Source organism: Limosilactobacillus equigenerosi DSM 18793 = JCM 14505 (assembly GCF_001311375.1).
GTDB classification, from domain to species: domain Bacteria; phylum Bacillota; class Bacilli; order Lactobacillales; family Lactobacillaceae; genus Limosilactobacillus; species Limosilactobacillus equigenerosi.
The window spans coordinates 57,672-98,799 of sequence record NZ_BBAS01000006.1 but is presented as its reverse complement, the minus strand read 5'-3'; the positions used below and the strand labels follow the sequence as shown (position 1 = coordinate 98,799).

The 41,128-nt window shown below is 39.6% G+C and carries 44 protein-coding genes and 5 pseudogenes; 2 read left to right on the top strand and 47 right to left on the bottom strand.

The features are described 5' to 3' along the window. Positions 1 to 57 precede the first annotated feature (57 nt). The 13 genes and pseudogenes from JCM14505_RS04555 to JCM14505_RS04495 form a co-directional block, all read right to left on the bottom strand. Positions 58 to 2,562: an SEC10/PgrA surface exclusion domain-containing protein gene (locus JCM14505_RS04555; protein WP_054653271.1), complete on the bottom strand. Its 2,505-nt coding sequence runs from the start codon at positions 2,560 to 2,562 to the stop codon at positions 58 to 60. Positions 2,563 to 2,595: 33 nt separating this feature from the next. Further along, positions 2,596 to 2,889, bottom strand: coding sequence for a KxYKxGKxW signal peptide domain-containing protein (locus JCM14505_RS04550; RefSeq protein ID WP_054653270.1), 294 nt, complete (start codon positions 2,887 to 2,889; stop codon positions 2,596 to 2,598). 636 nt (positions 2,890 to 3,525) lie between these two features. Beyond that, positions 3,526 to 4,959, bottom strand: a complete 1,434-nt coding sequence (locus tag JCM14505_RS04545; RefSeq protein ID WP_054653269.1) for an NAD(P)H-dependent oxidoreductase — start codon at positions 4,957 to 4,959, stop codon at positions 3,526 to 3,528. Positions 4,960 to 4,974: 15 nt separating this feature from the next. Then, positions 4,975 to 5,580 (bottom strand): NADPH-dependent FMN reductase, encoded by a 606-nt coding sequence (locus JCM14505_RS04540; RefSeq protein ID WP_054653268.1) that lies wholly within the window; start codon positions 5,578 to 5,580, stop codon positions 4,975 to 4,977. 107 nt (positions 5,581 to 5,687) lie between these two features. After that, positions 5,688 to 6,614 (bottom strand): FAD:protein FMN transferase, encoded by a 927-nt coding sequence (locus tag JCM14505_RS04535; RefSeq protein ID WP_082405626.1) that lies wholly within the window; start codon positions 6,612 to 6,614, stop codon positions 5,688 to 5,690. 58 nt (positions 6,615 to 6,672) lie between these two features. Beyond that, complete coding sequence (gene rpoD, locus JCM14505_RS04530) at positions 6,673 to 7,812, bottom strand: RNA polymerase sigma factor RpoD (RefSeq protein WP_054653267.1); 1,140 nt, start codon at positions 7,810 to 7,812, stop codon at positions 6,673 to 6,675. A 5-nt stretch (positions 7,813 to 7,817) separates the two neighbouring features. Next, positions 7,818 to 9,668 (bottom strand): DNA primase, encoded by a 1,851-nt coding sequence (gene dnaG, locus JCM14505_RS04525; protein ID WP_054653266.1) that lies wholly within the window; start codon positions 9,666 to 9,668, stop codon positions 7,818 to 7,820. 122 nt (positions 9,669 to 9,790) lie between these two features. Then, positions 9,791 to 11,852 (bottom strand): annotated as a pseudogene (gene glyS / locus JCM14505_RS04520) (glycine--tRNA ligase subunit beta). Next, positions 11,852 to 12,820, bottom strand: coding sequence for a glycine--tRNA ligase subunit alpha (gene glyQ / locus JCM14505_RS04515; protein ID WP_054653265.1), 969 nt, complete (start codon positions 12,818 to 12,820; stop codon positions 11,852 to 11,854). The pseudogene glyS and the gene glyQ overlap by 1 nt, the downstream one beginning before the upstream one ends. A 361-nt stretch (positions 12,821 to 13,181) precedes the next feature. Continuing rightward, positions 13,182 to 13,418 carry a hypothetical protein gene (locus JCM14505_RS04510; protein ID WP_054653264.1) on the bottom strand — a complete coding sequence of 79 codons (237 nt, stop codon included), beginning with the start codon at positions 13,416 to 13,418 and terminating at the stop codon, positions 13,182 to 13,184. Next, positions 13,405 to 13,824: a hypothetical protein gene (locus JCM14505_RS04505; protein ID WP_054653263.1), complete on the bottom strand. Its 420-nt coding sequence runs from the start codon at positions 13,822 to 13,824 to the stop codon at positions 13,405 to 13,407. The genes JCM14505_RS04510 and JCM14505_RS04505 overlap by 14 nt, the downstream gene beginning before the upstream one ends. A gap of 79 nt (positions 13,825 to 13,903) precedes the next feature. Next, positions 13,904 to 14,305: an AbiH family protein gene (locus JCM14505_RS04500; protein WP_054653262.1), complete on the bottom strand. Its 402-nt coding sequence runs from the start codon at positions 14,303 to 14,305 to the stop codon at positions 13,904 to 13,906. Positions 14,306 to 14,377: 72 nt separating this feature from the next. After that, on the bottom strand, positions 14,378 to 15,172 hold the full coding sequence (locus tag JCM14505_RS04495) for a LysR family transcriptional regulator (protein ID WP_225352265.1): 795 nt from the start codon (positions 15,170 to 15,172) through the stop codon (positions 14,378 to 14,380). A 302-nt stretch (positions 15,173 to 15,474) separates the two neighbouring features. Between JCM14505_RS04495 and JCM14505_RS04490 the strand changes: the two genes are divergently transcribed. Together JCM14505_RS04490 and JCM14505_RS04485 are read left to right on the top strand one after the other, a co-directional pair. Continuing rightward, positions 15,475 to 17,289: an FAD-binding protein gene (locus tag JCM14505_RS04490; protein WP_054653261.1), complete on the top strand. Its 1,815-nt coding sequence runs from the start codon at positions 15,475 to 15,477 to the stop codon at positions 17,287 to 17,289. 13 nt (positions 17,290 to 17,302) lie between these two features. Continuing rightward, positions 17,303 to 18,716: pseudogene (locus JCM14505_RS04485) on the top strand (DASS family sodium-coupled anion symporter). Between the two features lie 93 nt (positions 18,717 to 18,809). Here JCM14505_RS04485 and JCM14505_RS04480 read toward each other — a convergent pair. The 34 genes and pseudogenes from JCM14505_RS04480 to JCM14505_RS04305 all read right to left on the bottom strand — a co-directional run bounded on the left by JCM14505_RS04480 (position 18,810) and on the right by JCM14505_RS04305 (position 41,013). Beyond that, entirely contained in the window at positions 18,810 to 19,358 is a 549-nt protein-coding gene (locus tag JCM14505_RS04480; protein WP_054653260.1) for a TetR/AcrR family transcriptional regulator, read from the bottom strand. A gap of 302 nt (positions 19,359 to 19,660) precedes the next feature. Further along, positions 19,661 to 20,341 carry a hypothetical protein gene (locus JCM14505_RS04475; RefSeq protein ID WP_054653259.1) on the bottom strand — a complete coding sequence of 227 codons (681 nt, stop codon included), beginning with the start codon at positions 20,339 to 20,341 and terminating at the stop codon, positions 19,661 to 19,663. Between the two features lie 779 nt (positions 20,342 to 21,120). Continuing rightward, positions 21,121 to 22,479: an alpha/beta fold hydrolase gene (locus JCM14505_RS04465; protein WP_156249838.1), complete on the bottom strand. Its 1,359-nt coding sequence runs from the start codon at positions 22,477 to 22,479 to the stop codon at positions 21,121 to 21,123. A 199-nt stretch (positions 22,480 to 22,678) separates the two neighbouring features. Continuing rightward, positions 22,679 to 22,930, bottom strand: a complete 252-nt coding sequence (locus JCM14505_RS04460) for a hypothetical protein (RefSeq protein ID WP_054653256.1) — start codon at positions 22,928 to 22,930, stop codon at positions 22,679 to 22,681. Positions 22,931 to 22,954: 24 nt separating this feature from the next. Continuing rightward, positions 22,955 to 23,179: a hypothetical protein gene (locus tag JCM14505_RS04455; RefSeq protein WP_054653255.1), complete on the bottom strand. Its 225-nt coding sequence runs from the start codon at positions 23,177 to 23,179 to the stop codon at positions 22,955 to 22,957. Then, complete coding sequence (locus JCM14505_RS04450) at positions 23,160 to 23,366, bottom strand: hypothetical protein (RefSeq protein WP_054653254.1); 207 nt, start codon at positions 23,364 to 23,366, stop codon at positions 23,160 to 23,162. The genes JCM14505_RS04455 and JCM14505_RS04450 overlap by 20 nt, the downstream gene beginning before the upstream one ends. After that, entirely contained in the window at positions 23,344 to 23,619 is a 276-nt protein-coding gene (locus JCM14505_RS04445; protein WP_054653253.1) for a hypothetical protein, read from the bottom strand. Before JCM14505_RS04445 ends, JCM14505_RS04450 begins: the two co-directional genes overlap by 23 nt. Before the next feature lie 344 nt (positions 23,620 to 23,963). After that, on the bottom strand, positions 23,964 to 24,374 hold the full coding sequence (locus JCM14505_RS04440; RefSeq protein ID WP_156249837.1) for a hypothetical protein: 411 nt from the start codon (positions 24,372 to 24,374) through the stop codon (positions 23,964 to 23,966). A gap of 213 nt (positions 24,375 to 24,587) precedes the next feature. Continuing rightward, positions 24,588 to 24,875, bottom strand: a complete 288-nt coding sequence (locus JCM14505_RS04435) for a DUF4176 domain-containing protein (protein ID WP_054653251.1) — start codon at positions 24,873 to 24,875, stop codon at positions 24,588 to 24,590. A 22-nt stretch (positions 24,876 to 24,897) separates the two neighbouring features. Next, a complete protein-coding gene (locus JCM14505_RS04430) occupies positions 24,898 to 25,584 on the bottom strand; it encodes a hypothetical protein (protein ID WP_054653250.1) in 687 nt (228 codons plus the stop codon). Between the two features lie 40 nt (positions 25,585 to 25,624). Then, positions 25,625 to 25,966 carry a hypothetical protein gene (locus tag JCM14505_RS04425; RefSeq protein ID WP_054653249.1) on the bottom strand — a complete coding sequence of 114 codons (342 nt, stop codon included), beginning with the start codon at positions 25,964 to 25,966 and terminating at the stop codon, positions 25,625 to 25,627. A gap of 59 nt (positions 25,967 to 26,025) precedes the next feature. Beyond that, entirely contained in the window at positions 26,026 to 26,712 is a 687-nt protein-coding gene (locus JCM14505_RS04420; protein ID WP_054653248.1) for a hypothetical protein, read from the bottom strand. A 1-nt stretch (position 26,713) separates the two neighbouring features. Continuing rightward, positions 26,714 to 27,871: a hypothetical protein gene (locus tag JCM14505_RS04415; protein ID WP_156249836.1), complete on the bottom strand. Its 1,158-nt coding sequence runs from the start codon at positions 27,869 to 27,871 to the stop codon at positions 26,714 to 26,716. After that, on the bottom strand, positions 27,834 to 28,136 hold the full coding sequence (locus JCM14505_RS04410; RefSeq protein WP_054653245.1) for a T7SS effector LXG polymorphic toxin: 303 nt from the start codon (positions 28,134 to 28,136) through the stop codon (positions 27,834 to 27,836). The genes JCM14505_RS04415 and JCM14505_RS04410 overlap by 38 nt, the downstream gene beginning before the upstream one ends. 8 nt (positions 28,137 to 28,144) lie before the next feature. Continuing rightward, complete coding sequence (locus JCM14505_RS04405; protein ID WP_153010978.1) at positions 28,145 to 28,423, bottom strand: hypothetical protein; 279 nt, start codon at positions 28,421 to 28,423, stop codon at positions 28,145 to 28,147. Positions 28,424 to 28,491: 68 nt separating this feature from the next. Further along, positions 28,492 to 28,695: a hypothetical protein gene (locus tag JCM14505_RS04400; RefSeq protein WP_054653241.1), complete on the bottom strand. Its 204-nt coding sequence runs from the start codon at positions 28,693 to 28,695 to the stop codon at positions 28,492 to 28,494. A gap of 34 nt (positions 28,696 to 28,729) precedes the next feature. Further along, a complete protein-coding gene (locus JCM14505_RS04395; protein WP_054653239.1) occupies positions 28,730 to 29,122 on the bottom strand; it encodes a hypothetical protein in 393 nt (130 codons plus the stop codon). Between the two features lie 262 nt (positions 29,123 to 29,384). Beyond that, positions 29,385 to 31,474, bottom strand: a pseudogene (gene essC / locus JCM14505_RS10550) (type VII secretion protein EssC); the annotation flags it as partial. Between the two features lie 84 nt (positions 31,475 to 31,558). After that, a complete protein-coding gene (locus JCM14505_RS04380; RefSeq protein WP_054653234.1) occupies positions 31,559 to 31,813 on the bottom strand; it encodes a hypothetical protein in 255 nt (84 codons plus the stop codon). A gap of 3 nt (positions 31,814 to 31,816) precedes the next feature. Beyond that, positions 31,817 to 32,146 (bottom strand): hypothetical protein, encoded by a 330-nt coding sequence (locus JCM14505_RS04375; RefSeq protein ID WP_054653231.1) that lies wholly within the window; start codon positions 32,144 to 32,146, stop codon positions 31,817 to 31,819. Next, on the bottom strand, positions 32,130 to 32,399 hold the full coding sequence (locus tag JCM14505_RS04370; RefSeq protein WP_054653229.1) for a hypothetical protein: 270 nt from the start codon (positions 32,397 to 32,399) through the stop codon (positions 32,130 to 32,132). The genes JCM14505_RS04375 and JCM14505_RS04370 overlap by 17 nt, the downstream gene beginning before the upstream one ends. A gap of 14 nt (positions 32,400 to 32,413) precedes the next feature. Further along, positions 32,414 to 32,854 (bottom strand): hypothetical protein, encoded by a 441-nt coding sequence (locus JCM14505_RS04365; protein ID WP_153010977.1) that lies wholly within the window; start codon positions 32,852 to 32,854, stop codon positions 32,414 to 32,416. An 8-nt stretch (positions 32,855 to 32,862) separates the two neighbouring features. Next, positions 32,863 to 33,453, bottom strand: a complete 591-nt coding sequence (locus JCM14505_RS04360) for a hypothetical protein (RefSeq protein WP_054653225.1) — start codon at positions 33,451 to 33,453, stop codon at positions 32,863 to 32,865. Between the two features lie 61 nt (positions 33,454 to 33,514). Then, on the bottom strand, positions 33,515 to 35,032 hold the full coding sequence (locus JCM14505_RS04355) for a T7SS effector LXG polymorphic toxin (RefSeq protein WP_054653223.1): 1,518 nt from the start codon (positions 35,030 to 35,032) through the stop codon (positions 33,515 to 33,517). Positions 35,033 to 35,036: 4 nt separating this feature from the next. Beyond that, positions 35,037 to 35,300, bottom strand: a complete 264-nt coding sequence (locus tag JCM14505_RS04350) for a nucleotidyltransferase family protein (protein ID WP_054653221.1) — start codon at positions 35,298 to 35,300, stop codon at positions 35,037 to 35,039. Between the two features lie 29 nt (positions 35,301 to 35,329). Then, positions 35,330 to 35,656 carry a hypothetical protein gene (locus tag JCM14505_RS04345; protein ID WP_054653219.1) on the bottom strand — a complete coding sequence of 109 codons (327 nt, stop codon included), beginning with the start codon at positions 35,654 to 35,656 and terminating at the stop codon, positions 35,330 to 35,332. Between the two features lie 68 nt (positions 35,657 to 35,724). Next, positions 35,725 to 35,994 (bottom strand): annotated as a pseudogene (locus JCM14505_RS04340) (DUF4176 domain-containing protein); the annotation flags it as partial. 27 nt (positions 35,995 to 36,021) lie between these two features. Beyond that, positions 36,022 to 38,432, bottom strand: a pseudogene (gene essC, locus JCM14505_RS04335) (type VII secretion protein EssC); the annotation flags it as partial. A 26-nt stretch (positions 38,433 to 38,458) separates the two neighbouring features. Further along, positions 38,459 to 38,680: a hypothetical protein gene (locus tag JCM14505_RS04330; protein ID WP_054653212.1), complete on the bottom strand. Its 222-nt coding sequence runs from the start codon at positions 38,678 to 38,680 to the stop codon at positions 38,459 to 38,461. 121 nt (positions 38,681 to 38,801) lie between these two features. Next, positions 38,802 to 39,110: a hypothetical protein gene (locus tag JCM14505_RS04325; RefSeq protein ID WP_054653211.1), complete on the bottom strand. Its 309-nt coding sequence runs from the start codon at positions 39,108 to 39,110 to the stop codon at positions 38,802 to 38,804. Between the two features lie 4 nt (positions 39,111 to 39,114). Then, a complete protein-coding gene (locus JCM14505_RS04320) occupies positions 39,115 to 39,594 on the bottom strand; it encodes a hypothetical protein (RefSeq protein ID WP_054653209.1) in 480 nt (159 codons plus the stop codon). A 71-nt stretch (positions 39,595 to 39,665) separates the two neighbouring features. After that, positions 39,666 to 40,034 carry a thiamine pyrophosphate-dependent enzyme gene (locus tag JCM14505_RS04315; protein ID WP_054653207.1) on the bottom strand — a complete coding sequence of 123 codons (369 nt, stop codon included), beginning with the start codon at positions 40,032 to 40,034 and terminating at the stop codon, positions 39,666 to 39,668. Next, positions 40,016 to 40,597 carry a hypothetical protein gene (locus tag JCM14505_RS04310; RefSeq protein WP_054653205.1) on the bottom strand — a complete coding sequence of 194 codons (582 nt, stop codon included), beginning with the start codon at positions 40,595 to 40,597 and terminating at the stop codon, positions 40,016 to 40,018. The genes JCM14505_RS04315 and JCM14505_RS04310 overlap by 19 nt, the downstream gene beginning before the upstream one ends. Before the next feature lie 140 nt (positions 40,598 to 40,737). Next, complete coding sequence (locus JCM14505_RS04305) at positions 40,738 to 41,013, bottom strand: hypothetical protein (protein WP_156249835.1); 276 nt, start codon at positions 41,011 to 41,013, stop codon at positions 40,738 to 40,740. Between the last annotated feature and the right edge of the window lie 115 nt (positions 41,014 to 41,128).

Below are 41,128 nucleotides of genomic sequence, written 5' to 3'. Positions count from 1 at the left end.
TAAAAAGACGAACCAAATTTGGCTCGTCTTTTGTTATTGATAACTTAATTTGTTATTTTAATTTTTCCGTTTCTTTGCAAAACCTAACGTTCCAAGCGCAGCAACCACCGCTACTCCTAATAAACTAAGTTCAGAACTTGGTTCATTCCCCGTTTGTGGTAATTGGTTCGCTTTTGCAGTGGCTTGCTCCTTATTCGTAGCAACGTGGTGTGAATTCTTAACTTGTTGTTTAGCTGATAACGTTACCGTTTGGTGTTTCGTAGCTAATTGTTGTTCTGCTTGCTTAACTTGTTGAGTTTCTGACTTCGTTTCAGCTGGCTTGGCTGGTTCTACTTCCGGCGTCGTTTCACCTGGCTTGGCTAGGTGTGCTTCTACATTTTGTTGCGCAACCTTTAATTTAGCAAGTGCTACTTGCAACGCTTTAACCGCTTCATCATATGATTGCGTAGTAATTGATAATTGATCGTTTGCAGCTTGCAAACCTTCCTTAGCAGTTGCTAATTTGAGCTCGGCCGCTGTCACTGCTTGATTGGCTACAGTTAAATTATCATTAGCTTGTCGTAACTTAGCTAATTGAGCTTTGGCGGCTTGTAGATCACTGTTAGCTTGTAATAACTTTTGTTGAGCTTGTTTCGTTGCTTGTAAAACTGCAGCATCGTAGTTAATTTGCGCTTGTTGAACTTGTTCCGTAGCTACTTGCAACTTATTCTTGGCATCGGCTAACTTTTGTTCTTCAGTATTCTGCTTAGCTTGGGCATCGGCTAACTGTGCTTGCGCTTGTTTTAATACTTCCTTAGCGACTATTAAAGCTTCTACCTTAGATTGGCGTGAATTATCTAGTTGTTTAAGATTATTATCTGCTTGTTGCTTAGCTACTTGCGCTTGCTTAACTGAATCTTGAGCTACATCAACTTGATGATTAGCCCCCTTAACTTTATCATTGGCTTGGTTTAACTGCTTAGTAATTGTGTCCAACGTAGCTTGCGCGTTAGCAACTTGATCATTAGCTTGCTGTTGCTTGGCTTGCGCACTAGTTAACGTAGCTTGTGCTTGATCAACTTGCGCTTGTTTAGTGGCTAATTCATGTTGGGCCGTGGTTGCTTGTTGTTTAAGCGCATCATAATCGCTATCATAACTGTTCCCTAAATCATGTGGTAATACCGAATCAACACCTGATAACGTACTATTATCAGTCCAAACGAGATTTGGTAAGGAAGCATATACCGTTTGGTGAATATTACCGAACTTATCTAACGCAACCCCAAAGTAATATTGGTGATCCGTTGTTGGCATGTATGCTAATAATGAAGTAGTATGCCCAAAACTTTGTCCTTCATCGGAAAAAAGCATTCCCACAATCCCGTAGTAAGTTAACGTTTTAATGTCAGCCATCGTGAATTTAGCAGTCGTTGATGGAATTGAAAAGCCGTTATAGTTTCTATCATAGACAAACACTAACGTTTCCCGGCCATGTAATCCATACTTATCTTGACCATATTGGTTCGCTTGATTAATCGCATTTGAATCATGCCATTTAGCCTCTTCGACTAGCGATGCTTCATGTTGCGTAATATCTAACGCCGCATCATTAACCGTTAATAATGGTAACCCCATTTGAGAGCGCACTTGATTTAAGATTAAGGCCGCAAATTGACTAAGTTCTCGTTGTTGATCCTTCGTCATTGAATCAATCGACAACGTAGTATTTAAATCTTGTTCCGTTGGTTGATATCCAACCATCGTTACACGGAATTTTCCATTCCGTTGATCGTCAAAACCTAAAAATTCATACCCCATTCCATCTCCACCTTGAGCTGGATTGGTATTAAAACCGTCTTGTTGTTCAACTTCCTTACTAGCAGCTGCTAACCGTTGGCCGGCTTCACTATTAGGATCAATTGTTGGAGTAGTCCATCCCGCGTCTAAAGTTTTAGTGGCTTGTTTATAGGCTTCCGTATAACTCGGAGTGACTTTAACAACCGGAATCCCCGCAAGTGATGGTAAACTCTTTTGTGCGACTTGCAATGCTTGCTTAGCAGCTGATAATTTCTCATTTGCAGACGTTACTTGTTGGTCAGCATTAGCCTTGTCATCTTTGGCCTTATCAAGGACTTGTTGATTAGCTTGTAATGACTGATTAAGTTGTGATTGCTTTTGTTCGGCATCATTAAGCGCTTGCTGTGCTTGTTGTAATTTTGCTTGCGCGTCTGATAATGACTTTTGAGCTTGTTCGCTCGCTACTTGATAACTTCCAGCATTTACTTGATCAACTTCTTTTTGTAAGCGTTGAACTTGATCAGATGCAGCCGCTACCTTCTGCTTAGCATCATTCACATATTCCGTAGCAGAAGATAATTGATTCTTTTGATTATCAACGCTCTTTTGCGCTACAAGTTGATCTTGTTGAGCTTGATTTAATTCTTTTGGACTAACTTGTTTCGCAGCATTAGTTACCGAATCATTCGCTAAATTAACCTTGTTTTCTTGTGCTACAACTTGCTTTTTCGCAGCATCAATTGCTTCTGGTGTCGCCTGCTTAGCCGTTACTTCAGCTTGTGTCAATTTCGTTTGGGCAGCTGATACAGTTGCTTGAGCCTAATCAACTGTAGATTGAGCTGCTTCAACATTCTTTTGCGCTTCCACATTAGCTTGCTTAGCAGCATTGGCTTGCGTCGTTGCTTGATCAACATTCTTTTGGGCCATAGCAACATCCTGCTTAGCATTGGCAACTTGTTGGTTATTAGTAGCTTGGGATGCCGGTGTTACCGTATCCGCTTGCGCCGTTCTTTGGGTCGTTACCATCCCACCAGCAACCGCGGTCGTGGCAATCGTTGCCGCCACCCAAAGTTTACCGGATTTATATAATTTTGTGTGTTTATTTGTTTCCATAATGTATACTCCTCGTGTATATGAATAATAACAACATCATCATTCTACTCCCTCCTCCAAAAAAATTGCAATATAACTGTAACAATTTGTTCATAATTTTCGAAATAATGCTTTGATACAAAAAAAGCGTTGAAACTAGTTATACTAGCCTCAACGCTACTCAAATTAAACAAGCCTAATCTAAATTAATATCTCACGAAAGGAAACAGCCGGATGACGCTTTTCGAAGCATTGTCTCTAGTTTTAGGGTCCCTAAACCTTCTGTTGAAAGTTTATACCCACTTTCGAAAACGAAAGTAAAGTAAAACCCGTCCACATCATAGCTCTGACCAGCTAGTGGGCGGATTCGTCTGCTACAAGTCACTGTCTAGTCGGCTCGCGTTTTTTTATTACAACTATATTTTAACACACCAATCTTGCCTGCCAAGGAAAAGTAACACTTTTAATTTTTTTGTTACCTAACTTTAATCGATATTCACGTTGGTAATCAGTGTTCTACGGCAAATTTGTAACTTCGTTCACCGAGCAAGAGACTAGGACTAACTGAAAACGGACGCTGACGGATATGCTATCCATCAACGCCCATTTCCAAGTTAGTCTAACGTCGCTTTTAACGCTCGGTTCACGACCTAATTTTTACATTGAAGCGCCGGCATCCGTATCAACAGCTTCATCAGCAGCATCCGGAATTCCCTTTTCGGCATCATCACGTTCTTCGTCAGAAGCACCAGCCGCTGTGTCAACACTCGTGGTTTCCACTTGCACTGGCTTAACTGGCGTTGCCGTCGTCGTTTCTTCTTCATCGGAAGCCCCGGCGCTTGCGTCAACTGCTGGAGCAGCTGGGGCTGGCGTTGCTTCTTCTTCAGAAGCGCCCGCACTGGCATCCACCGCTGGAGTAGCCGGAGCAGCACTACTAGATGCGCCACCTTCAGCATCAACGGCCTTAGTTGGGTCTTGAACTAACTTTTGGCCCGTCATGTCAAGGTATGACTTCACGATTGGCCATAAATCAAGTACCCATTCATTAATTCCGCGGAATTGACCATTGTCATCGGCCATCCGCTTGTAGTAGTGCATAATCCACTTTTCGTTAAGCTTGTTACCAGGAACTGGCATTTCAACTAAGTCCTTCTTACCCGTCCGTAATTGGTGGATAACGTACTTAACCCCGTCCTTAGCCCGTTCAGGGTGCACTTCGCTCATTGGCATCCCCGTTTGCCATGGGTAACGAGGGGCCAACATGTCATCACGATCTAACATGTGGTTGTAGTAGATGAATTGGGCATTGTCATCCATGAACGTTAATTCCATTGGCATCGTCTTTAAGAACCAGTTTAATTGGTTGACACTTAAGACCCCGCTATCAAGTTTCACGTAATCACGATCACTGGCAGCGTTCACCTTCGCACTGGCTTGGTTCACCCAGTCCTTAGACATCATATCAACGTCAATCGTCGTGTCCGTCTTACCAGAAGCCGTTAAGTCTTCGTTCTTCCAGTCATCAGCGGCTGCTTCAACGACCCCCGTGCCATTAACCATGTTAACCCATTCCGTAAACTTAGCTAAGACACCCTTTAAGAACTTAACCGTACCTTCGTCAGAGATATTACCATTTTCATCGAACTTATCTTGGCAGTTCCCCATCAAGAATTCGTTCCCGGTCATTGGAATGGCGTTCACCCCAGGGGCATCCAAGATTTCGCGTAAGTCCGCTTGGGCCCGTGATGTCCCTTGGATTAAGTAACTTGCCCCCACAATCATGACGGCCTTGTCTTGGAATGGGTGCACATCAGATGACAACCATTCTAAGATACTCTTCATCACCACCGTCGTCGTGTGGTTATGTTCAGGCGTCGCTAAGATTACCCCGTCAGCCGCACTAATCTTGGCATTTAATTCCACTAATTGTGGGAAGTCCTTGTAATCAAGGTCCCGGTCAAATAATGGCACTTGGTCAACATCTAAGACTTCAATGTCAGCTAAATCAGTGTATTCCTTAGCCATGAAGTCAACTAACATCCGGTTATATGAACCCTTATCGAAGGATCCGGCAATCGCAACTAATTTCATTTTCGTTCGTCCTCCTTAACCTTCGTGGGCAAGCTTTTCAGCATCCGCTTCCGCTACGCGACTTGCTTCGGCTAACGTTGCTACCACTTCAACTAACACTTCAAATTCTGCAAATAAAGCATCAAAACGCTTCACTAAAGCCGCATCCGTTAAGTTTCCTTCATCATCAAAGGCCCCTAATGAACGACTCACCATGAAGTCAGAACTGGATAACGTCCGGGCGTGAATTTCAGGAGCATCTAAAATCCGCCGAATGTGTGCTTGCGCCCGGGATGTCCCTAACGCCCCATATGAAGCCCCGGTAATCATGACTGGCTTGTTATCGAATGGGTGAATCCCGTATGATAACCAAGCCAAACCATTCATCAATGAGGCTGGGATACTGTGGTCGTATTCCGGCGTAGCAATAATTACCCCATCAGCGGCCGCAATCTTGTCAGCAACTTCCTTCACCCCAGCTGGTAAAGCGAAGTTTTCCGTCTTATGGAAGACTGGCCAGTTAGTGACATCAACTAATTCCACTTCGGCCTTGCCGGCTAAGTGCTTTTGAATGAAGTTGATTAACTTGGTGTTCGTTGAACCTTTCGCGTGTGTCCCCGCGATTCCAATGTAATGTTTCATGTTTGCCTCCGTTGCAAATTTATCCTTATCTGTTCGTTATTTTCGAACCTAAAAGAATCCAATAAAATTATTCAATCACTAGAATAGTTTATCACAAATTTAATTTTCTATGCAAGTGTATCCCGCCCTATATAAGCCATGGCGCCGGTTTCATCAATTGTGATTATTTGCACATCAAGGTTTAACCGCACTAAAATTTGTTGGATCTCTTCGTTGGTGTGACCAAACAACATCTTAGTTAAAATTTCTCCCATCGTGGCGGAGGCGCCGAGCACCGTTAAACTCGCCATCGTGGATTTAATTGGCCATCCCGTTTGCGCATCTAAAATATGATGATACGTTTGTCCATTGACTTCAAGTTTCCGGACATATACCCCGGATGTACTCATCGCTTGATTATTTAACCGTAAAATCGTCGCGTAATCGGTTCGACTACCTTGCGGATCTTGCAGGCCAATATGCCACGCGTGGTCATCATTATTCAAATTACCACCAATCGTGACAATACTACTGCCCCCTAAGTTAATTAGCGCATGTTCAACCCCTGCTTGCCGCCAGGCGTGAGCAATTTGATCAGCGAAGAAGCCCTTCGCAATCCCGCCAAGATCTATTTCCATGCCAGCTTGAGGTAAATAAACTTCCTTCGTGGTTGGATTTAACTCAATTTTAGTGGCATCCGTCAGCAAGCGGGTCGCTGCAATTTGCCCCTGACTTGGCACGTGGGCATCACTAAAACCAATATGCCACAATTTGACTAACGGTCCAACCGCCACATTAAAGTAACTCCCCGGTTGCTGACTATACTTTAGCGCAAGTGTAATTAATTCAAATAAATCATCATCAACTTCCACAGGATGTTTCCCCGCCGCTAAATTAACTTGCATTAATTGGGAAGCATCATTATTGGCATTGAAACGATTTTGATAATCAACTAATTGTTCCACCGCTTCGGTAATTAATTGTTCTCCGGCCGGATGGTCAACCTTTAACGTAATCGTTGACCCCATTAAATTAACCCTTTGTTCAAATAACATTTTTTTTGCCTCCGTTAAAAAAAACGGTTCGGGGAAACTCCCCCGAACGTCATGATTATTATTCTAAGAAATCCTTTAATTGCTTAGACCGACTTGGGTGGCGGAGCTTGCGTAAAGCTTTGGCTTCAATTTGCCGAATCCGTTCCCGAGTCACCCCGAAGACCTTCCCGACTTCTTCCAACGTCCGCGTCCGACCATCATCAAGCCCGAACCGGAGCCGTAAGACGTTTTCTTCCCGGTCCGTCAACGTATCTAAGACGTTTTCCAATTGTTTCTTCATCATTTCGTAAGCTGCGTGTTCAGCGGGACTCGTAGCTTCTTGATCTTCAATGAAGTCCCCTAAGTGAGAATCATCTTCTTCCCCAATTGGCGTTTCTAAGGAGACTGGTTCTTGGGCAATCTTTAAGATATCCCGGACCTTTTGCGGTTCAATTTCCATTTCGGCCCCAATTTCTTCAGGTAATGGTTCCCGTCCTAAATCTTGGAGTAATTGGCGTTGAATCCGAATTAACTTGTTAATCGTTTCCACCATGTGTACGGGAATCCGAATGGTCCGCGCTTGATCGGCAATCGCCCGCGTAATTGCTTGCCGAATCCACCAAGTGGCGTAAGTTGAGAACTTAAATCCTTTCCGGTAGTCGAACTTTTCTACGGCCTTCATTAACCCCATGTTCCCTTCTTGAATGAGGTCTAAGAATTGCATCCCCCGGCCAACATACCGCTTGGCAATTGAAACCACCAACCGTAAGTTAGCTTCGGCTAATTCTTGCTTGGCCGTTTCATCGCCGTCTTCAATCCGTAACGCTAATTCAACTTCTTGGTCAGCATTTAACAATGGCACCCGACCGATTTCCTTCAAGTACATCCGCACGGGGTCATTAATTTTAACCGTCGTGGCCGCTTTTGTATCTTCACGCGGTGCGGCAGCTTCGAGCTTTTCCGTTGCCTTTAATGCACGGGGATCGGGATCACCGTTTTCGTCCACGATACTAATCCCAGAATCTTCAATGTTTTGCATCAATAAATCGATGCCATCGGCGTTTAATTGGAATGGTTCAGCAATTAACTTCGATAATTCACTGTACTTAATTTCCTTGGCCCGCTTCCGTTCCCGAATCAACTTGCCGACTGACTTTTCGTATTCTTGCTTGTTGAATTCGGGTGCGTATGAAATGAGGACATTTTTCTTATTTGCCATCTTAATTATTCTCCTCTGCCTTTTACCTGTTGTTGCTGCTGGTATAAATCAACTAGTTGTTGTGTTAATTGGGCGATTTGCATCTGATCTTTGGTGGCACTAGCCTCCTTCAGTGCTTGTTGAACTTGCTTAATTTGCTCATCTAATGGTGACTCTTGTAAGAGAACCTGCAGACAATCATTAATCATCTCATCATCCACTTGCATTTGGACATCCAATTGTTCGATTTGACTTAACGTTTGCACTAAATTCGGGTGCGCTTGCAGACTCGCCATGAAATCCGCAACTTGATATTGCGGGTGCTCAACGACATACCCTTGGGCTGCCAAATACAACGTTTGATAATTCGTATCTGGCATCACCAAATTGGTTTGGGCCAGTAAATGCCCCCGCCATTCCGGATAATTTAAAAACCAATACAATAATAATTGTTCCGCCCGCTCAACCCGATTAATAATTTTAGGCGTTGTCACTACCGGACTTGCCGTAGGACTCGTCCTTGCTTGCGGTGGTGCTGTTCGTGGTGGCGTCACGACCGGTTTGATTTGTTGCAATTGGGCTTGTAAGGTTCCCAAATCCAGGTTAAATTCACTGGCTAATTGGTTCAAATAAACCCCTTGCGCCATTGGCTGTTGCAATTGCGCAATCACCTGTAAGGCCGCCTCTAAATAACTCAATAATTCACTTTGATTATTGAGATTCAACCCTTGCCGTAAGTACGCTAACTCGAACGCAACGGGATCAACTTGATGTTGCTCATAATACCGCACAAACGCCGCGCCACCATTAGCTTGAACGTATTCATCCGGATCCAAGCCCGCTGGCATTTGGACAACTTGTAAACTCAAATCCGGCGCCGTTGACCGTAATAACTGTAACGCGCGTCGAATTGCATTTTGCCCCGCGCTGTCACCATCATAACAAATCACTAACTGACTCGTTAACCGTTGAATGATTTGGATTTGCTCACTCGTAAAACTAGTCCCCATCGAGGCAATCCCAGTTTTCAACCCGGCCCCATACGCCGAAATGACGTCCATAAACCCTTCCATTAAGGTTAACTGGCCGGTTTGTCGAGCTGCTTTTTTGGCCTCGTCCAAATTAAACAAGACAAACCGTTTATTGAAAATTGGGGTTTCGGGACTGTTTAAATACTTAGGGGCTTGTTCATTCCCTTTGGCTTGCAATAACCGCCCTGAAAACGCAATTACTTGCCCCCGTTCATTCTTGATTGGATACATGACCCGATCAACAAACCGATCATGTAATTGGCCATCTTGATCAAGGCGGAATAACCCCGTACTACGTAAAGTATCATATTCCAACCCTTGTTCCTTCGCGAAATTAACCAACACTTCTTGGTCAGCAACCGCTGGGGCAAACCCGAGTTGGAATTGATCAATTAATTCGCGCGTCATCCCCCGGTCAAGTAAGTACTTCAATGCTCCTTGTCCGGCCGCTGTATTAACTAATAAGTGATGATACAATTCGGCTGTTTGAGTATGAAACTCGTATAATGGCCGATTTGGGGACGCCGGCCGATTGGTTGCTTGATCATCCGCCACCGGAACCGCAATATTAGCAAACTTAGCGACTTGACGCACCGCTTCAGGAAAACTCAAGTCATGCCGTTGCTGCAAGTAGCCAAACACATTCCCAGTCCGATGACAACTAAAACAGTAGAAAAACTGCTTTTCTTCGTTCACTGAGAACGAAGGAGTGTCATCTTGATGAAAGGGACAATGTCCCATCAGGTTATGACCTGATTTGCGTAATTGAATATCTTGCCCAATCACATCGGCAATATCAACGGCTTGCCGGATTTCGTCAATTAACGCATTCGGTATCCGCGCCATGGTCATCGTCCCCCTCATCAAATCCCAATTCTAGTTACGAAAGGCCGCTAATCCACTGGGTGGACGCGACCTAAGCAGCAGCAATCAAACTTGCCTATAACTATTGGTATTCTAACACACGATTACTTAACAATCAATTGATCTAAATCCCCAAAGACATGCGTTAAGTTCGCCAATTGATTCATTTGCGATAACCGGTTGTGCTTAATTTGTTCATCCGGATCCATAATCATGTTCGCTTCAAAGTAATCATTGATGACATCCTTGAAGTTAACCAAGGCCGCAAATTGAGCATCCAGCGCCGCCGTTTGATCAAAGTGACTAACTTGATCAAATAATGCTTGTTCAGCTTCATTTTGGAATAACGTAGGATCAACCGTTGGATTGTCGATTGGTTGCTTCTTAGCTAAACGAATCACCCGCGTCAAGGCTTCCATTTGGTCCTTTAAGCCCGCATCTTGATGGTGAGCCGCTAAGACCTTAGCCGCTGACATTACACTTAAAAGATCCGTCGCTGGGACTGCGGTCACGGCATCAACCACGTCATGACTGATCTTAGCCAAGCTGAAGAATTGCTTCATCCGATCCATAAAGAAACTTTGGACTTGATCGGCATTCTTGGCAACTTCGTATTTTGGTGTTAAGCCCGCCGCTGCAAACAAGGCTGGCAATTGGGCTTGCACACTGAAGATTGGCAAGTGCCATTGTTGATCATTTAAGATCCGCACAATCCCGTAAGCTTGCCGCCGTAATGCGTAAGGGTCGTTGGAACCACTTGGGATTAAGTCGACCGCAAAGAAGCTGAAGATACTGTCTAACTTATCAGCTACCGCCAAAAGCGCGCCCACCTTCGTTGCTGGTAAGGCACCTTCAGCCGAAATTGGCATGTAGTGTTCACGAATTGCAGTGGCAACGACTTTATTTTCACCCATTAAGTTGGCGTAAATTTCACCCATCACCCCTTGAAGTTCTGAGAATTCACCAACCATTTGCGTCGTCAAGTCGAACTTGTAAATGTCAGCCGCCCGTTGTAAGTCCGCCACTTCTTGGTCCGTAAAGTTTAATTCCTTGGCTAAGAGTTCCGCAATCACCCGGGTCCGCTTCATCTTGTCAGCCATCGAACTAATTTGGTCGTGGAAACTAACCCGCGTTAACCGTTGGGCATATTCATCGACCGTGACCTTTTGATCTTCTTCATAGAAGAACTTGGCATCTTCTAACCGTGGTACTAACACACGTTCATTCCCGGCAATCACATTGTCGAGGTAATCCGTGTTCCCATTCCGAACGGCAATAAAGGCTGGTTGTAACTTGCCCGCTTGATCACGAACACAGAAGAAACGTTGATTGTCCTTCATGGAAGTAATTAAGACTTCTTCTGGTAAGACAAGGTACTTTTCGTCAAACTTCCCAGCAAACGCCGTTGGCCATTCAACTAAGTTGTTAACTTCTTCGAGTAATTCTTCGTCCCAGTCTAATGTCCAATTGTGTTCAGCCACAATCGCTTCGATTTGGTCCTTAATTAACGCTTTGCGTTCGGCTGGATCAACAATGACAAAGTCGTCCTTTAACGTTTGGACATAATCCGTCGCCGTCTTGATTGTTAAATCGTGACCTAAGAACCGGTGTCCCTTCGTGTGCCGGTCTGCTTCGACATCTAAAATCTTAAATGGCACGATTTCATCATCTAATAAGGAAACTAACCAGTGAATTGGCCGAATGAAGTCGAGCTTGTATTCTGCCACTTCATTAAAGTTGGGAACGTCATACTCGTAATGACATCATTTAAGCCACTCAGCACTTCTGCCACGCTCTTACCAGCAACGTGCTTGTTAACAAAGACGTATTCCGTACCTTTAATTTCCTTAAATTCGATATCGTCTACGCTAACCCCTTGTCCCTTCGTGAAACCAATTGCGGCCTTAGACCAGTTACCTTCATCATCGAGGGCAATTTTCTTGGCTGGTCCCTTAACTGATTCGTCAATATCTGGTTGCTTATCAGATAAACCCGTAATTTCCAAGGCTAAGCGCCGAGGCGTTGAGTAAGCGTGATTTGATCGAATTCAATCCGTTGTTCTGTTAAGTATTTTTCCACGCGCGTTTGTAATTGCCGCATACTTGGCGTTACCACGTGGGCTGGCATTTCTTCTAAGCCGACTTCTAATAAGTAAGTATGACTCATTACTTGGCTCCTTTCTTGTTAGCGTTCCGCTTGGCTTCTTGCTCTTCAATTTGTTGGTACTTAGCCAAGACTGCTTGGCGCTTAGCTTCGTCCTTAATTAATGGGAACCCTTGCTTCCGCCGTTCTTGGACGAAGGCCTTGGCCACTGACTTGGCCATAATCCGAATCCGGTGTAAGTAACCGGCCCGTTCCGTCACCGACACCGCCCCGCGTGCATCAAGTAAGTTAAAGGTATGACTACACTTCAAGACGTAGTCATAAGCTGGGTGCACTAAGCCAAGCTTAATTAACCGCTTCGCTTCAGCTTCATAGTCTTCGAAGAACTTTAATAGCATGTCTTGGTTGCTTTCTTCAAATGAGTACTTGGAGTGTTCGTATTCGGGTTCCTTAAAAATATCACCGTAGAAGACCCCATCCGACCATTCAAGATCGTAGACGGAATCAACGTTTTGGATGTATTCAGCGAGCCGTTCTAACCCGTAAGTAATTTCAACGGCGACGGGGTCCATTTGGAGTTCCCCAACTACTTGGAAGTACGTAAATTGCGTCACTTCCATTCCGTCAAGCCAGATTTCCCAACCGACCCCGGCACAACCCATGGATGGGTTTTCCCAGTTATCTTCCACGAACCGAATATCATGTTCTAACGGTTCAATCCCGAGTTGGCGCAAACTATCTAAGTATAATTCTTGAATGTTAGCTGGAGAAGGCTTCATTAACACTTGGAATTGATGGTGTTGGTAAAGCCGGTTCGGGTTATCCCCATAACGACCATCGGCTGGCCGGCGGGAAGGTTCAACATAGGCCACGTTCCATGGTTCCGGACCAATTGCCCGTAAGAACGTATATGGACTCATCGTCCCCGCCCCTTTTTCATTATCATATGCTTGCATTAACATCGTGCCATGACTTCCCCAGTATTGTTGCAACTTGAAGATAATGTCTTGCACTGTAAGTTTTTCTGTCATTACTGACTCCTTTCTAATGAAAAAGTCCCTGTAACAAACCAACTTGGTTCATTACAGGGACGAATAATTCGCGGTTCCACCCTGCTTTCTTACCGCAGTAAGACAGCTTTGTTTGGGATGTAGCTGATAAAGGGCCTAGGAAACTGTTTAAATCAACCGTGAGCTTCCACCATCCTCACGTCGCTACGTACTTAATCTAACTCCGATCTTCGTCATCGCTACGAATATTTCACTGCTTAAAATTCTAAGCAACTTTTTAGCCTTTGTCAACATTCAATTATCTTCTAAATTTGTACCTAAAAAATAATGATCTTCAGAATTTTTGAAAGGGTATACATGAATTTTATCTTTAACCTCGTCACTAAAAATTTTTTTTCTTATCCTCTTCGTTTTTACTGAACCTATCTTTTTCGCTTTCATTAAAGTTATCCCAAACAATATTTAAAAATTTCTTAATAACATTATCAATAACATTATCATCATCTACATTATCGTCATTTTTGTACCAATAAATAATTAGTTCACAATTATCATTTTTACATTTTAATCTTTCATAAATTTTATTCCACCACCAACTATCTGTTTTACCAAATGACATTCCAAATATTATAATACAGTTCGCATTTTTTTATCATATCTTCATACAGTACGTCATAATTACCCAAGAATGGTTTATGCATTACAACATTTTTACCCTTTTTTTCACTATATTGATAATCTTGTAATGTATATCCGAATACCATAGAATCACGAATATATTGATTGCCATTTACATGGTGGATTAGATTACGATAATTATAAAGATAACCATTGATATTATCAGCAATATCTAAATTACTTTCCCCATTAATATAAGGATGAGGATTAAACTGTTCTAAATCTAAAAACATATAATTATCTAGTAACATCGTGTAATTAAAATTAATAAAATCAAATTTAAATTTATCTCCATTTTTATAGTTAAAGGTTGATTTTTTAGCTTTTCTAAATCTTTTAGAAAACATTCAATAGAATTTTTCGCTAACTTTCCATTTTTAGATAATTTCCTTACGCTTAATAATTGTTTTTCACCAACAACCTCATTTAAAAATTCGTAGATATATCAGTCAATTCGTTAAGAGCATTTAACCATTCATCTGTCCGATCACTTGCCTGCTTCGACCCACCCGTATCATTTTGAACGTTTTTAAATTTATCTTGTAATATATTCTCAAAATCACTCCAATTCATTTCTTTTTGTTTATCTTCTTGTTTATCTTCTTGTTTATCTTCTTGTTTACCTTCTTGTTTACCTTTTAATTCGTTCATTTCTTTATACAATTTATTGTCTTTAATATTATCGAGATGGTAATCATGTAAATAATTATAAAAATCATCATACCTTGTTTTAACCCAATGTAATTTTTCAAGCATGGAAATATCAAATCCATTACCTACTAAAGCCAATATTTGTTTATCAAACTTACAATTCTTATTTTCACCCATTATTTTCACCCATTAAATGACTTTTCTTAACATCGATTTGAGGTTAAATATACCACATAAAGCTACGTACACTCAATCAAATAAGATTTTTAAACATGCTTGTTGCAAATCATTGGGCACAAAATCATGGCGGGTTCCCAAACATGAATAACAGTAAACTTTTTCTTCCGGAATTAAGGGAATCGCCACCACCCCCGGCAAATGTTTAATTGACAAATCCATTAAAAAGCCAACCCCCATTCCTTGGGCAATCAATTGCGTCATTGCTTCCAAATTATCAACAATCAAATGGCGTTGCGGTTTAAAATTAACCATCCGGCCGAGTTGATCAAACGCAATTCGCGATAAAAACCGTTTGTGCCGCATTAGAAATAATTCATCTTGCAATTGGTGAAGTGAGATTTCCGGCAATTGAGCCAACGGACTATTTTCACTAACGATAATTTTAAATTGGTATTGTTTTAACAAGATTGAGTCAATGCCCGTAATTTTCTCATTATCCAGGCGGGAAAACACAATGGCATCATACTTCCCATCCAGTAAGTGTCGCTCTAAATGGTGGGAATTCTCTTGGATTGTGGTCACGTTGCCGAGCAAGCCCCCACGATCAAGTTGATTAATTACCGGTACCAGCCAGTCACTCCCGGCTAACTCCGAATAACCGATCCGGAAAATTTGTTGATTAGCCCGTTGCGCTTCCACCGGCAAAGTAGTGGCCAATTGCAACAACTCTTGGGCGCGATGATAAACGACCCGCCCGGCCGCCGTTGGTTCGATGCCTTGCGCCGTTTTCGTCACTAGGGTCGTCTGCATTTCAGCTTCCAAGCGTTTCAGCATCGTTGAAATCGCCGGTTGGTCACCCCGCATTGTTGGGCTGCCCCACTATAACTCCGCACATCTAGTAACGTTTTAAAATATTTCAAATCTTTGAGTTCCATTTTTACTATAAACCTCATTTATAGAAACTTAAATTTGGTTTAAATTTTATCACTTTGTGCAATCTTTAGCAATTTAATTAAATTATACAATCCGCCCAAACACGTTGCTATAACTGACATCTTAACGAATTATTAAAATCCACCCTAAAATTAACCCTTGCCTTTTGTGAATGTTTTCATATTATGAAAGCGTACTCGATAATATAAATCTTTTTTTTAAGGAGTGAGATTATGAAATCAACTGATGTTAAATGGAACGCCGACTACGATGTTATCGTCCTTGGATTTGGGGGCGCCGGGGCCACTGCGGCGCGCTTTGCGGCTGACAAAGGCGCCAAAGTCTTAATTGTCGATGCAGCCCCATTTGGTCACGAAGGTGGGAACACCCGGTACTCAGCCCAACACGTGGCGATGGCAACGGATCGCGAAAAGATTCAAACCTACTACGAACAATTAACAGCCCCCTTTGAATTAAATCAAAACATGTTAAAGACTTACTTAGATGGGTTCGTTGACATGGAAGATTACTTCAAAAAATACTTGGACACGGACGCCTTTGTTTGGAGCCGTGACTTTAAAGAAGGCGATCAACTTGATTACAAGGAACACATGGCCGAATATCCTGAATACGAAGGGAGCGATACCTTTGACTTTGCTCTTGTTCACAACCGGGACTTCGATGCTGAATTATGGAAAGTCTTACGGCAAAAGGTTTTAGACCGCAGTGATCAAATTGATGTTTGGTTAAACTCACCTGCTACCAACTTGATTCAAGACCCAATTTCAAAGCAAGTTAACGGAGTCGTCGTTGTACGGAACCACAAGAAGTATTACTTACACGCTAACTTCGGGGTCGTCTTAGCCACGGGTGGTTTTGAAAACAACGCCCAAATGCAACAAGATTACCTCCACATCCACCAATTAACCCCATTTGGAACGCTCTACAACCAAGGGGCTGGGGTTAAGATGGCTCAAGAAGTCGGCGCCAAGCTATGGCACATGGGTAACTACGAATCACTCGGGGTAATTCCTGGCTACACCTTTAAAGAAGCAGCTGGCGTACGGGGACGGCAAATTGGTCACTGGAAGAAGCTTTACAATGGTTCAATCTTTGCGGTTGCCAACGACGGCACGCGGTTTATGAAAGAAGATGCCAAGTTCCGCCATGGTCACATTTACGACCACGGTGAATACAACTTACCCCACGCCTTCGATAACGTTTGGTTAGTCTTTGACCAAAACCAATACAACCAATTTGTGGCTGAAGAAAAGGAAAACGGTCAAACTCGTTACCCGGCCTTCTTAGACAAGACCGTCCACGCCACCTCAGTTGATGACTTAGCTAAGCAAATCAAGGTTCCAAGCGACAACTTAGCCCGGACAATCAAGCTCTTTAACCGCTTCGCCGCTGACGGTGAAGACCTCGCCTTTAACCGGGAACCAGCTTCCTTGACCGCATTAACTGGCAATGACCTTTACGCTATCCAATTGGCACCCGCAGTCTTAAATACGCAAGGGGGTCCAATGCGTAATGAACATGCCCAAATTTTGGATGCGACCGAAACGCCAATTCCACACCTTTACGGGGCCGGTGAACTCGGGGGCATTTGTACCAACCGCTATCAAGGTGGTGGGAACCTCGCCGAATGTTTAATCTTCGGAAAACTAGCTGGTGAAAACGCAGCGCAACGCAAAGCTGATCAAGGGCTCGTAAATGTGGTTAACCCCGTGCCGGCCATTAACGATTTAATTGATGGGGATCGAATTGATAACATCGAATTAGGCGACCACCAATATCTCGGTTCAACTGAAGCCGGAATTGGGGGCAAGATTGTCGTCCGGGTTACTTACGACCAAAATAAACTCGAAAACATCGAAGTCTTAGAAAACCATGAAACGGAAGGAATTGGAGCCTTAGCCATTGAAAAGCTCCCAGCCGAAATGGTGGCTAAGAACAGCGTTGAAGTTGACGCCATTGCCGGCGCCTCATCAACTACCCGTGCCCTCCAAGAAGCCGTTAAGCAAGCACTGAAGCAAGCTAAATAATGGAGGCATTAACATGTTAAGTAAAGTTAACTATAAAGGATTCATCCTGCCTTTAATTTTAGGGATTGGAATTTGGGTTTTATCACCCGTCAAGCCTGCGGCCATTAGTTTAATGGCTTGGCACATGTTCGCAATTTTTATTGCAACCATCGTGGCTTGTATCACGAAGCCTCTACCAATGATGGCGGTTACCCTCACCGGGATTACCGTGGCAACCCTGACTGGCATCTTTACCATGAAGGAAGTTGCGGCTGGATTCGGGAATTCAACCGCTTGGATGGTCGCCATGTGTATGTTCATGGCCGCTGGGTTCATTAAATCAGGCTTGGTAAACGGGTCGCCTACTTATTTGTTAAGCACTTCGGGAAAAAGACTTTAAGTTTAGCTTATGCCTTATCCGCCGTTGAAACCCTCTTAGCCATTGGGATTCCTAGTAACAATGCCCGGGTCAACGGGATTATGTATCCAATCATCGATAACTTATCCCGTGAATTAGATTCTGATCCAGAACAAGGCACTCAACGCAAATTAGGTTCGTTCTTAGTCTTTAACGAATACGAAATCAATAATGTTACTTCTGGCCTATTCTTAACTGGCTTAGCCGGCAACATGATTGCGATGGGCTTAGCCAAAGCCCAAGGAATTGAAATTTCTTGGATGCAATGGTTCGCCGCCGCATCCGTTCCAGGAATTTTATGTTTATTGATCATTCCACTCGTGTTATACCGGATCTACCCACCTGAAATTAAGACGACTCCCAACGCCCGCTCATGGGCCGAAGCACGCTTAGCTGAAGTTGGTCCCATGTCAAAGGCTGAAAAGTTAATGGCAGGAACGTTTGTCTTAGCAATTTTACTGTGGTTAATCGGCCCCCACTTTGGGATTGATGCCACCGAAACTAGTTTCATCGCGGTAGTCATTTTACTCTTAACTGGGGTCATCAACACTAACGATTTACTAGGTGAACACTTCGCTTGGAACATCTTAACTTGGTTATCAATTATTATGATGATGTCAGCTAAGTTAATGCAACTTGGGTTCTTCCCTTGGTTCTCCAAGACCTTAGGTGGCGCTTTGCACGGGATGAACTGGCTGCTAGTCTTAGTCATCTTGTTCATCGCTTACTTCTACTTACACTACCTCTTCCCAAGTATCGCCACCCAAGTTACCGCGCTTTATGCGGCATTCTTGTCAATCGCGATTGGCTCGGGAGTCCCACCTGTCTTAGCAACCTTAATGCTTGGGTTTGCGGGTTCGATTTTCTTATCAACACTCCTTACTCAGCTGGTCCGTCAGCACTCTTATCAAGTACCGGATACGTTAGCACCAAAGAATGGTGGTCACTAAGCTTCATCATCGGTTTAGTCTTTAATATCATTTGGCTCGGTGGTGGCTTAGTTTGGACTAAGATCATCGGCTTATGGTAATCAGGTCGTGAGTTTCTCAACTAGCGATGAGGTTTAAATAAAATAAGGATGCCCAATTTACGGTTTAAACCGTAATACTAGGCATCCTTATTTTTATAATTCGAAGTCAAAGAATTGATTGACTGGATGATCAGAATCATTACTTCCATACATCTCATTAAAGACATTATTCATGTAAATTCCCGTGTATTTAAATCCATGCTCAATCCAGTACTTTGTAACACTAACTAAAGCCACTGAATATAACTGAAATTCAATCTTATTATTTTCATCCTGACTCATGGCTTGAAATAAGTCTTTGATTAATAATTTAACAAATTCCGGATTCTGAATTAAATTCCCTGCTTCAGTATGGTGTTCTTCCACAAATTGAAACCATTGTGGCAACTTAATACGACCATCTATAATGACATTCTCAAATAAGAATTCATTGTAGCCATGCCAAACTTGATGTACAAAATCAACGCTATTCTTATAATGACGATAAAAGGTCGTCTGATTAACGCCCGCTTCTAAACACAGTTTGCGAACTGATAACTTAGCATTATCTGGTTGGCTCGCCAATAATCGCAAGTAGGCCTGACTTAACTTTTGTTTAGTTGAATTAACTTGAGCAACTCGTGTTATTCCATCACGCATCATTAACTGCTAACTTCCATTTCTAAATGGTATTATCTATTAATTATACTACGTTTATATATATCGAATGTATACTTCACAGTTATAACTCGAAACAATCTCAAACTCCAAATATATATAATTTTTCTTGACAGAAAAGTCAAATTTATGTAGTGATGCTTAACGTGGATGTCCACCAGCTTTAATAAATTTACAATTTAAATAGCCTAATTCTGAGTGAAATAAATTCATCCAGAATTAGGCTATTTTTGTGCTTATAACAAGTATTTTACTACCTATGTTATTACTAAATTCTATTCTACCGTTTACTGTTTAGATCGATTCGCAAGCAAAAAGATAATAATTAAACCATACGTCGCTATCCATGTAACAACCAATAAATTGATGAATATATTTCCCAAGTTTTCCAAATTAGTAGCCTTTGTACCGTATAAAATCGAAAAATTCTCAGAATACATTACATCAAGTCCTAAAGTTTGAAGGAATGTATATAAAACAATTCCAATTGCCTTAGCAAACTTATCTTTAACAAACACTAATACTAACGGTACAACAATTAATAATTCAAATAACGTTTCAAAAATTATAACCACGACGAACATACTAATTGAACCATCACTATTCCCCATCTGATGAGAAATGTAAACATTACATAATCCAGCAAGCATTACCATTAGAAATGGAATAGCAATTATTATCAATTCAACCAGCACGGCTATCCATGGCGATATTGGTGAACTGATTAATTTGGTTAGTAAATTTTTCAACTTTATTGGTAGTTTAACAATCCTTAATGCTACCCTTTTTAGCATCGATGGTAATTTAACAGTACCCACCACCAACATTTTCAGTCTTAATGGCAGTTTAACAAAAAAATAACCCCAATCTTTTAAATTAATAATTCCTAAATTGTCAATACCAGTCGCAAATACGATCAAACTTAAAACAACAGTTGTCCAACGTAATAAATCATTATTTTCAACCATACTCCCCCTTCATTGGCATAAATGCTATTTGGGGCGATTGATATAAGAACTACAAAAAACCAACTAAAAACGTCGTTATTGCATAGCAAAATTCTCCAATATCTGAAGTCGGTGATCTCACCGTGAAATAAATATTAGCTAACGGTAACATTATTACAACTAATGGTAATCCAAATGTTATCATCGACATAAGCATCAATGTTAAACCATAATATAAACCAATTTCATAAACCAACAATGGCATCGCCAAAACACTTATAATAATGGACAGTATTTTCATTATTCGTTTTAAATTACACATTTTATTCTTAATTGTCATTATCTTCCGCTTCTTTTTTTCGAATCACCTAATCTAGTCTTTTTATACGCTGCTGAGTGAGTATATAACCATATCTTATCGATACTTAGTATTACTACGATTGTATTTAGCATTATTGCTATCCATCTCAAGTAGATATTAGTTTGCCCTGCTAAACCCATTTTTTTCATCGCCACTAATCAATAGTAATATCCAAAATATTATTAACCCGGTTGTTATCTTGTAAAACCTTACCCCAGCCTTTGTTTTGGGACCAACTAACAATAATTTTAAATTTGCCAACGGTAAAAATAGAATCACTAATAACAATCCAAAACTACCAATTAAAAACCAGGCAAAAAAAATAAGCGTAATAGACCACTAATTCATAAATCATCAATCCAATTGTGAATAGACCTAAGAAGAATTCCGCTATTTCTAGCAAGGAGCCTACATTTTCTTTTTTTCATTTCAACACCATTTATTTAACCGTAATTCCAAATTGTCCTGCTAACTCACGATCTTGTGACAACTTTCCTTCAATTCGGGCACTAAAAATACTCCCAAATCTATCAAAATTAGCTTGGATACTGCTAATTTGACCTTGCTTTTCATTTAGTGTTTCAACGTAATTCGTAACTAAAGTTTCCCTAGTTGCACCACCAGCGCTTAAGGCTTCAATACATTCACCGGGGGTTAAATCTTTCCCCACACTATATGCTTCTGATTTGGCCGCTGGCCAAATTCGTTCCTGCTTTTCCTTACCTTCATTATAGATTTGGTTAATTGCCGTCAATCCTTCATCGGCATGACTAATAATGGCATTTTTAATGCCATAAGCTGCGGCCGCTTCGAGCATAATAACCTTTGCGCTGCTAATTCCTTTTCCTGAACCGTAATAGGCATTTAGTTTCGCTTCTGAAGTTAGTAATTGTTGACGAGTTTGCTGATACTTTTTTACAAATTCACGATTTGTTTTACTATTAACCGTCTTTCCAGAAACTCGTAAAATATCACCATTTTTGTTAAATTTCCAGCCATCGATACTGTGATAATCTAGTGCCGCTTTAACTGCCGCGATATCTAATGAAAAAGCTGAAGCAATCGTACTTAACCCTTTATCTTTAAGTGACCCATTCAATAACTTATCGTTTACATCCTCAAGTTGTTTAACTAATTCTGAACCAAAATATGTTTTTGATTTAACATATTTGGCACTTCCAGTAAAATTCCCTGTAATGTTACCAATAATATCTTTTGGATTTCGATAATTCATAAAATCCATTGGGTGCGTTTTAACATATTCACGTTCCTTCTTCGTCAACATACTCCACGCATCCGGACCGTTAAACGTCGTCGCGGATAAATGATGTTTAGCTGCGATATACATCGCCAACGTGCCACCCAATGAGTGACCACTCGTTGTTGGCGACTTTACCCCACCATGTTGTTTAATTTGCTTATTAACCCGTTGATAAAATTTTTCTGCCGAAACCGATTGTGATTCACCCTTTATGTCCGGTACTGGACCTAGGCTCGATAACTTAGGTTCAAAAATTACTTTTGAACCCAATCCAACTGTTTCGACATCAGTTAAGATATCTTTCATATCACCTGAGTCCGTCCCGGCATACGAAATCACCACATTATTGTAATCAGCTTTACCATTTTTAACTGGATCCACCGCATAGGCTTGCATTCCGTTAGTGGAGTTATTTTCAATGTTAATGACCTTATATTTGTGGTTGTTAAATGGTTTTGTACTTCCGACCATATATCTACCACTTGGAATGTCGTATGCACGTTTATCTATCACATTATAATCTTTATCAGAAACCATTTATTTACTTCTTTCTAAGTTCATTAATTGTTTTATCTGTATAATTAACTACTATGTTTTTTTAAATTTCTAGAATTATTATATTTTTCATTTATACTACTCTTAAGAAAATCAGGGTCATAACCATCTAGTGATGGACCATCATTTTTAAATTTTTCTTCTGTATCTGATCCAACAAATATCAAACTATCAGAATTATTTACTCTAATTCCAACATAATACCCTCCTCCCCCAACTTCGTTAGGTTATATAGTTTACTTACTTCCAAGGTCTTAATTCCTTCATAATGATGAACCAAATATTCCGCACACTTTTGTTGTACCCTCCGTTCTTCTTTGGCTTCTTGTACTGCTTGTTGTCCTACATGTCGTTTTGTAATAAAAATTCCACTCACTCCCCAAATAACTACTAATCCAATCAAAATTGACAATATTATTCTTCGTTTACTCATCTGTCCACCTCGTAATTAACCGTGCTAATCTGACAACGTTCCTCCTAACGAGTACCCACTCGTCGTTGGAGCCTTTACCCCACCATTTTGTTTAATTTGCTTATCAACCCGTTGATAAAATTTGTCTGCCGAAACCGATTGGGATTCACTTTTGATCTCCGGTACTAAACCTAGCCCATATAATTTGGGTTCAACCAGCACCTTCAATCCCAAACCAACTGTTTCTGCATCAGTTAGTAAATCCTTCATTGGACTCCCTTAGATTTTCACTGTCATATGTTACACTCACTCCAGATAACGATCTATTTGCATCAAAACGCTTGATAAGATTATATGATTTAGGAAAATCATCAGGCCACCCCAACAAATCAGGACCACTTTTATCAAATTCCTTCTTTGAATACTGTCCTATTTCAACAGCTTCTTTTTTTTCCATTAATCCTTATGTCACAAGTATATGTTCCACCTCCAATAGAATTAGGTTTATATAATTTACTTACTTCCAAGGTCTTAATTCCTTCATAATGATGAACTAAATATTCAGCACACTTTTGGCGGGCCACTTGTTCTTCTTTGATTTCTTGTACTGCTTGTTGTTCTGCATGTCGTTTTGTAATAAACATTCCACTCACTCCCCAAATAACTACTAATCCAATCAAAATTGACAATATTATTCTTCGTTTACTCATCTGTCCACCTCGTAATCAACCATGCTAGACTAATATTTCATCCAACAAACATATTTATCCCATCTTCTGACAAAATTGATTCATTTAGTTGATAGTTAGCCTTTGTAAATACATACCGTTAGGTAGTGCTTACAAATTACCGTTTATCTTATTCTAAAAATGGTCGTAACCACAAAACTGATTACGACCATCAAATTCCTAAAGTTTCCCATTTAAATATGTTTTTAAATAAGTATTATGGTGAGTTATGTGATCTTATTAATTTAACAAATAAATCTTTCAACCTTGATGATAATTTAATAAGACGTAATGCTAGGCTTTTAAAATTAACTAAGCGGATAATACTAATTAAAAAATATGATAAGTCCTAAAATAACGGCATCCCGACGTAGTGAACCATCATTAGTTGTGACTTTATTCACCCCACCTTCATCGGTATAAATATAATTTGGAGCATCAACTATAAGCATCACATAAAAACCAATTAAAAAAGTCGTTAGCGCATAGAAAAATTTTCCCTTAGCTGTGGTCGGAACTTTCACCATCAAAAAGATATTAGCCAATGGTAAAAATAATGCAACTAATGGCAATGCAAGCGTTACCATTGATAGAATCAAAATTGTTAAACTGTAATGAAGCCAAACTTCATAAACTAACAATGGAATCGCTAAAATACTTATCGAGGCACTTATAGTAATGGATAAGATTTTCATTATTAGTTTTAAATTATGCATTTTATTCTTACTTATCATCATCTTCCTTGTCTATTTTCTACTTTTTCCTACTTAATTATTTGAAAATGAATCCGACATATGGATAATTTCATTCGAATCAGCCAGCCAGTCCGGAAGCTTTGATGGTAATCTTAAACTGCAAGTTCAAACCAAATTTACTCACCAACGACCTCATTAATTACAATAGCCTCCTTTAAATTGTCTTATTCAATTTAAAGGGCAATAATTTCAAAATTATAAACTAGTCTCACCTTTGGGCAAGTCCGTCTTCTCAATCCATTCTTGGTACAGTTGATCTACTTTATATGATTCTTCATCCCGATAACCATCAAAAACTACTTCCGCAATATCTTCCTTATTAAAATAATAAACTTCTTCCGGATCAATCCCAGATGGATATTGACAAGCAACATAGTCAAAATAAACTTGTTGTTTATTTTGCTCCATTATTTGTCCTTGACCAATAATCATTAACTTTTGATCGCCACCTTCTAAATAAACAATACTACCAATTGATAACATTTTCTTTTCCTCACTTTTCTTTCTAATTTAACTTTCTTAACATCAACTTTTTGCGATTACTTGACAATACAAACACATCATTAATGCTAGCATACACTCCTACTAAAGCACCCCACGTATACGGAATTTGAATCATTAATAACGTTAACCAATTGGGGAAAAATACAAACCATCCGTTACAAATAATAATGCATAAATAAAGGAACAAATAGCCAAATGTATATATATATAATAGTTTTAACTTACTATAATCTTTTAAAGATGATGGTTTAGCGTTGTATTCCTCAAATTTACTTAATGCATCTTTCTTATTATTGCTATTTAACATTAATGAAACCCACCAAATTAAAAATATCAACCCTTCGACTCCAAAAATTAGTGGTACCAAATTTCTTAAACCATCAGATCTTACTCCAAAATATGAAATAATTACCCCACTTGTTAATATTGTAAGTAATAAATTTCCGATTTTATGATAATTACGAACTAACCAATTCAATTCATGATATTCTAATAAATCACTATTTAAATTTTTCCCAATTCGATACATCTTATAATGAGATTTTCCCCCAATTAAAAATACACTTAAAATATTTCTGGGATTAATATAATCAATGACAAAATATTCATCTTTAATTTTTACGATATAATAACGCCAATTGATTTGATACAGTGGTTTAACTCGATATGGGGTGTTTTCTTTAATCATATTACCTCACCATTTTAAATTCATTCATATATATATCCTTTTAATATTTGGGACCAACCGGGTACGTTGTTGAATTATAATACTTAGGATTACCAAAATTATCACCAATTTCATTAACCCCATCTCTAAACCCAAGGAAATTATGTTTGTATGCTTGTTTTGCTCCCGCAGAAATTGCCATACCGGCTGCAGCTGTTGCAAGTATAACACCTCCTGCTGCTAACCACGCTGGAGCAGTAAAAGCTGCACCCAAAGCTGCAGCAGTTGCTCCAATAGCTTCACCTGCCGCAAACGTTGTCCCAACAACTGCTCCACTGTACGTTACAGCCCGGCCAATATTGGCATTTTTATGTTCTTTCGTAAAATCAACGGCTTCTTTCAAAAAAATCAACTCCTGCTAATACTTTTACGGGAGCCTTTATAGCATTTCCAATTGTTTTATTACTCGTCCGGTATCCTTTCTAAATTTAATTTAGAACTTGATAATTCATATGTAATATTTATATATGGGCGACATATAATAAATAAACTTCCTGGTAATTGAACCATTAGTAAAATTAACAAACTTGAAGTATCATACAATAACCATGTTAAAAAGCATAATGTAGCACACTCCCCAATCGGATTTGTAATATAACAATAAAGGAATGCCCCCAGCTTACTTTTATACTTTTCTCTCTTATATATTAATCTAACTCCTTTATATTGAGTTAAGTACTTAAAATTTTCGTATTTATCCTTGCATAAGCTAATTAAGTACAATATTAATAATGAAGCTATTTCTAAATCTAATATTAACGGAATATTTTTAATTAGTATATTTGATGTTCCACTTACAAATGACAAAATTATTCCCATTACGAAAAATACCGTTAATATTACTTCAAATTTTTTACAGTTAAGAATTACCCAATTTAATTTTGTATATTCTAACGGAAACTCATCAAGTGTCTTACCAATTTTATATACCATATAACTTCTCTTACCTGCGTATAAAAACATATTAAAAATGTTTCTAGGATTAATATAATCAATGACAAAATATTCATCCTTAATTTTTACGATATAATATCGCCAATTGATCTGATACAGTGGTTTAACTCGGTATGGGGTGTTTTCTTTAATCATCCTATCTCACCATTCCAATTGGCATCCCAATTGGCCTATTAAACCTATTAGCAACTAACACAGAATCTGTAACAGCATCCCCAACTTTATTAACACCATCTCTAAACCCAAGGAAATTATGTTTGTATGCTTGTTTCGCTCCAGCAGAAATTGCCATGCCGGCTCCTGCTGCTAATACTACTGGTGCAAAAGTTCCAGAAACAGCTGCTCCAATTGCAATCCCGGCTACGAATGTTGTACCAGTAACTGCCCCCGCATACGTTACACATCGACCAACATTAGCTTTCTTATGTTCTTTCGCAAAACCAACGGCTTCGTTTATAAAATCAATTCCCGTTAATGTCGTGGCAACACCTTTCGCCACTTTTCCAATTACCTTACTTGAATTATCACTAATTCCATATAAAGTCTTTATTGCAGCCTTCCGATATGGATTTGTAACCTTCATAAATCGTCCAAATGAATCACGAGGCATTAACTTAGTGCCTAAATGACGGCCAATATTTTTACCTTCTTTTAAAACAGTCTTGGCTACTTCATCTGAAAAATCACTAAACGATTCTTTAGTACTCTCTTTAATTAATTCCAGCCCTAATCCTAATAAACTTGCCGTAACTGCCTTGCCATCCTTTGAATGCTTTTCTTGTCGTTTCTTCTTCTCATTTTTCGCGACTGGCAGTTGACTATACTTCGCATCAATCTTCTTTTGTGCTGCCCGTGCTAAATTCGCATTCGCTAGATTTTCATTCCCTAATTTACCTAGTAAATTACCTAGCTCAACCCCAATAGCGGCCCCAAATCCACCTGCATAATAATTTGCCATCGATGGATATGCCCCTTGGGCATAACTAGCTACCACTGATTTTAGCCCACTAATAGCAGCTAAAATATCAGCAAAATCATTACTATGGCTACTTTCATAACTATTCCAAGCTGTACTTTGATTATTAATGGTCTGGTTCATTTGATACAAATTAGTTATGGCTCGTTCAATTGCCCCAGTTACCGTCGCCGTCCCACCAGAAGCGCAAATATCACTAACGCTACTCGTGATCCGACTTACATCATCGGCTACTTCCTGCAATTGTTGCGATTTTTTATTGATGTTGCTTGCTAAGGCTTCATAATCTACGGTATCTAAGAAAAAAACCACTCCCACCACGATCAACTTCTGGATAATTACCAACGTATAAACTTTGTTTTTGTTGTAAGTTCTCCACAATCGTAGCAATATGATTGGCAATGCCAGCTTGAACCTCATTTAGATAAGCCTTACTAGCCTCACCGGCAGCCCCTTGCAGTGAACCAGAACCAACAAAACGATTTACGGCACTTTTTCCGGCTGACAAATTACTATTCCGGCTAGCTAACCCATGCTCTACCGCATGGCTATAGCTCAATAAACTACTGTAATTAACTTTCATTGATTTAATCACCTACCTTGGGATGCTAAAGCATCAATTGTAACCTTATTATTCCCAACCACTTGAATCCGTTTTGCATCATGTACCATTAACTGACCGTATTCTGCAATTAACTCTGACAGCTCTGCATATGCTTGGGCAATTTGTGGCGGGGTCGGTAATCCTTCCACATCCCCCGGCGTCTGCTTAATCCCATCTCGTGTTCCACCTAGACTCGTTCCGGCCGCCTCGATTCCACTTAGTTCACTGCGAAGCTCACCATAACTAACACTAATATTTCCCATCATAACCTCCTAGTCCTTGGCTGCTGCTAATTCCACATAGAGCTGTTGAATTTTTTTGTTCAAAGTCCTGATTAATTGTTCGCAAACCTTGACTGTCTTTTTTTCTTATCAGCTTTTACTTCCGTCAACCGATTTAAATATTCTTGCTGATAAACATTCCCTTTCCAATGGTGATTTCCTGCCGCTTTTACATCACTTAGTGAAATGCCTGATAAGTGTCCATTCAACTGCATAATTTGACTTTTTGCTCGTTGTAAGCGACGAATTTTTTTCACGAATTTCTGCTTTACTAGCCATCTTATCCTCCTTCTAATCAACTGGAATTTTAATCATCGAATAATTTTTACCTCGCGCTTCAAAATAAGCGGCTTCATTATCCGGTAAATCTGGATCATTCGTCCGTCCCATTGCCTGAATCACACTCGAATCAACAATTCTAGTCATCACAATCCCAGCTGTAACGTAATTTCGAATTAATTGTGCGTTTGCGTCGAAACTCTTTTCGATATACGTTTGGTTATCCATAATGATAATATGTAACCCAGCGCGCCAACTTTCCTTGTATATTTCCTCAATTTCACTTGCGGTCAGTCCACTTTTACTAAGAAAATCCTTTAAATCTGGAATAAATAAAATTAATGATTTTAAATGATCCCGATTTTTAGCCGCTACCGCATATTGATGGAATAATTTTTTTAACACTATCTACATCATCACGATAATCTTTATCAACTAAACGCGCATAATTTTGATATTCACCATTAACATCTATTAACCCTGTTTGACATTCAATTTTACTTAAACTAAACAGGATATCTCGCGCGATCGTTTCAGCTTGATCAGTAGTGAAATAACTAATCATGAAATGGTGGTGTTCATCTGGCATAAACCCGACTGGTAAGGTATTTTCTTTATCAAACCCTAATGGAATTGTTGATACTTGCCACCACTTATTAATTGATTCATTATTTTCCAAGTAATCTAAATTAAACCTTGCCGGCAACATCGGAATCTTAGCTGGGACTTCACCATCCCAATCATCTGTCATGAACTTACTTAATTCCCGTAAATCATGCACAATCTTAAGCGATTCGGCGTGTTCCGTTGGGGTATAGATTTGGAACGCTAACATCTCATCATCAATTTCCATCTGGCCACGCCCAGGAATTGGCGACTGCTTCAAAACTTTTCGTCCTAAGATATCACGAGGCGCATTTTCTTCAACCATGTATAACAACAGTTCACTAGTAATGTTAGACGTCATTGACGCCCGGAAACTAGTATACCGATTGGCACTAATAATCGTGTATATTCCCAGTGCCTGCCCTTCACGTAACAAACGGGACAAGACTAGGTCAATTTCTATCCGCTCGACTTCATTTTCAACTACCGTATCATACGCATCTAATACCACCACAATTGCTGGCAACGTTTCACCGGTTAATGATTCATATTGTTGCAGATTTGAGACACCTTTTGTTTGGAATTGATTGCGGCGTTGCTCAAGCAGATTAACCAACCGTTTTAACATCTTGTGTAACTTTTCCAAGTCATCAAATCCCGCAATATCAGCCACATGTGGAAGACCAACCAATGGTAAGAGACCGTTCGTTCCAAAATCGAGTAAATAGAAGTGCACCTGTTCTGGATTATTAAGGCGCGCTAAATTAGTCACAATCGTTTGTAATGCAATCGATTTTCCGTAACCCGCACTCCCAATAATTAAGGCGGGATTTAAAACAGCAACGTCAAATTCAAATTTTTCTTGTGTTTGCCGTGACGGAATATCCAGCATCCCAAACGGTACTTTTAGTTGCCGTGGTTGTTGCCAAGCGGTTTGCCAATCAAGTTCCGGCCCTACCAAACTTTCTGGTAATGGTGGTAACCATGGCTTCATCGGCATCTTCACTTGCGCTTGTTGGGCATCCTTAGCGATTTCATCCACCACCGCTTCAAGTTGGGTTTGGATTTCACTTTCCTTTGGTTCATCAATTTCGGATAAATCCCGGGTTAATAATCCGCTTGGCCAAGTTGATTAATCAACCAAAGCCGTTGATCACGCTGCGCGTGCTGATTATCCGTTGGATTGTATTCCGCACTCGAGTATGCCGATTGGAATAATTCATAGATTTCATTGTTCCCGACTTGTAAGTACGCCCGTCCGACTTGGGTAATTGAATCCGCATCGGGGGTATGGATAATTTCCTTGGAATCAGCTGGATCCGAAACTTTGAGGGCAATCTTAAACCGCGAGTTGGACCAAATTTGTTCACTAACGACCCCGTTTGGTTTTTGGGTTGCCAAAATCAGGTGCACCCCTAACGACCGCCCAATCCGCGCCGTTGAAACCAACTCATCCATAAAGTCCGGTTCATTGGCTTTTAATTCCGCAAATTCATCTGAAATAAGGAATAAGTGCGGCAGCGGTTCGTGGGGGTAACTATCATCAGTTGGGTGTTCTTTCCCTTCCTTATACAGTTTGGTGTAGGCATTAATATTATTCACCCCAAACTGCCGGAAATAGCGTTGCCGCCGTTCAAGTTCAGCGTGAATACTCTTCAACGCCCGGTCGGTACTAGCGCCATCTAAGTTCGTAATCATCCCCATAAGGTGCGGTAAGTTCGCAAACAAGTTCGCCATCCCCCCACCTTTGTAGTCAATCGGGAGGAACCCAACATCTTCAGGGGCAAAGTTAACCGCTAATGACAACATGTACGATTGCAGCAATTCCGACTTCCCGGACCCCGTTGTCCCAGCGATCAACCCGTGAGGCCCATGGGCTCGTTCATGTAAATTAAGCTCCACCACATCGTCTTTGCCCCGCAAGCCAAGTGGGGCTGCTAAGGTCTTCGAGGTGTCGGCTTGTTGCCACCGTTGCATAATCGCCAATTCTTCCGCCCGCTTCACATGATACAAATCTAAAAACGTCACCGACTCAGGGATTGAATTTTGTTCCACTTCGATATGGTTTAAATTGGCTAAGCGCTTAATCGCATTGACCAGTGAATCCGCCGCTGGTTGTAAATGCGGTTCAAATGCTAAATCCATATATCTGACCTCACCCATAAAATTACCGTTTATCCCATTCTAAAAATGGTCGCAACCATAAACTGATTACGACCACCAAATAATCATCTATTATTTCAAATTATTTATTTCCCGTTTTAACTTAAATCGCTTAATTCCTAAATCAAAAATATTGATTAATACCGCAAGATACACTATCCCGCAGATAATAATTGCTTGCCAATTTAAACTCCCGTCAGATAGCACAATTGGCACCATATATCGGAGAATCATCCTAACAACGATAAGGATTAATATACTCACAACAGCAGTAACATTAATCTTCTTTTGTAATTCCTTCAATTCTGCTTCTTTCTCATTTAACATTTTCTAACTTTCCTTCCCCAATGTTCCACTGTGATTACCGTACTTTTTCCATAACCATTGGTCCAAATGATTAGTAATTGCATCCAATTTAATTATGTATAAAGCCGGAATTCCAAATAAAGCTACAATTCCTATAAATGCAAGTAAGCATGATGCTACTAGTGATTTTAATCCCCTAACATATGATCCAAATAGGAACGCTAAAACATCCATAGCAACCATTCCTAATAAAATAAACAAAATGTAACCTGTTGCCCTAGTTGTTAAAGTCCAAAGGAATTCATCTTTAACTGTTTTAAATTTTCTGCTATCTTTTTTATAGTTTTGTTTCATTTTTTTGAAATACTGCAATTAATTCCGAAATTGTTAAACAAATTAACCATACAATCCCTAATAAAAACGCAAAGAAATTTTGATAAGTGTCGGAAACAAAATTATATTCAATATTCATCTCTATTCCGACTAAAAAACTCGCTACATCATAAGCTATATTTAATATAAAAAGCAGAGGCATTAATTTACGATTTTTATAAGTTAAAAATACCATTAACCACATAAAAGGAATTGGCAAAAAGAATTTTATCATTCATCCTACCCCCTCTAATTTGTAGTTCCCACTAATTGCGGCATCTTGTTTAACATATAATCTGTAGAATTCGTAGCCACGCCCCCTACTTTGGATTTAACACCTTTATTTACCAATTGTTCTAAAACTGGACGTGCATATCCGTGAAGCGAATCGGATGAAACATAGCGATCAACCAGGTTCTTATCAACCCAATTAGTTGCGTAAGCATTTGCTTGTTTCTTTGCGACCACTTTTGCTCCTTCTTTTCCATACTCAGTCACAACTGGTTTCAATAATTCCTTCCCATGAACTTTGGCGACTGGTTTGGCATGCTTTGTCACATCTACAACGAAATCTTTCGTATCTGATAACACTGGGGTAAAGTATCCATGATTGACAAAGCTCGACATCTGACGATCAAGCACTGAACTTACTTTCGATGATTCAATCATATTTGTAAATTTAAAGTTCATGCTACTCATCATTTGTTGTTCCCCAATGTTTCACTGTGATTACCGTACTTTTTCCATAACCATTGGTCCAAATGATTAGTAATTGCATCCAATTTAATTATATATAAAGCTGGAATTCCAAACATTACAATAACAACATACAAAATAGCAATGATTTCTTTTATAAATACTAACTTAATATTTCTCACAAAAACCATTAGGGGAAAAAGTATTTCCATCGCTAAAAAACCTAATAAAATAAACAGAACATAACCAGTTGCCCTTGTAGTTAATGTCCAAAGAAATTCATCTTTGACTGTTTTAAATTTTCTACGATCCTTCTTATATTTCTGTTTCATTTTTAATATCACAACCACTACTTGAGGAATTGCTAAGCATAGCATATAACCTACATCTATTAAACATTCAAATAAATCAACATTTCCCTTGGAAACTACCTGATCTAAATTGTAATCATACTTCATAAATGTTCCAACCATAACACTCCACAAAGCATATAAAATATTTAGCACCGTGAATAACGGTATTAATTTATCGTTTTTATAAATTAAAACTAACATTATCCACATAATCAAGATTGGAGAAATATATATAATCATAATTATTTACCTCCACTAATTTGTAGTTCCTGCTAATTGAGGTATATTATTCATCAAGTTGTCAGTCGTGTTCGTAACCGTTTTTCCTAACCCCTTGCTGATCCCTTTTTTTTACCGCCTGTTCTAGAACTGGACGCGCATAACCATGAATCGAATTAGATGAAACATTCGATTCAACAAAGTTCTGATTAACCCAATTAGCGGTGTGTGAAGTTACTTGTTTCTTTGCGGTTACCCGTGCAATTTCTTTTGTATACTCGGTGGCAACTGGTTTCAATAATTCCTTCCCATGAACTAAAGCTAAGGATATCGGATTGGCATGTTTTGCCACATCTACAACGAAATCTTTCGTATCTGATAATACTGGAGTGAAGTATCCATGATTAACAAAACTAGACATCTGACGATCAAGAATTGAGCTTACCTTCGCTGATTTAACAATCTGTTTCCCTTCTAGCGCTTTCCACGCTCCTTTTCCAGATATAATACTGGTCCCGTAATCTAACACGTTAAATACATTATTTGCAGTATTTACACTAAGTCCAAACTTAGATCGTAATCCATTCTTTAACCAATTATCATTTTCTTTTCCCGTTCTACCTTGATTAATATCCTCTTCTATATTGAGTAAACTCATCGCTGTTGACCCCAACGTAAGTAAGACCGGAACCGCCGTTCCACCACTTGCCACGGTTAATGCAACTCCGCCAATAAAGAATGCTGAATCAAACGCTAATTTAGTCCATCCTTCCCGTTTGGATTCCTCGACGGCTGCTCTAACTCTAGCTTGAACCAATTTATGCAAGCCATCTCGTTGCCGATAAATTAGTTCGCGATTTGTGGCGGTATGAACATGATGGTTCTTATCGGTACACGTGACTTTTTCATCCATAAAACGATGCAAATTTTCGAAATATGACAATGCACTATAACCGTGTTGGCTCTGAAACGACGCTAATTCTTGCCGGAAACTTCCGGACGTATAGCCTGTCATTTGCACTGCTGAGCGGCTCGCATACCGTGCAATTGCTTGATTAATAAAATTGATTCCATCCTGGATTGCCTCGTACTGAGCACTTGCCCGACTTTCATACTGGGACCAAGCTGTGCGTTGCCGACTAATATCTGTCTTTAACTGCTGTACATCTGATGAAAAATCATGAATTTTGGACGCACCACCAATTAACCCACTCAAATGACTAATTTTACTATTAACTCTTGAAATCGTTGATTCAACTTCGCTATGTAACGTTCCAATCTTACTATTTAAATCAGAATAATCTTCTGATGACAATTTAAAACCACCACCATCAATTACCCCACCACTATAATTACTTGCATACTCGGTATTTAACCGCACAAACTCATCTAAGAGATCATTGATTTGGGTTAACAACCCTGAACTATAAACTTCTCCTAAGTACGCTTTCATTGAATCGGCAGCGGCTCCGGTAATACTGTTCGTATTCGCCAACGATGCGACACTCCCGCTGGCTCCAGTCATTGCACCACTACGCCGACTAAGACCTGAATTAGCTCCGTCAACGAATGATTGCAGGCGACTTTCTGAAATTTTCATTAGATTAACCTCCCATATGCATATCGTAATCATCCATATGTTGCTTTACCGATGCCATTAAACTGGCGTCATGCTCCATCAAATGTCCAAAATTATGAAGCATCGAATTAAATTGCTGATAAATTTCCGCAATTTTCTTAGCCGTTGGTACATCTAAATCACCACCAGGACTGCTTAAACCATTCCCCAGTCCCGCAATGTTAGCACCGTGACTTCTCAATGAACCATATTGACTAGCGAAATTACTATTTACTGATATTTTGCTCATAATTCTTCATATCCTTTTTCGTTTAGTAACTACCCATATACACTCGTATTTGAAATAATTCTACTAGCAGCTAATTGACTTTCTGGTTTTTTTAATTGACCGGCTAACTGATGTAATTTAGCAATTCCATGTTCAACATCATCACGAACAGTTTGCTTGGCTTTTCGAATATCTTTATCAATTTTGTCGACATGATGATCATACTTGCCCGATTTATAAGTTCCCGCCCAATAGTTACTGGAGGCGTGTTTAACCGAGTTAGTTTTTAAACTATCTAATGAGCTAGCCGTACTCTTTAAAGCTGAAATTGCATTTGAAATCTCACTCATTCTCCGTAAAATTGCACCATCACTCATGCTTTTCGCCCTCCGTAATTTCCTTACTTAAATCAGCAAATGGATCATCATCTAATGACCCATCAACTTCAATTGGTTGGTGTTGGTGAATCAATTGCATTTATGGCTTGATTCAATTCTTTTGTGATAATTTCATCATCTTCATCATGATAACCTTCAAATACCACCTTTAAAATCTCATCTTCGTTAAAGTAAACTTTTTGATCATCAATCTCACCTTCAGGATACAAAATTGCCCCATATTCAAATAAATGGACACCATCATTTTGCTCAACATTCATCCCGCGTTGAACAATCATTACTTTCTTAGTTGTGCCCTTTAAAATGACAATCGTTCCTAATGGTAAAAAAGTTAATTTGCTTCATTATTCATTCCCCCTGTTTACTTGTGGTAATTTTACTTTGCTATACTGTAATCCTTTAGATTCAAAGAAATATGCTTCATTTGATAATAATTGTGGTTCCGCATTTACCCCGGTCGCTGAAATATAATTAGTATCAACAATTCGAGCACTAACTAAGCCCGCAATCGTTTGAGCTTTAATCATATTGGCCATCGCATCGTAACTTTGATCAATTCTTGCGCGATTATCCATAATGATTAAATACATTCCTGCTTTCCAGGCATGTTGCAAGATAATTTCAAAATTTTGTTGGGTCAATTTAGCTACTTTAATAAATTCAGTTAAATTCGGGATAAACACATATATTTCATCACGTAATTCTCGATGGACTCCGGCTGCAGCATAATCTGCCATTTGCTGTTTTAATCTAATCAAGTCGTTTTCATTATCAGTAATTACCCGACTATATTGTTCATGCTGTTCATGGAATTCTCCCAGTACGTCTACAATCCAACTAGGATGTTTCCAAGTACTCAAACTATGCGTAACTGCTTGTGATAAAACGTCTTTTTGTTGTTCCGTTAGATAGCTGATATTAAAGAAATGATGAATCTCTGGGTCAAAACTATGAACTTCGGTTGTTTGATTACCCAATGCAATCGGCATAATGTTCCGGTCATGCCAAATCGCTTTAATCTTCTTATCTGCGTATGCAAAATCAAAGCTATTGGGTAACATTGGGATCTTGGCTGGGACTGGTCCATCCCAAGCTTCAGTCATTGTTTCACTTAATACCCGTAAATCGTGCACAATTTTGAGTGAATCGGCATGTTCCGTTGGGGTATAAATTTGGAACGCTAACATCTCGTCATCAATTTCCATTTGACCACGCCCAGCAATTGGTGATTGAATTAATGCATTTCTACCTAACGTGTTAACCACTTCATCTTCATCAACCATAAATAATCCAATTCGTTTATTAATATTGGACAACAATTGATACCTAAAAGTATTCAGACGATTGACCGTATAAATTGAATAAATTCCTAAGGCTTTTCCGTCCCGTAATAACTTCGAAATGATTCCATCAATACCATCTCGTTCATCATCTTCAGCCACACTATCATAAGCATCAACCGCGATCACGATAATTGGTAGTGGTTGACCGATTTCTTCTTCATATTGTGAGAAATTAGAAACACCCAGTTGTTGGAATAAACTCTTTCGTTGATTAATCAATTGGTTAATCTTCGTTAACATCTTCCAAAGTTTTTCCCGGTTATCAAATCCCGCAATATCAGCCACATGCGGGAGACCTGCTAACGGTAAAAGTCCGTTCGTTCCAAAGTCAAATAAGTAAAAATTAACTTGTTCTGGGCTGTTTAATCTTGCCAAATTGGCCACAATCGTTTGTAACGCTACCGATTTACCATAACCGGAACTCCCAACAAACAATGCCGGCGTAACCGATGAAAGGTCAAAATCCAATTTTTCTTGTGTTTGCCGCGATGGAATATCCAGCATCCCAAACGGTACTTTTAGTTGCCGTGGTTGTTGCCAAGCGGTTTGCCAATCAAGTTCCGGCCCTACCAAGCTTTCTGGTAATGGTGGCAACCATGGCTTCATCGGCATCTTCACTTGCGCTTCCTTAGCATCCTTGGCGATTTCATCCACCACCGCTTCAAGTTGGGTTTGAATTTCACTTTCCTTCGGTTCATCAATTTCGGATAAATCTCGGGTTAATAATTCCGCTTGGCCGAGTTGATTAATCAACCAAAGCCGTTGATCACGCTGCGCGTGCTGATTGTCCGTTGGATTGTATTCCGCACTCGAGTACGCAGATTGGAATAATTCGTAAGTTTCGTTATTCCCGACTTGTAAGTACGCCCGTCCAACTTGGGTAATTGAAGCCGCATCGGGGGTATGGATAATTTCCTTGGAATCAGCTGGATCCGAAACTTTGAGGGCAATCTTAAACCGTGAGTTAGACCAAATTTGTTCACTGACGACCCCGTTTGGTTTTTGGGTTTCCAAAATCAGGTGTACCCCTAACGACCGCCCGATCCGGGCTGTAGAAACCAACTCATCCATAAAGTCCGGTTCATTGGCTTTTAATTCCGCAAATTCATCTGAAATAAGGAATAAGTGCGGCAACGGTTCGTGGGGATAACTATCATCAGTTGGGTGTTCTTTTCCTTCCTTGTACAGTTTGGTGTAGGCATTAATATTATTCACCCCGAACTGCCGGAAGTAGCGTTGCCGCCGTTCAAGTTCAGCGTGGATACTCTTCAACGCCCGATCGGTACTGGCCCCATCTAAGTTCGTAATCATCCCCATAAGGTGCGGTAAGTTCGCAAACAAGTTCGCCATCCCCCACCTTTGTAGTCAATTGGGAGGAACCCAACATCTTCGGGGGCAAAGTTAACTGATAAATCTCATAGAAAAATTTAAAATTTAGTTATTGTTTGTCATCATCTATTCTAGTTTCCTCAACAGTTTCAATTTCTCGATTTAATTTAGATAATTGCTCTTCGTATTGATCTGTCACGGCATTCTTTTCCTGATTAAATACTTCTTTAACTTCATCTTGATAACCATATATCATATCAACAGTTTGCTGACGATAATCAAAATCATCCCCATCTAAATAACTATTAACCTCATCAGCCAAATTAATCATATATCGTTGCAATTCGTTACTTTTTTTCCGTTAATTCATCTAATTGATCATGATACTGTCTAGGCAAAGTTTTCTTTTTAGCATCTAATTCACGTAATTTTTGTCTTTTGTTCAATTTTATTCATTTTGTTAACACTGCTTTCGGAAAATCATCTTTAACAACATCGTTAACTTTTCGTTGCATTCCGACTTCAATTCCACCACGTACTGCATATGAAATTTTACCAACCGCTCCGCTGATATCACTTTGAAACGCCGCTAAATCGGCATTGTATTTAGCCATAATTTCAGAATCAATGGATGAACTTTGACTAAATTTTGCTCTCCCTAAACTCCGAATTGCCTGTTTTTCAATCATTTTCTTTAACTCTAATTCAGCCGCTTTATCACCTTTAGCTACTGCTTTCATTAGACTTGACATTAATGACATCTAATCACCCCAATCCAAATGTACTCCGGTCCGCCTGGTCCTCAGCTAAACGAGTTGCCACTCGTCCCTTAAACGTAGACGTAAGATCCGTTAACCTATTACTGAGTTGCCGTGCCTCAGCCAATTTACTATCATATTTTTCTGTGTATTGATTCACCATCGTTTGCTGGCTAGCTCCACCTTCATGCAGAGCTGACATAACTTCTCCGTGACTAAGATGCTTACCAATTGACAATGCTTGATGTTGGGTAGTTGACCACAATTGCTCTAAGTTTGATTTACCTTGTTCTAAATCAGCTTGTAAAATTGCAATGTCCGTTGCTGCGTAACCTTCAATCGCACTACTAATTACGTAAGCTTCTTCAGCATCAAGGAAAAACCTTTGACTAGCACTCATTGATCCACTAGTCCACCCTAATGAACGTTGGGCTACTCGCAGTTGTTTAAGATCATGATTTAATTTTCGATCCGTCCGTGCATTCATAAATTGATTTTTCTTACGTGCTCGAATGTAGATTTTCTTTAATTGATCTGCATTAATAATCCCACTATTTTTTACCCAATCTGGATGTTGTAAAATTTATTATTATAGCCGAGCACAATCTTTTGAATGACCTGCTTACCATAATTACGTCCCAGCGGAATAGTTACCTTAAACCCATGTGCGTAACCAGACAACATATGTTGACCAATAAGTCCATATCCTTTATCGGGCATCATTAGGTTCAATTCTCCCATTGGCTCGGCATGCCCTGCACCAAGACTGGTTGGTAACTTGTACCCTAGCGTCCCAATATTATCCATAAAATCGGTATATAAATGGACCTTTTTCGACTTAACTGGGTGTTTCAATAATGCATTAGCATTTGGTGATTCATAAAAGTAAGCGTTGTTAATTCGCTTAGCTAATCCATGATTAAACAAATCAGCAAATGCATATTGACCATTAAATCCCCCTGCGAGTGACCATATAAATTAAATTTGGCATTTACATAGCGATGGAGAATGGAATTTGTACTCTTAATAGATCCATATTGTTGCGGGCCAGCTGGTCCTTTTTCCCCTGTAAAAATTTTCCATCCAAACGGAATATTATTCGAAATCCAATCCGCCCGCGACCCTTTCTTAAACGGAGCCATTGATCCTTGATATAAAATCGAAGCATTTTTAACATGGGCCTGTTGCGCCGGGGTAAGATTAGTTTTGACAACCGTTTTTCCTTGATTATATTGGTGATGACTAACATCTTTATTCCTAGTTGCACCTGGTACTTTTCCTTCCGCAACTACATACATTGTTTCACCTGTTTGCTTATTATTACGGATTTCAGTGATGTGACCGACCGTTATAGGTTTACCATCCTTTATATACTGAACGCTTGTTCCTAATTTATTTGGCCTTTTATCATCACCACGAAATCCATACTCATCCATAGAAAGTTGAGCGTTTTTATCTAAATTAGAATATGGAGTTATAATTTTACTCATATATTTAAAGTCTCCTTAATTAAGATTCATTACTTATTTATCAATTTTTCCCTTAAACACCAAATTTTCTAATTCTCCATATGGGCCACCATTGTATACATAATTACCATTACTATCTTTATCAATATAACCAACTAATATTAATTTTTTTTGTTATGATTAATTACCACATCCACGTATGGATTACTAATCATCGGATTTCCCCGATGAACAGATTTGTAATCGATTTGATACGATTTTACTAAATCAGCATGCGGAGCTAACTTGCCCGTATCAGTCCAAAAATGTTCATTTTTTGGATCTAATATCCCATCAAATGCCCCTTGCTTCTCAGCTTCCTTAACTTGTTTTACCATTTGATAATGCTCGTATCTGCTGTAACCCCACATCGCTAACGATCCTCCTCCGACTAACATCGCTAAACCCATTAAACTAATTGCTAATTTTTTTTAAAATTTTCATTGCTCTGTACCAAGATTTCTAGGAATACTAAATGACCGATATTCATAAGTTGAAAATGGTTTCCTAAGT

Bases quoted from the DNA above. Each gene is read 5' to 3' on its own strand.
- JCM14505_RS04550 (WP_054653270.1), bottom strand. From the start codon at position 2,889: ATGGAAACAAATAAACACACAAAATTATATAAATCCGGTAAACTTTGG.
- JCM14505_RS04545 (WP_054653269.1), bottom strand. From the start codon at position 4,959: ATGAAATTAGTTGCGATTGCCGGATCCTTCGATAAGGGTTCATATAAC.
- JCM14505_RS04540 (WP_054653268.1), bottom strand. From the start codon at position 5,580: ATGAAACATTACATTGGAATCGCGGGGACACACGCGAAAGGTTCAACG.
- JCM14505_RS04535 (WP_082405626.1), bottom strand. From the start codon at position 6,614: ATGTTATTTGAACAAAGGGTTAATTTAATGGGGTCAACGATTACGTTA.
- rpoD (WP_054653267.1), bottom strand. From the start codon at position 7,812: ATGGCAAATAAGAAAAATGTCCTCATTTCATACGCACCCGAATTCAAC.
- dnaG (WP_054653266.1), bottom strand. From the start codon at position 9,668: ATGGCGCGGATACCGAATGCGTTAATTGACGAAATCCGGCAAGCCGTT.
- glyQ (WP_054653265.1), bottom strand. From the start codon at position 12,820: ATGACAGAAAAACTTACAGTGCAAGACATTATCTTCAAGTTGCAACAA.
- JCM14505_RS04510 (WP_054653264.1), bottom strand. From the start codon at position 13,418: ATGTCATTTGGTAAAACAGATAGTTGGTGGTGGAATAAAATTTATGAA.
- JCM14505_RS04505 (WP_054653263.1), bottom strand. From the start codon at position 13,824: ATGTTTTCTAAAAGATTTAGAAAAGCTAAAAAATCAACCTTTAACTAT.
- JCM14505_RS04500 (WP_054653262.1), bottom strand. From the start codon at position 14,305: ATGGGTGAAAATAAGAATTGTAAGTTTGATAAACAAATATTGGCTTTA.
- JCM14505_RS04495 (WP_225352265.1), bottom strand. From the start codon at position 15,172: ATGCGGGGTGACCAACCGGCGATTTCAACGATGCTGAAACGCTTGGAA.
- JCM14505_RS04490 (WP_054653261.1), top strand. From the start codon at position 15,475: ATGAAATCAACTGATGTTAAATGGAACGCCGACTACGATGTTATCGTC.
- JCM14505_RS04480 (WP_054653260.1), bottom strand. From the start codon at position 19,358: ATGATGCGTGATGGAATAACACGAGTTGCTCAAGTTAATTCAACTAAA.
- JCM14505_RS04475 (WP_054653259.1), bottom strand. From the start codon at position 20,341: ATGGTTGAAAATAATGATTTATTACGTTGGACAACTGTTGTTTTAAGT.
- JCM14505_RS04465 (WP_156249838.1), bottom strand. From the start codon at position 22,479: ATGGTTTCTGATAAAGATTATAATGTGATAGATAAACGTGCATACGAC.
- JCM14505_RS04460 (WP_054653256.1), bottom strand. From the start codon at position 22,930: ATGAGTAAACGAAGAATAATATTGTCAATTTTGATTGGATTAGTAGTT.
- JCM14505_RS04455 (WP_054653255.1), bottom strand. From the start codon at position 23,179: ATGAAGGATTTACTAACTGATGCAGAAACAGTTGGTTTGGGATTGAAG.
- JCM14505_RS04450 (WP_054653254.1), bottom strand. From the start codon at position 23,366: ATGGAAAAAAAAGAAGCTGTTGAAATAGGACAGTATTCAAAGAAGGAA.
- JCM14505_RS04445 (WP_054653253.1), bottom strand. From the start codon at position 23,619: ATGAGTAAACGAAGAATAATATTGTCAATTTTGATTGGATTAGTAGTT.
- JCM14505_RS04440 (WP_156249837.1), bottom strand. From the start codon at position 24,374: ATGATGATAAGTAAGAATAAAATGCATAATTTAAAACTAATAATGAAA.
- JCM14505_RS04435 (WP_054653251.1), bottom strand. From the start codon at position 24,875: ATGTTATCAATTGGTAGTATTGTTTATTTAGAAGGTGGCGATCAAAAG.
- JCM14505_RS04430 (WP_054653250.1), bottom strand. From the start codon at position 25,584: ATGATTAAAGAAAACACCCCATATCGAGTTAAACCACTGTATCAAATC.
- JCM14505_RS04420 (WP_054653248.1), bottom strand. From the start codon at position 26,712: ATGATTAAAGAAAACACCCCATACCGAGTTAAACCACTGTATCAGATC.
- JCM14505_RS04410 (WP_054653245.1), bottom strand. From the start codon at position 28,136: ATGAAAGTTAATTACAGTAGTTTATTGAGCTATAGCCATGCGGTAGAG.
- JCM14505_RS04405 (WP_153010978.1), bottom strand. From the start codon at position 28,423: ATGATGGGAAATATTAGTGTTAGTTATGGTGAGCTTCGCAGTGAACTA.
- JCM14505_RS04380 (WP_054653234.1), bottom strand. From the start codon at position 31,813: ATGTTAAATGAGAAAGAAGCAGAATTGAAGGAATTACAAAAGAAGATT.
- JCM14505_RS04375 (WP_054653231.1), bottom strand. From the start codon at position 32,146: ATGAAACAAAACTATAAAAAAGATAGCAGAAAATTTAAAACAGTTAAA.
- JCM14505_RS04370 (WP_054653229.1), bottom strand. From the start codon at position 32,399: ATGATAAAATTCTTTTTGCCAATTCCTTTTATGTGGTTAATGGTATTT.
- JCM14505_RS04365 (WP_153010977.1), bottom strand. From the start codon at position 32,854: ATGAACTTTAAATTTACAAATATGATTGAATCATCGAAAGTAAGTTCA.
- JCM14505_RS04360 (WP_054653225.1), bottom strand. From the start codon at position 33,453: ATGATTATATATATTTCTCCAATCTTGATTATGTGGATAATGTTAGTT.
- JCM14505_RS04355 (WP_054653223.1), bottom strand. From the start codon at position 35,032: ATGAAAATTTCAGAAAGTCGCCTGCAATCATTCGTTGACGGAGCTAAT.
- JCM14505_RS04350 (WP_054653221.1), bottom strand. From the start codon at position 35,300: ATGAGCAAAATATCAGTAAATAGTAATTTCGCTAGTCAATATGGTTCA.
- JCM14505_RS04345 (WP_054653219.1), bottom strand. From the start codon at position 35,656: ATGAGTGATGGTGCAATTTTACGGAGAATGAGTGAGATTTCAAATGCA.
- JCM14505_RS04330 (WP_054653212.1), bottom strand. From the start codon at position 38,680: ATGATTAATTTGGCTGATGAGGTTAATAGTTATTTAGATGGGGATGAT.
- JCM14505_RS04325 (WP_054653211.1), bottom strand. From the start codon at position 39,110: ATGTCATTAATGTCAAGTCTAATGAAAGCAGTAGCTAAAGGTGATAAA.
- JCM14505_RS04320 (WP_054653209.1), bottom strand. From the start codon at position 39,594: ATGAATGCACGGACGGATCGAAAATTAAATCATGATCTTAAACAACTG.
- JCM14505_RS04310 (WP_054653205.1), bottom strand. From the start codon at position 40,597: ATGAGTAAAATTATAACTCCATATTCTAATTTAGATAAAAACGCTCAA.
- JCM14505_RS04305 (WP_156249835.1), bottom strand. From the start codon at position 41,013: ATGTTAGTCGGAGGAGGATCGTTAGCGATGTGGGGTTACAGCAGATAC.